This window comes from Ureibacillus yapensis, assembly GCF_003515775.1.
Lineage (GTDB): Bacteria > Bacillota > Bacilli > Bacillales_A > Planococcaceae > Ureibacillus > Ureibacillus yapensis.
In genome coordinates this window covers 173,015-230,685 of sequence record NZ_QWEI01000002.1, presented here as the reverse complement: position 1 = coordinate 230,685, position 57,671 = coordinate 173,015, and the positions used below count along the sequence as shown (strand labels likewise).

58 protein-coding genes and 1 other annotated feature (2 of these 59 running past the window's edge) are annotated in these 57,671 nt (G+C 38.8%); of the genes, 38 read left to right on the top strand and 20 right to left on the bottom strand.

Going from position 1 to position 57,671, the window contains the following annotated elements:
- The 3 genes in view from D1B33_RS05825 to D1B33_RS05815 are tightly spaced (at most 12 nt apart) and all read right to left on the bottom strand, a layout consistent with a single transcriptional unit that may run on beyond the window.
- Positions 1-757 carry the 5' portion of an enoyl-CoA hydratase/isomerase family protein gene (locus tag D1B33_RS05825; protein ID WP_118875435.1) on the bottom strand. It extends 50 nt beyond the left edge of the window, so only the first 757 of its 807 coding nucleotides appear in the window; the start codon lies at positions 755-757; its stop codon lies beyond the left edge, outside the window.
- Positions 758-769: 12 nt separating this feature from the next.
- Positions 770-1,837 carry an acyl-CoA dehydrogenase family protein gene (locus tag D1B33_RS05820; RefSeq protein WP_118875434.1) on the bottom strand — a complete coding sequence of 356 codons (1,068 nt, stop codon included), beginning with the start codon at positions 1,835-1,837 and terminating at the stop codon, positions 770-772.
- On the bottom strand, positions 1,834-2,979 hold the full coding sequence (locus tag D1B33_RS05815) for an acyl-CoA dehydrogenase family protein (protein ID WP_118875433.1): 1,146 nt from the start codon (positions 2,977-2,979) through the stop codon (positions 1,834-1,836). Before D1B33_RS05815 ends, D1B33_RS05820 begins: the two co-directional genes overlap by 4 nt.
- Positions 2,980-3,282: 303 nt before the next feature.
- On the opposite strand from D1B33_RS05815, the gene D1B33_RS05810 reads away from it, so the two are divergent.
- The 10 genes from D1B33_RS05810 (at position 3,283) to rnz (ending at position 14,538) form a co-directional block, all read left to right on the top strand.
- Positions 3,283-4,020, top strand: a complete 738-nt coding sequence (locus tag D1B33_RS05810) for an SDR family NAD(P)-dependent oxidoreductase (RefSeq protein WP_118875432.1) — start codon at positions 3,283-3,285, stop codon at positions 4,018-4,020.
- 212 nt (positions 4,021-4,232) lie between these two features.
- The gene (locus tag D1B33_RS05805; RefSeq protein ID WP_118875431.1) at positions 4,233-5,054 is read left to right on the top strand and encodes a 3D domain-containing protein; all 822 of its coding nucleotides are present in this window, start codon (positions 4,233-4,235) and stop codon (positions 5,052-5,054) included.
- 653 nt (positions 5,055-5,707) lie between these two features.
- Positions 5,708-6,457: a GTP cyclohydrolase II gene (locus D1B33_RS05800; RefSeq protein ID WP_118875430.1), complete on the top strand. Its 750-nt coding sequence runs from the start codon at positions 5,708-5,710 to the stop codon at positions 6,455-6,457.
- Between the two features lie 14 nt (positions 6,458-6,471).
- Complete coding sequence (gene ribD, locus D1B33_RS05795; protein WP_118875429.1) at positions 6,472-7,581, top strand: bifunctional diaminohydroxyphosphoribosylaminopyrimidine deaminase/5-amino-6-(5-phosphoribosylamino)uracil reductase RibD; 1,110 nt, start codon at positions 6,472-6,474, stop codon at positions 7,579-7,581.
- The gene (locus tag D1B33_RS05790; protein WP_118875428.1) at positions 7,578-8,660 is read left to right on the top strand and encodes an FAD-dependent monooxygenase; all 1,083 of its coding nucleotides are present in this window, start codon (positions 7,578-7,580) and stop codon (positions 8,658-8,660) included. Before ribD ends, D1B33_RS05790 begins: the two co-directional genes overlap by 4 nt.
- Before the next feature lie 17 nt (positions 8,661-8,677).
- Entirely contained in the window at positions 8,678-9,229 is a 552-nt protein-coding gene (locus tag D1B33_RS05785; RefSeq protein ID WP_118875427.1) for a 5' nucleotidase, NT5C type, read from the top strand.
- Positions 9,230-9,389: 160 nt separating this feature from the next.
- The gene (gene trhO, locus D1B33_RS05780; protein WP_118875426.1) at positions 9,390-10,346 is read left to right on the top strand and encodes an oxygen-dependent tRNA uridine(34) hydroxylase TrhO; all 957 of its coding nucleotides are present in this window, start codon (positions 9,390-9,392) and stop codon (positions 10,344-10,346) included.
- 284 nt (positions 10,347-10,630) lie between these two features.
- Positions 10,631-11,965: an MFS transporter gene (locus tag D1B33_RS05775; protein ID WP_118875425.1), complete on the top strand. Its 1,335-nt coding sequence runs from the start codon at positions 10,631-10,633 to the stop codon at positions 11,963-11,965.
- A gap of 363 nt (positions 11,966-12,328) precedes the next feature.
- Entirely contained in the window at positions 12,329-13,567 is a 1,239-nt protein-coding gene (locus D1B33_RS05770) for a DNA polymerase IV (protein ID WP_118875424.1), read from the top strand.
- Positions 13,568-13,599: 32 nt separating this feature from the next.
- Positions 13,600-14,538, top strand: a complete 939-nt coding sequence (gene rnz / locus D1B33_RS05765; protein ID WP_118875423.1) for a ribonuclease Z — start codon at positions 13,600-13,602, stop codon at positions 14,536-14,538.
- A 304-nt stretch (positions 14,539-14,842) separates the two neighbouring features.
- Here the strand turns inward: rnz and proC are convergent, their stop codons facing one another.
- Complete coding sequence (gene proC / locus D1B33_RS05760; protein WP_118875422.1) at positions 14,843-15,658, bottom strand: pyrroline-5-carboxylate reductase; 816 nt, start codon at positions 15,656-15,658, stop codon at positions 14,843-14,845.
- Positions 15,659-15,739: 81 nt separating this feature from the next.
- Positions 15,740-15,954: a binding site (T-box leader), on the bottom strand.
- A gap of 146 nt (positions 15,955-16,100) precedes the next feature.
- Here proC and D1B33_RS05755 point away from each other — a divergent pair.
- Entirely contained in the window at positions 16,101-17,042 is a 942-nt protein-coding gene (locus D1B33_RS05755; RefSeq protein WP_118875421.1) for an MBL fold metallo-hydrolase, read from the top strand.
- A 58-nt stretch (positions 17,043-17,100) separates the two neighbouring features.
- Here D1B33_RS05755 and hmpA read toward each other — a convergent pair whose 3' ends face one another.
- Positions 17,101-18,273 carry an NO-inducible flavohemoprotein gene (gene hmpA, locus D1B33_RS05750; RefSeq protein ID WP_118875420.1) on the bottom strand — a complete coding sequence of 391 codons (1,173 nt, stop codon included), beginning with the start codon at positions 18,271-18,273 and terminating at the stop codon, positions 17,101-17,103.
- Positions 18,274-18,478: 205 nt separating this feature from the next.
- Between hmpA and D1B33_RS05745 the strand changes: the two genes are divergently transcribed.
- The 5 genes from D1B33_RS05745 (at position 18,479) to D1B33_RS05725 (ending at position 23,352) form a co-directional block, all read left to right on the top strand.
- A complete protein-coding gene (locus D1B33_RS05745) occupies positions 18,479-18,922 on the top strand; it encodes an RrF2 family transcriptional regulator (protein WP_118875419.1) in 444 nt (147 codons plus the stop codon).
- A 148-nt stretch (positions 18,923-19,070) separates the two neighbouring features.
- Positions 19,071-19,820 (top strand): SDR family NAD(P)-dependent oxidoreductase, encoded by a 750-nt coding sequence (locus D1B33_RS05740; protein WP_118875418.1) that lies wholly within the window; start codon positions 19,071-19,073, stop codon positions 19,818-19,820.
- Between the two features lie 297 nt (positions 19,821-20,117).
- Positions 20,118-21,332: an argininosuccinate synthase gene (locus D1B33_RS05735; RefSeq protein WP_118875417.1), complete on the top strand. Its 1,215-nt coding sequence runs from the start codon at positions 20,118-20,120 to the stop codon at positions 21,330-21,332.
- A 34-nt stretch (positions 21,333-21,366) separates the two neighbouring features.
- The gene (argH, locus tag D1B33_RS05730) at positions 21,367-22,737 is read left to right on the top strand and encodes an argininosuccinate lyase (RefSeq protein WP_118875416.1); all 1,371 of its coding nucleotides are present in this window, start codon (positions 21,367-21,369) and stop codon (positions 22,735-22,737) included.
- Positions 22,738-23,001: 264 nt separating this feature from the next.
- The gene (locus tag D1B33_RS05725) at positions 23,002-23,352 is read left to right on the top strand and encodes a DUF3889 domain-containing protein (protein WP_118875415.1); all 351 of its coding nucleotides are present in this window, start codon (positions 23,002-23,004) and stop codon (positions 23,350-23,352) included.
- A gap of 47 nt (positions 23,353-23,399) precedes the next feature.
- On the opposite strand, the gene D1B33_RS05720 is transcribed toward D1B33_RS05725, so the two are convergent.
- From D1B33_RS05720 to D1B33_RS18725, 4 genes are all read right to left on the bottom strand, one after another.
- The gene (locus D1B33_RS05720) at positions 23,400-24,665 is read right to left on the bottom strand and encodes a glutamate-5-semialdehyde dehydrogenase (RefSeq protein WP_118875414.1); all 1,266 of its coding nucleotides are present in this window, start codon (positions 24,663-24,665) and stop codon (positions 23,400-23,402) included.
- A gap of 10 nt (positions 24,666-24,675) precedes the next feature.
- The gene (proB, locus tag D1B33_RS05715; RefSeq protein WP_118875413.1) at positions 24,676-25,764 is read right to left on the bottom strand and encodes a glutamate 5-kinase; all 1,089 of its coding nucleotides are present in this window, start codon (positions 25,762-25,764) and stop codon (positions 24,676-24,678) included.
- A gap of 574 nt (positions 25,765-26,338) precedes the next feature.
- The gene (locus tag D1B33_RS18565; protein ID WP_199677362.1) at positions 26,339-26,476 is read right to left on the bottom strand and encodes a hypothetical protein; all 138 of its coding nucleotides are present in this window, start codon (positions 26,474-26,476) and stop codon (positions 26,339-26,341) included.
- Positions 26,477-26,561: 85 nt separating this feature from the next.
- Complete coding sequence (locus D1B33_RS18725; RefSeq protein ID WP_267897027.1) at positions 26,562-26,684, bottom strand: hypothetical protein; 123 nt, start codon at positions 26,682-26,684, stop codon at positions 26,562-26,564.
- A gap of 307 nt (positions 26,685-26,991) precedes the next feature.
- Here D1B33_RS18725 and D1B33_RS05710 point away from each other — a divergent pair, with 307 nt between their 5' ends.
- The 3 genes from D1B33_RS05710 (at position 26,992) to hslO (ending at position 29,241) form a co-directional block, all read left to right on the top strand.
- Positions 26,992-27,474 carry an SRPBCC family protein gene (locus D1B33_RS05710; protein ID WP_118875412.1) on the top strand — a complete coding sequence of 161 codons (483 nt, stop codon included), beginning with the start codon at positions 26,992-26,994 and terminating at the stop codon, positions 27,472-27,474.
- 435 nt (positions 27,475-27,909) lie between these two features.
- Entirely contained in the window at positions 27,910-28,338 is a 429-nt protein-coding gene (locus tag D1B33_RS05705) for a MarR family winged helix-turn-helix transcriptional regulator (RefSeq protein ID WP_233549399.1), read from the top strand.
- 18 nt (positions 28,339-28,356) lie between these two features.
- Positions 28,357-29,241: an Hsp33 family molecular chaperone HslO gene (hslO, locus tag D1B33_RS05700; protein ID WP_118875410.1), complete on the top strand. Its 885-nt coding sequence runs from the start codon at positions 28,357-28,359 to the stop codon at positions 29,239-29,241.
- 146 nt (positions 29,242-29,387) lie between these two features.
- Here hslO and D1B33_RS05695 read toward each other — a convergent pair whose 3' ends face one another.
- Both D1B33_RS05695 and hpaB read right to left on the bottom strand, forming a co-directional pair.
- Positions 29,388-30,215, bottom strand: a complete 828-nt coding sequence (locus D1B33_RS05695; protein ID WP_118875409.1) for an alpha/beta fold hydrolase — start codon at positions 30,213-30,215, stop codon at positions 29,388-29,390.
- A gap of 192 nt (positions 30,216-30,407) precedes the next feature.
- Positions 30,408-31,850: a 4-hydroxyphenylacetate 3-monooxygenase, oxygenase component gene (hpaB, locus tag D1B33_RS05690; RefSeq protein ID WP_118875408.1), complete on the bottom strand. Its 1,443-nt coding sequence runs from the start codon at positions 31,848-31,850 to the stop codon at positions 30,408-30,410.
- A gap of 211 nt (positions 31,851-32,061) precedes the next feature.
- Between hpaB and D1B33_RS05685 the strand changes: the two genes are divergently transcribed.
- From D1B33_RS05685 to prpE, 4 genes are all read left to right on the top strand, one after another.
- Positions 32,062-32,448 carry a retropepsin-like aspartic protease gene (locus D1B33_RS05685; protein ID WP_118875407.1) on the top strand — a complete coding sequence of 129 codons (387 nt, stop codon included), beginning with the start codon at positions 32,062-32,064 and terminating at the stop codon, positions 32,446-32,448.
- 179 nt (positions 32,449-32,627) lie between these two features.
- Positions 32,628-33,692, top strand: coding sequence for a branched-chain amino acid aminotransferase (locus D1B33_RS05680; RefSeq protein WP_118875406.1), 1,065 nt, complete (start codon positions 32,628-32,630; stop codon positions 33,690-33,692).
- A 122-nt stretch (positions 33,693-33,814) separates the two neighbouring features.
- Positions 33,815-33,967 carry a YfhE family protein gene (locus tag D1B33_RS05675; protein WP_233549398.1) on the top strand — a complete coding sequence of 51 codons (153 nt, stop codon included), beginning with the start codon at positions 33,815-33,817 and terminating at the stop codon, positions 33,965-33,967.
- A 109-nt stretch (positions 33,968-34,076) separates the two neighbouring features.
- Positions 34,077-34,871 carry a bis(5'-nucleosyl)-tetraphosphatase PrpE gene (gene prpE / locus D1B33_RS05670; protein WP_233549397.1) on the top strand — a complete coding sequence of 265 codons (795 nt, stop codon included), beginning with the start codon at positions 34,077-34,079 and terminating at the stop codon, positions 34,869-34,871.
- Positions 34,872-34,975: 104 nt separating this feature from the next.
- Here prpE and D1B33_RS05665 read toward each other — a convergent pair whose 3' ends face one another.
- Positions 34,976-35,143, bottom strand: coding sequence for an aspartyl-phosphate phosphatase Spo0E family protein (locus D1B33_RS05665; protein ID WP_118875405.1), 168 nt, complete (start codon positions 35,141-35,143; stop codon positions 34,976-34,978).
- Positions 35,144-35,882: 739 nt separating this feature from the next.
- The gene (locus tag D1B33_RS05660; RefSeq protein ID WP_118875404.1) at positions 35,883-36,758 is read right to left on the bottom strand and encodes a LysR family transcriptional regulator; all 876 of its coding nucleotides are present in this window, start codon (positions 36,756-36,758) and stop codon (positions 35,883-35,885) included.
- Positions 36,759-36,902: 144 nt separating this feature from the next.
- On the opposite strand from D1B33_RS05660, the gene D1B33_RS05655 reads away from it, so the two are divergent.
- The 5 genes from D1B33_RS05655 (at position 36,903) to D1B33_RS05635 (ending at position 41,691) form a co-directional block, all read left to right on the top strand.
- Positions 36,903-37,610 carry a YczE/YyaS/YitT family protein gene (locus D1B33_RS05655; protein ID WP_118875403.1) on the top strand — a complete coding sequence of 236 codons (708 nt, stop codon included), beginning with the start codon at positions 36,903-36,905 and terminating at the stop codon, positions 37,608-37,610.
- Positions 37,611-37,734: 124 nt separating this feature from the next.
- Positions 37,735-38,205, top strand: coding sequence for an SRPBCC family protein (locus D1B33_RS05650; RefSeq protein WP_118875402.1), 471 nt, complete (start codon positions 37,735-37,737; stop codon positions 38,203-38,205).
- Between the two features lie 150 nt (positions 38,206-38,355).
- Positions 38,356-39,879, top strand: coding sequence for a DEAD/DEAH box helicase (locus tag D1B33_RS05645; protein ID WP_118875401.1), 1,524 nt, complete (start codon positions 38,356-38,358; stop codon positions 39,877-39,879).
- 114 nt (positions 39,880-39,993) lie between these two features.
- A complete protein-coding gene (locus D1B33_RS05640) occupies positions 39,994-40,773 on the top strand; it encodes a YqhG family protein (RefSeq protein WP_118875400.1) in 780 nt (259 codons plus the stop codon).
- Positions 40,774-40,863: 90 nt separating this feature from the next.
- Positions 40,864-41,691, top strand: a complete 828-nt coding sequence (locus D1B33_RS05635; protein ID WP_118875399.1) for a carbonic anhydrase — start codon at positions 40,864-40,866, stop codon at positions 41,689-41,691.
- 41 nt (positions 41,692-41,732) lie between these two features.
- Here the strand turns inward: D1B33_RS05635 and cbpA are convergent, their stop codons facing one another.
- A complete protein-coding gene (cbpA, locus tag D1B33_RS05630) occupies positions 41,733-42,377 on the bottom strand; it encodes a cyclic di-AMP binding protein CbpA (protein WP_118875398.1) in 645 nt (214 codons plus the stop codon).
- A gap of 175 nt (positions 42,378-42,552) precedes the next feature.
- Between cbpA and D1B33_RS05625 the strand changes: the two genes are divergently transcribed.
- Both D1B33_RS05625 and D1B33_RS05620 read left to right on the top strand, forming a co-directional pair.
- A complete protein-coding gene (locus tag D1B33_RS05625; RefSeq protein ID WP_118875397.1) occupies positions 42,553-42,936 on the top strand; it encodes a DUF378 domain-containing protein in 384 nt (127 codons plus the stop codon).
- A 77-nt stretch (positions 42,937-43,013) separates the two neighbouring features.
- On the top strand, positions 43,014-43,559 hold the full coding sequence (locus D1B33_RS05620) for a D-glycero-alpha-D-manno-heptose-1,7-bisphosphate 7-phosphatase (protein WP_118875767.1): 546 nt from the start codon (positions 43,014-43,016) through the stop codon (positions 43,557-43,559).
- Between the two features lie 24 nt (positions 43,560-43,583).
- Here the strand turns inward: D1B33_RS05620 and D1B33_RS05615 are convergent, their stop codons facing one another.
- From D1B33_RS05615 to D1B33_RS05605, 3 genes are all read right to left on the bottom strand, one after another.
- Positions 43,584-43,802, bottom strand: coding sequence for a hypothetical protein (locus D1B33_RS05615; protein ID WP_118875396.1), 219 nt, complete (start codon positions 43,800-43,802; stop codon positions 43,584-43,586).
- 62 nt (positions 43,803-43,864) lie between these two features.
- Entirely contained in the window at positions 43,865-44,668 is an 804-nt protein-coding gene (locus tag D1B33_RS05610; protein ID WP_118875395.1) for a uroporphyrinogen-III synthase, read from the bottom strand.
- 279 nt (positions 44,669-44,947) lie between these two features.
- Positions 44,948-45,865: a LysR family transcriptional regulator gene (locus D1B33_RS05605; protein WP_118875394.1), complete on the bottom strand. Its 918-nt coding sequence runs from the start codon at positions 45,863-45,865 to the stop codon at positions 44,948-44,950.
- Between the two features lie 250 nt (positions 45,866-46,115).
- Here D1B33_RS05605 and D1B33_RS05600 point away from each other — a divergent pair, with 250 nt between their 5' ends.
- Both D1B33_RS05600 and D1B33_RS05595 read left to right on the top strand, forming a co-directional pair.
- Positions 46,116-47,429 carry a GntP family permease gene (locus tag D1B33_RS05600; protein ID WP_118875393.1) on the top strand — a complete coding sequence of 438 codons (1,314 nt, stop codon included), beginning with the start codon at positions 46,116-46,118 and terminating at the stop codon, positions 47,427-47,429.
- Between the two features lie 69 nt (positions 47,430-47,498).
- Positions 47,499-48,257, top strand: coding sequence for an SDR family oxidoreductase (locus D1B33_RS05595; RefSeq protein WP_118875392.1), 759 nt, complete (start codon positions 47,499-47,501; stop codon positions 48,255-48,257).
- A gap of 133 nt (positions 48,258-48,390) precedes the next feature.
- Here the strand turns inward: D1B33_RS05595 and D1B33_RS05590 are convergent, their stop codons facing one another.
- From D1B33_RS05590 to D1B33_RS05580, 3 genes are all read right to left on the bottom strand, one after another.
- Entirely contained in the window at positions 48,391-50,139 is a 1,749-nt protein-coding gene (locus tag D1B33_RS05590; RefSeq protein WP_118875391.1) for a B12-binding domain-containing radical SAM protein, read from the bottom strand.
- Positions 50,140-50,320: 181 nt separating this feature from the next.
- Positions 50,321-50,599, bottom strand: coding sequence for a hypothetical protein (locus D1B33_RS05585; protein ID WP_118875390.1), 279 nt, complete (start codon positions 50,597-50,599; stop codon positions 50,321-50,323).
- Positions 50,600-50,992: 393 nt separating this feature from the next.
- Entirely contained in the window at positions 50,993-51,769 is a 777-nt protein-coding gene (locus D1B33_RS05580; protein ID WP_118875389.1) for an IclR family transcriptional regulator, read from the bottom strand.
- Positions 51,770-52,059: 290 nt separating this feature from the next.
- Here D1B33_RS05580 and D1B33_RS05575 point away from each other — a divergent pair, with 290 nt between their 5' ends.
- The 6 genes from D1B33_RS05575 to D1B33_RS05550 form a co-directional block, all read left to right on the top strand.
- Positions 52,060-53,523, top strand: a complete 1,464-nt coding sequence (locus tag D1B33_RS05575; protein ID WP_118875388.1) for an aldehyde dehydrogenase — start codon at positions 52,060-52,062, stop codon at positions 53,521-53,523.
- 47 nt (positions 53,524-53,570) lie between these two features.
- Positions 53,571-54,359, top strand: coding sequence for a 2-keto-4-pentenoate hydratase (locus tag D1B33_RS05570; protein WP_118875387.1), 789 nt, complete (start codon positions 53,571-53,573; stop codon positions 54,357-54,359).
- Positions 54,360-54,372: 13 nt separating this feature from the next.
- Entirely contained in the window at positions 54,373-54,561 is a 189-nt protein-coding gene (locus tag D1B33_RS05565) for a 4-oxalocrotonate tautomerase (RefSeq protein ID WP_118875386.1), read from the top strand.
- Between the two features lie 50 nt (positions 54,562-54,611).
- On the top strand, positions 54,612-54,827 hold the full coding sequence (locus D1B33_RS18870; RefSeq protein ID WP_118875385.1) for a DODA-type extradiol aromatic ring-opening family dioxygenase: 216 nt from the start codon (positions 54,612-54,614) through the stop codon (positions 54,825-54,827).
- A 409-nt stretch (positions 54,828-55,236) separates the two neighbouring features.
- Positions 55,237-56,052, top strand: a complete 816-nt coding sequence (locus tag D1B33_RS05555; RefSeq protein WP_118875384.1) for a ZIP family metal transporter — start codon at positions 55,237-55,239, stop codon at positions 56,050-56,052.
- Between the two features lie 187 nt (positions 56,053-56,239).
- On the top strand, positions 56,240-57,671 hold the 5' portion of the coding sequence (locus tag D1B33_RS05550; protein WP_118875383.1) for an N-acetylmuramoyl-L-alanine amidase. The gene runs 269 nt beyond the window's last position; the window shows 1,432 of its 1,701 coding nt (coding positions 1-1,432); it begins with the start codon at positions 56,240-56,242; the stop codon falls past the right edge of the window.

Genomic DNA, 57,671 nt, shown 5'->3' with positions numbered 1-57,671 from the left:
GGTAGTCAGGAAGCTCAGTTACAATCCCCATTGCTGAAGAGATATAGTCCAGGGAGGAACGTAAGCTCATTTTTTGGCTTTGGTAAACCGCGCGTTTCATAAATTGAATGACGGCAGCCGGTCCATTCGCAATTTTTTCGATATAGTCCAGTGTGAAACGCTCGAGTTCTTCATCAGGCACGACAAAAGTAACCAACCCTTTTTCTTTTGCTTCTTTCGCTGTAAGCACGCGTCCGGTCCAAAGCAAATCAAGTGCTTGATCTACTCCGACTAATCGTGGAAGATAGTATGCGCCCCCATCTCCAGGGACAATGCCTGCATTAACGTAGCTTTCGGAAAGTTTTGTCGATTCCGCAACTATACGAATATCACACATTAATGCCATATCAAGCCCTGCTCCGAAAGCAAATCCGTGAACCTGTGCAATGACCGGCTTATCGATTTCTTCTAGCAATAAAGGAACGCGCTGGACTTTTTTCCACAAAGAATTTTTGCGTGCAAGGGCAGTGGAAGTAACGTCTTCTTTACTTTCAAAAAAACCTTTTCCGGCATTCATCGCTTTAATATCTCCGCCAGCGCAGAAGCCTTTGCCGTTTCCTTTTACTAAACAAACGCGAATTTCATCAGAATCCCGAACTTTTTCCAGCGAGTCGATCCATTTTAAAATCATTTCCTCACTAAAAGCGTTCATGCTTTGTGGACGGTTTAATGTTATGGTTGCTATCGGTCCATTTACTTCAAACAATAAATCAGACATTTATAGTACCCCCTAATTGGTTGTGAAAATCTTTTCAGAATCCGTCAAATAACTCCATAAATCGTCAAAAGGAGTAGTAAGCAATGTATTGGCAACAACTTTTTTCCAATGGTTCGCTGTAAGTCCTTCCTCTCTCCAAGACCATAATCTGCGCGTATATTGGTGCAGGCTATGTTCATGGGTAACTCCGATTGCTGCATGTACCTGATGGGCTGATGTTGAAACAATTCTGGACGCCTCATCTAACCGAATTCGAGTATATGCTACTTCATTCTGCTCACGTCCTTCTAGTAAGGCAGCAATCATATTTTCAAGAGAGCTGCTTGCAATGGCTTGTTCGCCTGCCAATAGCGCGAGATGCTGTTGTACCAATTGAAATCGGTGAATTGGCCGTCCAAATTGTTCCCGTTCTTTTGCAAACTGGACCGAGAGAAGAAATGCTTTTTCAATAGCACCGCACATTAACGCGTTTTTAGCTGCAGTGTCGATTGTGTTTAGATCTTGCAATTGATCATCTGATAAAGGGGTAGACTGTACTTGTAAACTTTTGGATTGATTAAATGTTACAGTATCACGAGATTCACCAGCGAGATTCGTATTAGGATGGATGGTTGCTTCTTTTAATGAAAGACGAACGGGAAAAACGCCTTCAGAACTATGTGCAAATGCCAGAATTTCCTTTACGTGCCTTGCCCACGGTACATTAATAAGCGTGCCGGAAATAGTTTGATCATCATTCATGACAAGTGATGTTTGAGGTAAACAGTAGGTGATTGAATCATTGGAAATTGCCAACTGATAGGATTCCAATATATAGTTTGATAATGTCGTTTCTGTAAAAGGAATGGGCACGGCGTATTTTCCAACTAATTGATAAAGACTTAGTAAGTCATCGATATCCCCGCCAGCACCGCCAGCTGATTCAGAGACGGCAACATTTAAAATCTCATTGTCCTTTAAAATTTGCCAAACACTTTCAGCCCAATGTCCATTTTCTGCAAGATCCACAGTTTCTTTATCGACTGTCTTTTTAAACATTTTTTCTACCACTTCAAGAATCATTTCTTTCATCTCACTCATCCAGCTACAACTCCTTTCGCTACGATTCCATATAGAATTTCTGAAGTTCCTCCCCGTATCGTGAATCCAGGTGAATGGAGGAGAGATTCAGCCATTAATCGGTCGAGTTTCTGCTTTGCTTCCAATCGCGGGTAAGTATCTACCAGCAGGCGAGTGATTTCCGGAATACTCTGTTCAAACTTTGTTCCAATGCTCTTTACTAGCGCAGCGGGAATCGCAACCTCTCCACCTTCCTCAAGCACCCTGGCAACACCGATGGAAAGGTTTCGCAAACTCCATAGTTGGGCAACCAGCTTTGCGGCTTCTTCCAATGCAATCACGTTGTTTTGTTTTTTCAGTTCTTCGATTAGTTCAACTAGCAGAGGAAGTGTACTTAGAATTCGTTCAGGGCCGCTGCGTTCAAATGCCAATTCAGCCAAGCCTTGTTTCCATCCGTTTCCGAGTTCGCCTACCACCATTTCATCCGGCACGAATACGTTTTCAAAATAAACATCATTAAAATGCGGCTGGCCGGTCATATAATTAATCGGGGATATTGTAACTCCCTCTGCATGCAAATCGATAATCAATTGACTTAAACCGTTATGTTTTTTTACGCCATCAAATGGATCGGTCCGCACCAAAGTGATCATATAGTGAGCATCATGAGCATTGCTTGTCCAAGTTTTTGCCCCATTGACAATCCAGCCGCCCTCCACTTTTTCGGCTTTTGTAGTGACTGATGCCAAATCGGAACCACTATTCGGTTCGCTTAGTCCAATCGCAAAATAACAGGTGCCGGCTGCTATTTTCGGAAGGAAGAATTGCCGTTGCTCTTCGGTACCAAAACGCAAAAGCAGGGGACCGGTTTGGCGATCTGCAATCCAATGGGCGGCAACAGGAGCGCCTGCAGCGAGAAATTCTTCGGTTAATATGTAACGATCCAAAGAACTTCTCTCTGCACCGCCATACTTTTTGGGCCATGTTAAGCCAATCCATCCTTTTTCGCCAACTAACTTTGAGAAATCGGGATTGCTGCCGCTTAGCCATGAATCGCATTTTGTGTGAAATTTACCTTCTGCACATTTTTCTTTTAAAAATTGGCGTACCTCAAATCGAAATTCATGTTGTCTTTGGGTAAAATGAACTGCTGGTAATTTCATCGAATATTCCTCCCAGTTTTACCGTTATACGGTAATAATTACTCTATATTGGTATTCTAAAGGAAAAGAATTTATTCCGTCAAGCAAATATCTGAATATTCTATAATTTAAATCTATTGGTAGTTTGTACTCGATATAAGTGGGGTGAAAATTGACACAAAATTATATCTTTTAAAAGAAGAATCTGTGAAATAACCTGAATCTCCCTTTAAGACTTTTCTGTTTAAACCTATAATCGTTTTAGGCAATGCTTTTTTGGGAATAGTAACAATGCCTAAAAGTAGTGAGAAGGAGGAATTTTTTGTGGGCAAATTACAGGATAAAGTAGCAGTTATTACAGGTGGCGCTTCCGGTATTGGTGCTGCGACAGCAAAGCTCTTTGTTGAAGAAGGGGCCAAAGTAGTACTGGTGGACTTAAATGAAGAAAAAGGGAAAGCTTTCGAACAAGAGTTAAAAAATCAAAACGCGGAAGCGCTTTTTGTAAAAGGAAATATTACGAGTGAAGAAGAAGTGGCTGCATTCTTCAAGCAAACAATTGAGACTTTCGGAAAAGTGGATATCGTCTTCAACAACGCGGGGATAGGCAGAGTGCATTCTTCCCACGACCTGGAATACTCTGAATGGCGAAACACGGTAAATGTCGATTTGGATGGTGTTTTCTTGGTAGCTCGCGAGGCATTAAGAGAATTTTTAAAAGCTGGCGGCGGAGTGATGGTAAACACTGCTTCGATGTATGGTTGGGTAGGTTCCCCAGGATCGGCTGCTTATAATGCAGCAAAAGGTGGGGTTATCAACTTAACTCGTTCCCTTGCGCTGGAATACGCAGAACAGAATATTCGCATCAATGCATTATGTCCAGGGTTTATTGATACACCAATCATTCCAGAAGAAAGCAAAGACATTTTGCGACAAATGACGCCGATGAAACGATTGGGGCAATCGGAGGAAATGGCAAAAGCAGTGCTGTTCCTTTCATCCGACGATTCATCCTTTATGACTGGGAATACATTAACTGTTGACGGCGGATATACTGCTCAATAAAAAAACATATGATGCTAGACTGGTTCAACAAACAATTGTTTGTGAACCAGTTTTTTTGTTGTTCTAAATTATAAAAAGATTACATTTATTACAAATGTTACATTTTAACTCTATTTTTATAACATAAAGTATATTTATGGAAAATTAAAAATATAACTTATCTCATAGACTATTTAAATTTAGAGAGATTTTATAAATAGGGGGACTAAGAAATGAAAATGAAATGGACATTAACTTCGATTATGCTATTTATTATTTTCTCAATATCATCATTTAAGGTGTATGGTATGGAAAACGATCGTGCCCTGATGCATACGGATGATGAATATGAACAAGTTTTCCTGTTAAGTGAGGCCGACGAAGCGCTTCAGAATAATTCAGAGAACAAGGAGTTGCAGCAATCTGAAATTGCGCAGCTGAAAGTGCATAAAGTGAAAAAAGGGGATACACTATATAGAATTGCTATAAATAATGGGATACAGGTTCAAGAGCTGATGGCGTGGAATAATTTAAGCGACTCCCTGATTTATCCGGGAGAGGAGCTTGTTTTGGAAGGAAAATCCCAAGGAATTGCAAAAAGTTCATGGAGTCAGACAACAGTATCATCAGACAAAAGGGTTGCTGCAGTAAAGGTAAGTGAGAAACCAGTTGACGAAAAAAGAATCAATAAAGCGCAAACAAGTGAGCAACAAACATCGGAGAAAAAGGTTGTTCAAGAAGACACAAGTGCTGAACAATCGTCGGGCAGAGAGATTGTGATGAATTCAACGGCATATACGGCTTATTGCTCGGGCTGTTCAGGAAAAACCGCGACCGGTATCGATCTGCGTTCAAATCCGAATCAAAAAGTAATTGCCGTCGATCCAAATGTTATTCCGCTTGGCTCCAAAGTTTGGGTGGAAGGCTATGGGGAAGCAATAGCAGGAGACACTGGCGGTGCAATTAAAGGAAATAAAATCGATGTGTTTATTCCAACACAACAACAAGCCCTTCAGTGGGGCAGAAAGCAAGTTAAAGTAAGAATCCTGAATTAAAAATTTTTAACCCTTCAGCGTTTGTTGCTGGAGGGTTTTATGGATGGGGAACCGTTTTTTAATGGGGGATCCATGTGCTGTTGTGCAGATAGCGTTTAAGACGATATTCTAAAACAGCAAGCAGAAATGTTCATGATTAGAAAACCTCAATAGCCGAGTTTGATAATACTTGAAGAAAACTCCTTATCAGAATGCGCCAAATGCATAAAAAAATCCCCAAATTGAGTCCCAAAAAACCAGATTGTGAAATGATTGTGACAAAGGATAATTTTCACTTTCGATTAATGCTCCAACCATCTCCCACTCGCAAATGACCTTCAGCAGCAACAAATAATCTTTCTAATAGCAATTCCATTGGCTATACAATACTCCGCAATTACTGAGCTTTTGTGTTTTTTAGTCCATACATTATTTCCTGCCAATTGGTTATTATTATAATATTGAGATACTACAAATTTTCTGTTCTAATCCTGCTTAAGAACTAAAAAAAACATCAGAAAAATATGGTAAAATTCTTGAATATCTATTAAAATGTACTCCTCGACTTGCTAGAATTGACCTTTGCTAATTATTAATATATACTTAGTTACAAAAAGTAACCAACAAATAAAAATTCGCATATATTGTGCTAAAGAATAGATAGGTGATAAAACATGTTAAACCGTTCAGATACACATGAAATTTTGAAACAAAAAATGCAGATTGTTTCGTTTAACGAGAAAGAAAATCTTTGTATTGTTGGTCCAGTTCGACTGCCAATTAAGCAGGGGGACTTTGAAACCACTTTCCAATGGTATACATGGTTGAATATCGACAAACAATTAGATTCAAAAGAGCAGGTACTACAAGGAATCATCAATGCCGAGTTGGCTTCCAAGCAGCAGTCTTCCGTATTGGTCTATGGCGATTTTGCCAATGCGGATTCCGCAATAATTCGTATGCACAGCATTTGCCATACAGGGGACATTTTCGGCAGTCAACGTTGTGATTGTGGATATCAATTGCATGAATCGATGAAAATGATTGAAGAGCATGGCTGCGGCGCTATTTTTTATTTGGCCAATCATGAAGGGCGCGGCATTGGATTATTCTCGAAATCCTTGGCTTACCTTCTTCAAGAAGAAGGCTATGACACGGTTGAGGCAAATAATGCACTGGGATTTGAAGATGATGTGCGCAATTATGGTGAAGCCATTCGGGTTCTGGAGGCGCTTCGATCAAAGCCGGTTACATTGATTACAAACAATCCAAAAAAACTTGAAGCTTTGAAATCCCATGGTCTTCTTGCACACGACCATATCTCGATATGGGGCGGTTTAACCGAGACAAATCGTCATTACCTGGAAACGAAAGTGAAGAAATCCGGCCATATTCCGCAAAAAGAATTTATTGTTGAACTATAAGGAGAGTTTTTTAGATGAAAACTGATCGCGAGTATATGCAATTGGCTTTGGACTTGGCTGCTTCCGCCAAGGGAAGAACAAACCCGAATCCTTGTGTGGGAGCAGTTCTAGTGAAAAATGGTGTAATTGTAGGGACAGGCCTGCATCGAAAAGCAGGCGAACCGCATGCTGAAGTACATGCCTTTAACATGGCGGGCGAGCATGCAAAAGGAGCAACTTTGTATGTAACGCTAGAGCCGTGTTCGCATTACGGGAAAACACCACCGTGCGCGAAATTAGTAAAAGAATCGGAAGTTAGCCGCGTTGTTGTAGCAACGATGGATCCGAATCCATCTGTTGCCGGACGCGGCATTAATTTGTTAAAAGAAGCGGGAATTGAAGTCGAGGTTGGTTTGTTGGAGGAAGAGGCCCGTCAATTGAACGAGCGTTTTATTCATAATATGTTGACGGATAAACCGTTCGTTATTTCGAAATTTGCCATGACCTTGGATGGTAAAATTGCCGCACATACCGGCCACTCTCAATGGATTACAAGCGTAGAGGCACGCCAACATGTGCATGAACTTCGGGATAGAGTAGACGGCATTTTAGTTGGTGTGGGAACGGTGCTGGCGGATAATCCTTCGCTCACAACAAGACTTTCTTATAAAAAAGGAAAGAATCCGGTTCGTATCATTTTGGATAGCGAGTTGAAAACTCCATTGAACTCAAATGTCGCCGATACAACAGAAGCTCAAACGATTATTGTTTGCGGGAAAGATGCCGATAACGAGAAAATTGGGCAATTGAAGGAACAGGGTGTACAAATTTTGACGGTATCCAAAACGGACAGTGGATTGGATTTAGACGAAACACTCCATGAATTATTTAAAGCCGGAATAACGGATCTAATGGTGGAAGGTGGAGCTGACGTAAATGCTTCCTTCCTTAGAGGAAACCATATTAATAAATTCCTTGTGTATATCGCACCAAAGGTACTGGGTGGAAGCCATTCGAAAACGCCTTTTGCCGGGTTGGATTTAGAGAAAATGGACGATGCTGTTCAGCTGGAATTCCATTCTTTTGAACAAATTGGTCCTGATTTGTTTATTTCGGCCTATCCGAAACTAGGTGAAGAAAAATGAACTTGAAGACGGATGTTTGTATTGTAGGCGCTGGACCTGGTGGAGCTTTACTTTCGTATTTATTGGCGAAACAAGGCATATCCGTTATATTGCTTGAACGACATGGCGAAATTGCAAAAGAATTTCGCGGCGAACATTTGAATGAAGAAGGCGAAGCCATTTTAAAAGAATATGGGCTATTCGATAAAGTAGAACAATTGGGATTGCTTCGTATGGAAACACTCGAATATTGGGAAGATGGGAAGCTGTTTAAAACCATCTATCCTGACCCAAAAGTAGGGCATCTTGGCATTCATGTTCCCCAGTCGCATTTACTTCAAGTAATACTGGGAGAAGCAAAAAAATATTCGCATTTTACTTTAATGACCAATACGAGAGTGGTGGATCTATTAAAAGACGATTCATCCTGCTTTTATGGTGTGAGAGCAAGTCATAAAGGAAAAGAATTCACTATTGAAAGCAATTTGGTAATAGGTGCGGATGGACGCTATTCTACCGTGCGCAAAAAAGCGGGAATCGACGTTACTGTAAGAAAGCATGGTTATGATTTATTGTGGGCAAGAATTCCAGCCCCGCTAAATTGGGAACCGTCCATCAAGATGGCTTTGATTGATGGCATGCAGCTTTCATTATTTACCCAAGCAAAAGGGTACATTCAAATTGGTTGGAATATTCCCGAAAATTCGTTTCCGGAATTGCGGAAACAGCCCTTTACCCCATTTATCGATAAATTAATAAAAGCTTTTCCACAGTTGAAAGAGACCGTTGAGAGCCATATACAAAGCTGGCAGGATTTCGTACTGCTTGACGTTCATAGCAATTTTACGGACTGTTGGGGGAAAGCGGGCGTTGTATTGATAGGCGATGCGGTTCATACGATGACCCCAACAGGCGCGTTTGGATTGAATAGCGCCATGAAGGATGCAGAGGAAATGGCAAAACTTTTATCAAAAGAAAAGATCGAGGAACTGGATTTTGCGGTCTGTGCAACAAAAAGAAAAAAAGAAGTAGAGAAATTGCAGGCAATTCAGATTGAGAAAGAACAAAATTTTGCCACGCAATTTGTCATTTATTCATAAGAAAGTAGGCGCTTTACTTGAGATTTGGCTTTGATATTGATGATACTTTAATTAATTTGCGGGAGCATGCCTTTCACATCTACAATCGAAAACTGAACCTCTCGATTGGACTGGAAGTATTTCGCGAATTAAAAACTGTGGAAATCCATGAAGCGTTCGGAATGGATGCTGAAGCGGGGGGCAGAATGTGGAATAGCTTGCTGGAAGAAATTTATTTCACGGATTGCCCTGTTTTTGAAGGTGCGCTTGAGTTGTTGACTGAACTTGAACGGCAAGGGCATGAAATTTACTATATTACTTCCCGTCCAAAACAATATTGTTCCCAAACACGGCAATGGGTGAAAGATCAAGGTTTCCCGGTCCATGACGAGCGTTTTTACTGTGGCATGCAGGATCAAGAGAAAATCAATATTATAAAAGACTTGAATCTGGATTATTATTTCGATGATAAACCAGCTGTGCTGGATACGTTAAAGGATATTTCCACAAAAGTCTACGTGAAAGATCAATCCTATAACCGGGATGCAGGTATACTAAGAGTGGAAAAATGGAGTGATTTTTCATTCTAAATGAAACGGTGCAATCTTTTTTTTGTTTGCTTTTTCTCGAAGAATCCCGTATAATTAAATACGCTGTTTTTAATTGCTGTTGCTTGATGCAGGTAGCGATTGAAAACAAGAGATATACTATCAATATATCCTGCAAATATAACTGATAGGTGGAATAGTAATGAACTACAGAGTTTTGCTTTATTATTTTTATACAACCATAGAAGATCCGGCAGCTTTTTCAGCCGAGCACTTGGCTAAATGTAAAGAACTAAATTTAAAAGGCCGTATTTTGGTAGCAACAGAAGGAATCAACGGGACAGTATCCGGAACGATTGAGGATACAAATGCTTATATGGAAATGATGAAAAACGATCCACTATTTGAAGGCATTGTTTTCAAAATTGACGAAGCGGAAGGTCATGCGTTCAAGAAAATGCATGTGCGCCCGCGTCCTGAGCTTGTTAACTTAAGTTTGGAAGATGACATCAACCCGCATGAAATTACTGGTCGCTACCTATCACCTGAACAATTCCTGGAAGAAATGCAACATGAAGATACTGTTGTACTTGATGTCCGCAACACATATGAGTATGATGTTGGCCATTTCCGCGGTGCGATTCGTCCGGAAGTTGAAACTTTCCGTGATACACCTCAATGGGTCCGTGATAACAAAGAGTTATTTGAAGGCAAACGTGTATTAACTTATTGTACAGGCGGTATTCGCTGCGAGAAATTCTCCGGCTGGTTAAAACGCGAAGGTATTGGGGAAGATGTGGGACAGCTGCACGGCGGTGTGGCGACTTACGGTAAAGACCCAGTAGCAAAAGGCCAACTTTGGGATGGACAAATGTACGTATTTGACGAGCGTTTAACGGTTCCGATTAACCAAGTTGAGCACGTGATTGTCGGGAAAGACCATTTTGACGGCACGCCATGTGAACGCTACATCAACTGCGCTAATCCGGAATGCAATAAACAAATTATCGCTTCGGAAGAGAATGAGTTGAAGCATCTTGGCGGATGTACAATCGAATGTTCGAAACATGAACGCAACCGTTTTATTGAAAAACATGACTTATCCGAAGAATTTGTCGAGCAACAATTAAAATGGCTTGAAGAAACATATGCAAAATAATAATTTTGCATTGTCAAATATTTAAACTAAAGATAAAAGCATTCCCTTGTTTTTTTAATGGGAATGCTTTTATTTTTTATAATTAAAATAATGCCCGATTTCTAAAGCGATAATCCTTCAATAGTTATCTAATTATATGGAATTATCTGAATTCTTATTGACTCCAATTTAGAAGGACAGTATAATGATATAGGAAATTTATTCCACAATAGATTGTAAAATACATATTTGTTCTAGATGTAAGGCAATCTAAAATTAGATTAATATAAAGTTTGGAGGATTTTATGAAAAAGATAAGAATTTTATTTGCCAGTTTAATTGGTTCTGTCATAGAGTGGTATGATTTCTATCTTTATGGAACAGCCACTGGGTTAGTTTTTTCATCCTTGTTTTTTCCATCTGCAGATCCGGCAATCTCAATCATCCTAGCCTTTGCCACATTTGGGGCAGGATATGCAGCAAGACCAATTGGAAGTCTATTGTTTGGTCATATGGGCGATAGAATCGGAAGAAAAGCATCACTTATGTTGACTTTAATAGGTATGGGTGGCTCTTCCTTCCTGATGGGCTTGTTGCCAACCTACCAGCAAATTGGAATCATGGCACCCGTCTTGCTCGTTGTCTTGCGTTTGGTACAAGGGTTTGCCTTAGGCGGAGAATGGGGAGGAGCAGTATTGTTGGCAACAGAATCAGCTCCAAAGGGAATTCGAGGTTTGTTCGGTTCAATTCCTCAGCTAGGTGTTCCAATCGGTTTAGTATTGGGTACATTTAGCTTCAGTATTATTAGTGCATTAACTACAGACGCACAATTTTTGGCATGGGGATGGAGAATTCCATTTTTATTTAGTATCGTTTTAATTCTTATAGCTGTTTGGATTCGCAGCGGAATTGAAGAAACTCCGGAATTTCAGCATAAAAAAGAAAATGGCCAACTTGCAAAAATGCCTGTCGTGAACTTATTCAAATATAATTCAAAAGATGTATTGCGTATTATTGGTTTAAAGCTTGGCGATGGATTGTTCAATGTTTTCATTATGTCCTTTATTATAACTTACGCAACTACTTATTTAAGTTATAGTAAAGATATTGCGTTGATGGGTGTATCCATTGGATGTATTACAATGCTGGTTTCTATTCCACTGGTAGGGTATTTCTCAGACTTCATCGGTCGTAAAATTATTTATGTGGGTAGTTTAATAGGAATGTTTGTATTAGCGATTCCGTATTTTTTAATCATTCCGGAAAGCGAAATATTATTTTATATAATGCAAGCAGTAGTTTTAGGAATTCTTTGGGGTGCCATTTTTTCCACTCAAGGTACTTTCTTTTCGGAATTGTTCCCAGCTAATGTACGATATACTGGGTTATCCTTCAGTTATCAAATTGCTGCGGCTGTAGCGGGTTTCGGTCCGATGCTTTGGACGGTTGTTGCCGATCGATTTGGCCCAAACCCTTTTGTTTTCGGAGGATTAATGATGGCTGGTTTGTTCATTTCATTGCTGTTATCTTTCTTCGCGCCCGATACTAGAAAAGTTACCTTATATGAAGAAATTGAAGAGAATAAAGAAATTGAAGAAACGAAGCTTAATCAAAAAGAAGGCGTTCTGACAAATAATTAATTTAAACATTTCTGGCAGACATTAAAAAGTTTGCTGGGAATGTTTTTTAGTTTTGATACTTGCCATAGCAAGTGGTGTAAAATGTATATGTTAACCTATTTATGATAAAATTATCTTCATTCAGCAAATATTCTTACCTAAACTAGCGACATATACAGAAGCCTTCCACTTTTGAAAGTGGTCAGATGAATTTGAAGCTGAGTGAAGTTAAGACATTTGGCGGATGTCAAAGATTTTCGAAAGTTTAATGAGGAAGTTAGCCTAGGAATGTCGCATCCTGCGACAGTTGTTTTCTGCGCGAAAGAGAAGAGGAAGTGAAATATACGCCAAGGCGTATTTTATAATAGCAACGGAGGTGAAAACATGGCAAAAGCACGGATTATTTTACATGTGGATATGAATAGCTTTTATGCTTCTGTTGAGCAAGCCTATAATCCCGAGTTGAAAGGGAAAGCCATCGCGATTGCAGGCAATCCGAAGGAAAGAAGAGGCATTATCGTGACAAGTTCTTACGAAGCCAGAGCAAAAGGCATTTATACAACCATGAGTGTTGGGGAAGCTTTGCGCAAATTGCCGGAGCTGATTTTATTGCCTCCCGATTTTCAAAAATATCGTACTGCCTCTAAAGCCATGTTTTCCATCTTAAGAAGTTATACGAATTTGATTGAACCCGTTTCGATTGATGAAGGCTATTTGGATATTTCCGAAATATCGGATGAACGCCATCCGCTTGAGATTGCAAAAGAAATTCAAATGAGAATTTATCGTGAACTGGATCTTCCATGCTCAATCGGCATAGCACCCAATAAATTTTTGGCCAAAACTGCGTCGGATATGAAGAAACCAATGGGCATTACGGTCTTGCGCAAGCGAGATGTACCTGAAAAATTATGGCCATTGCCGGTCATTAACATGCATGGAGTGGGAGAAAGTACAGCAAAAAAATTGGCCGCCATTAAAGTAGAGACAATCGGGGATTTAGCCCATATCGATGAACTTATAATTAAAAAGGCGTTAGGGAAAAATGGAGAACGTTTAAAAAGGAGAGCGAATGGGGAAGACACACGCGAGGTTGACCCAAATGCCATTTATCAGACAAAAAGTGTGGGCAATTCGACAACATTGCCATTCGATGAAACAGATATTGACGTGTTGGAAAAGACCTTTCTAAAGCTTTCCGAAAAAGTTGCAGAGCGTTTGGATGCCAAAAAATTGTGCGGAACCACCATCAGCATCCAAATTCGGGATGCAGATTGGCATAACCATTCAAAAAGCAAAACCTTTCAAAATCCCATTCATGAGAAAAATAGAATTTATGAAGAAGCATTGGAACTATTTCATAAATCCTGGGATGGGGTTCCAATTCGCCTTTTAGGAATTACGGTTTCCAACGTATTGGAGCGCAGACAATCCGCAGAACAACTATCACTTTTCAATTTTGAACAATTTGCTAAACAAGAGCCAATTTATAATATTATTGATGAGATTGAAAAAAAGTTTGGCAAGGGAGCCATTCAAAAGGGAATCGAAATCAACAAAAAAAGTTACGCGTCCAAAACAAGCTTCAGCAAAGACTTTTTTGAGGATTTAAAAGACCGGTAAAGCAATCTTGAGCAAGGAACGGAGAAGATTTTATGCAACTACAATTTTTGGGTACAGGGGCTGGCATGCCATCTAAAGAAAGAAATACAAGTGCCCTCGCGTTAAAGCTGCTGGAGGAACGTGGCACAGTATGGATATTTGATTGTGGGGAAGCAACCCAGCATCAAATTTTACATACAACCATTCGACCGCGAAAAGTTGAAAAAGTGTTCATCACACATTTGCATGGCGATCATATTTTTGGATTGCCGGGTTTTTTGAGTTCCCGCTCATTTTTGGGTGGTGAAGAGACATTGACAGTATATGGTCCAAAAGGATTGAAGGAATGGGTCTATGCTAGTTTTGAGGTATCCAAAACGCATTTAACCTATCCACTCGAATTTGTGGAAGTTCAAGAAGGAACTGTGTTTGAAGATGAGCAATTTATCGTAACGGCCAAATTGCTCCAGCATGTGGTTCCTTGCTACGGTTATCGAATTGAACAAAAACCTTTGCCTGGGGAACTTTTGATCGACAAAGCCAAAGAATTTGGTGTTCCGAAAGGTCCGCTATTAGGAAGATTAAAGCAGGGCGAGGATGTAACCTTGGAAAATGGTTTTACCATTTTAAGCAAGGACGTGACCGCACCTCCAAAACAGGGGTTTGTAGTAACTATTTTAGGGGACACGAAATATTGTGAAGCAGCAAAAGTGTTAAGCAGCAATGCAGATATTATCGTTCATGAAGCTACATTTGACCATAAAACGGTACACCTGGCTGCGAGTTACGGACATGCAACAAACTTGGAAGCTGCTGAAATTGCTCGACAATCCGAGGCGAAAAATTTAATTTTAAATCATATTAGTGCCCGTTTTTTGCCGCAAGACCTTAAAGAATTCGTGGATCAAGCGCGGGAAATATTTGAGAATGTGTATATTGCCAATGATTTCTCGGAATTTGACTGGAAAAATGGAATTCTAGTCGAAAATTGAAAAATAGCGATTATTGCGCAATGAATGGTGTGGGAAATGCCAACAATTCGTTGGTTTTCTGCTAAATTTCCCAAAGCTGATCTCAAGGGAAATAATCGCGTAAATCAAAAAAATCGCCAAAAAAGAACCTTCTTTTTTGGCGATTTTTATTGTAAAAAAGAGAGAAATGTAAATGTATGAATGTTGTAAATAGGCAAAAATACACTTTTCGACAAAGGGAAATAGTAAAAAACAACATTTCCTAGGAAATAACGCTATTAAAAGAGAAATAATTAGCGAATTAATATTAAAGCTATCGTTTGAATTACTTGTGCGTAACAACTTTTGCTAATTCTCGTGATTTTGATTCAGCACTTTTAATACAAGCATATATTGCTTCGTTAAAATGATTCTTTTCCAAAGCTTTTATGCCTGCTTCCGTGGTGCCGCCCGGACTTGTCACTTTTCTGCGTAAAACATTTGGTTCTTCTTTTCCTAATTTAAGCATAGCCGCCGAGCCGGCAATGGTTTGAACCATTAACTGGCGAACTACTTCTTTTGACAAACCAAACTCAGTTCCAACCGATTCCCACGCCTCAAGTAAATAATAAAGATATGCCGGCCCACTGCCTGAAAGAGCCGTTACAGCATGCAGTTTATCTTCTTCCACTTCAATGACGATCCCAATTGCCTCCAGCATTTCTAAATAGATTGCTTTTTGGCTGTCATCGACAAATTCATTGAATGAAATCCCACTTGCAGACATACCAATCGTTGCGGAGGTATTTGGCATAACGCGGGCAATTGCTCGGCTTCCCAAGCCTTCTTCTATTGTACGTATTTCAATTCCGGCAAGAACAGAAAGAATCGCTGTATGCCCAGAAATAAATGGGCGGATATTTTCCATTGCAGCAATGGCGTCTTTTGGTTTCATGGCTAATATAATTATGTCCATCTCACCAATTTTTTTCGTCTCATCCAAAATATTGACACCATATTTCTGGTTCAATTCAATAAGTCTGTCACGATTTGAACGATTCGTGATATAGATGTTTTGGCCATGAACAACTTCCTGCTCGACCCAGCCGTTAATCAGTGCTTCGGCCATTGAGCCAGCGCCAATAAACAATATTTTTTTCATAAATAACCCTCCGTAAAAGATGTGTAATGTTATGATTCAAAGGACGAAACGATTCAATATAAAAAGCGCCTCCATCCTTATAGTAAGGACGAAAACGCTTAAACTATTCCGCGGTACCACCTTTGTTTGCCCATAGCAGGCACAACTCGAATCCTCATTATCGCAGAGGCTACGGCCATGTTTTCATGACTGCTCAGAAGTAGGTTCAATGAAATAAGGGGGTTATGCTGCTCACACCAAATGCAGCACTCTCTTTAACCGTCATTTCATTTACTTGTCTTCATCATCGCATTTAAAAATTGAATTATGAAAATTATATTCACACTTTTCCATTCTGTCAATTAGATAGGTGACGAAACAGAAAAAAAGAGATAAAATGATTGAATAGCAATTCATAACAAGGGAAAAAATAGGTTCGGCCGCAATTTAAGGAGGTTTATCCATGAATATACATACAATCGTTATACCCACTCCATATCCAATTGGTGATGTGAATGCTTTTTTAGTAAAAGGAGATCGATTATCCCTTTTTGATGTGGGACCTAAAACACCGGAAGCATTGGAAGCAATAGAGCGGGGTCTTAAGGAAGCAGGCTACAATTTGAATGATGTTGAACAAGTTGTCCTGACCCATCATCATCCCGACCATTCCGGGTGGGTGGATGCATTCCCGGAAGCGGATATCCTCGGCCATGAATACAATGATCATTTTCTGCGCAAGACCCCAGAATTCATGGCTTATCGCACAACCTTTTATATTCAGCAATTGCAGCTTCAAGCTGTGCCCGAGCAATACCTTGATAAAATAGTGGAGCAAAAAGAAGCTTTATTGTTGTATGGCACAACTCCATTAACAAAATTTATTAGCGACGGGGAAGAGATTCCTGGCCATCCCGGTTTAAAAGCCATCTATACTCCCGGACATGCACAAAGCCATCTTATTTTTATTGAAGAGTCGACAAAAGAAGTAATTGGTGGAGATTTATTGTTGGAAAGAGTAGCGCCAAACCCACTCGTAGAACCACCGACGGACCTTTCGTATGAACGCCCTAAATCCTTGATTCAGCAACAAGAATCTTTAAAGCTGTTACGGGATTTAGATGCAGCCAAAGTTTATCCGGGTCATGGCGATGTTATTACATCTGTCAATCAATTAATTGAAAACCGTCTGAAGAGGGATGAAATGCGCCTGGAACAATTAATTCATCACATCAATGGTCCGAAAACAGTACTGCAGCTGACGATGGATTTATATCCTGCAAACTATAAAACGGAATTAGGGCTTACACTTTCAAAAACGCTGGGCTATCTGGACTGTTTAATTAGGGATGGGGTAGTGCGTGTTGAAGAGGTAAATGGAGTCAATATTTATACGCCTGCCTAAGCAAATCAAAAGAGGGCAACTAGAAACGTACTTCTAGTTGCCCTTTATTTTTGTGCGATTAGTTTGCGCTTGCTGCTGCTTCCAAAGACATTGCTGGACCGAAGAATTCGAAATGAATGTTTTCGCTTGGCAGGTCTAGATCATGTGCGATGGAAATGACCGTTTGCATAAATGGTGCTGGACCACAAACGTAAACTTCCGTATTTTCTTTCACAAACGGAGCTAAATCTTCTTTTGTAACGTAGCCAGTCACGTCTGAGAATAAAACTCGATAAGAACCGTTTAATTCATCAATTTTTTTGGAAACTTGCTCTTTGAAAGCAACTGCCTTTTCGTTTCGTGCACATTGGATGAACGTAACAGGACGTCCTAATTCCATTGCTTGCAGCATTGAATTTAATGGTGTTACGCCAATTCCTCCACTGACAAATAACACAGGATTGCTGTTTTCTTCCAAAGTGAACAATCCAGCTGGTGCACTTACATCTAGAAGGTCGCCTTCATTTACTCCTTCATGCAAATAGTTGGAAACAACTCCCTGTGGGTCAACTGCATCTTCGCGTTTTACGGAAATACGGAACTCGTTTGCATTAGAAGGTTGAGATAAAGTATAGTGACGGTTTGATGTATATTCGTCGCCAGGAACCTTCACGCGAAGTGTAATATATTGACCTGCTTTGAAATCAGGCAATGTGCTTCCATCTTCAGGAACTAAATAGAATGATGTAACCATGTCGTTTTCTTTCACTTTTCTAGCTACCTTTAATGGTTTAAATAATCTCCAGCCACCATCTTTTTCAGCTTCTTTATATAAATCTTCCTCAATTGAAATGAATACGTCGGCAATTACGCCGAATGCTTCTGCCCAAGCATTGATAATTTCGTCTGTCGCTGCATCGCCAAGAACTTCTTTAATAGCCCCTAATAAGTTTTCACCCACGATTGGATAATGTTCCGGCAGAATTCCCAAGCCGCGGTGTTTGTGTGCGATTTGCATAACAGCCGGTACAATCGCTTGCAAATTATCGATATACTTCGCTGCTGCTAAAACTGTGTTTGCCAACGCTGTTTGTTGGCGGCCTCTCGCTTGGTTGGCACGGTTAAAATAATTTAAAAGTTCAGGATGTTTTTGAAACATATTGCTGTAGAAAGTTTTTGTAATTGTTACTCCATGTTGTTCTAATACTGGTACCGTTGATTTAATAATGTCAATTGTTTGCTGTGATAACATATCATCACGTCCTCTCAATGTTTACATCGTCAGAATACGCCTATTGGAAATTAAAAGCAATATATGAAATACATCTTTAACAAATCTGACACAAATGATGTATTTAAGATACATCTTTTAAACGGATTCCTTTCTTTCAGCAATCTTTTTAAAAATAGGTCGCATAGATGTTATAATCCAATTAGAGAAAGAGTGGTGTTAATAAATGCGCTTAACTTTGTATACCGACTATTCCCTGCGAGTGTTGCTCTATCTCGGCATAAAGGGAAGTGATCGTTTATCGACCATACAAGAAATTGCGGAAAATTATAGTATTTCAAAAAATCATTTGATGAAGGTAACCCACGATTTGGGCCAGCTCGGTTTAATCGAAACGATTCGGGGCCGAAGCGGGGGAATTCGATTAAATGTAAAACCAGAAGAAATTAATATCGGACAAGTTGTCCGTCATACAGAAGAGGATTTTCATCTGGTTGAATGCTTTAGTCCCGAAAACAATCTATGCAAGTTATCGCCGGCTTGCCAATTAAAATATGCACTAAATGAAGCATTAATGGCTTATTTACAAGTTCTCGACCGCTATACCTTGGCTGATTTCCTTATCTCCAAAGAAGAGATGTTTCAACTTCTTGGAATGGAGCAGGTCTAAGGTTCCTGGTTTTGTCTTTGGCATACCGCTTTGACCGGTATGCCAATTTTCTTTATCATTTTTTTGTTTTTTTACCCGATAAATGGTTCTTTAAAAATCAGGAAAACTTCCTCTAATAGTATGAAGAAGGAAAGGGATATGCATTTTTATGAATAAAAAAACAATTTTTATCACAGGGGCAACCAGTGGAATTGGAAGAATCATAACAGAACTTTGCATTCAAAAAGGGCACACTGTTTATGCCACAGGAAGAAACGAGTCTTCCCTGGCAACATTATCAAGACTTGGAGCAAAGGTGTTCCAGGCAGATTTGTCTCAAATTCAAGATATCGAAAAGGTTTGCGGCAAACTTCCGGAAATAGATGTGGCAATAGTGAATGCAGGGGTTGGCATTTTTGAAAACGCGGTGGATTTATCGGATGATGAAATTGAGGCGATGATTAATGTTAATGTGAAAGCACCCATTTATTTATCGAAAAGATTGGCAAGCAAGATGATGAACAGACAATCGGGGCAGTTTATATTTATTGGATCTCAAGCAGGAAAGGTCGCCACTAGAAAAGCAAGCGTCTACGCAGCATCCAAGCATGCAATTACCGGTTTTGCAAATGGCTTTAGAATGGAACTTGCTCCTTATAATATACAAGTTACGGCCATTTATCCCGGACCAATCGACACGCCCTTTCTGCAAAAGGCCGATGCCACAAATACCTATCGGGAAGCAATTGAACGTTTCCTATTAAAACCGGAAAAGGTAGCATTTGAAGTGGTAAGAACAATTGATCGCCCGGTTCGGGAAGTGAATTTACCCAAAATAATGTCCGTGACAAGCAAACTTTATGCTGTTGCGCCAACAATCGTTGAAAAGCTGGGAAGCGGCTTTTTTAATAAAAAATAACTGAATATACGAAGCAGTGAACGCTTCTTTAACTCCATTCAGCCAATTTGAATGGAGTTTATTTTTTATCGAGTAAAGGAGGGGTATGGAATGCGACAAGCTAACGAAGAAAGCCCGGTCGTCAGCCAAATAAATATCCCACCAGCTAAAATTTAAAGGAAGTGTTAAATTAGTTTTAAAAATCTAAAATTTTATAAAAATGCACTTGTATTTATTTTTATAACATGTTAATATTCGTGTATAAACAATTATCTTAATGTATAAAAATACAAAGAGGGTATCGGAGGCGCTATTTCAATGGCAAATAAAAAAGTAGTATTAGCTTATTCAGGTGGTCTTGATACATCTGTTGCAATTCCATGGTTAAAGGAACAAGGCTGGGATGTAATCGCGGTTTGCCTGGATGTTGGAGAAGGAAAAGATCTTGAATTTATCAAAAATAAAGCCTTGCAAGTTGGGGCAATTGAATCATACATGGTAGATGCAAAAGATGAGTTCGCTGAAGATTATGCTTTAATTTCTTTACAAGGACACACTTGGTATGAACAAAAGTATCCGCTAGTATCAGCGCTTTCTCGTCCATTAATCTCGAAAAAATTGGTTGAAATCGCAAATCAAACAAATGCCGATGCAGTTGCTCATGGCTGTACCGGAAAAGGAAATGACCAGGTTCGCTTTGAAGTATCAATCAAGGCATTGAATCCTGATTTGGAAGTGCTTGCTCCCGTTCGTGAATGGGGTTGGAGCCGTGATGAAGAAATTGAGTATGCGCAAAAACATGGTGTACCTGTTCCGGCTACAATCGATTCTCCATTCTCGATCGACCAAAACCTTTGGGGACGCGCAAACGAAGCAGGCGTAATGGAAGATCCATGGGTAGCACCACCGGAAGAAGCATATGGTTTAACGGTTTCCGTTGAAAATGCACCGGACACTGCCGAATATATTGAAATTGAATTCGTTCAAGGAAAGCCGGTTTCGTTAAATGGCCTAGAGATGAAATTGGCAGATTTAATTCAAGAATTAAATAAAATTGCCGGCGCTCACGGAATAGGACGTATTGACCACGTTGAAAACCGTTTAGTCGGAATCAAATCCCGTGAAGTTTATGAAATTCCTGGTGCGAAAGTTCTTTTAACAGCACACAAAGAATTGGAAGATATTACGCTTGTAAAAGAATTGGCTCACTTCAAACCGATTATTGAGCAAAAACTTTCTGAAATTATTTATGATGGTTTATGGTTCAACCCGATTCGCGTTGCATTAGAAGGATTCTTGAAAGAAACGCAAAAATATGTAAACGGAACGGTTCGCGTAAAATTATTCAAAGGCCATGCCATTGTTGAGGGGCGCAAATCGCCAAATTCTTTATATAGTGAAGAACTTGCAACTTATTCAAAAGCCGACCAATTCAACCATGCATCAGCTGTAGGATTTATCGAATTATGGGGTCTTCCGACGGTTGTTGCTTCGGAAGTAAACAAACAAAAAGAAGCATTGGCAAAAAAGTAAGGGCATAGCAGCTTGATAAAAGTAGGTGGTTTGCATGACAAAATTATGGGGCGGACGATTCCAAAAGTCTGCTGAAAGCTGGGTTGATGAATTTGGGGCTTCCATTGGCTTTGACCAGCAGTTAGTAATGGAAGATCTCGAAGGAAGTGTTGCACACGTAACGATGTTGGGTGCCCAAGGAATTCTGGATTCTAAGGATGTAGAACAGATTCTCGGGGGCTTGGCAGAGCTGAAAAAATCCGCAGAGGCTGGAGAGCTCGAGTTTAGTGTTGCAAATGAAGATATTCATTTGAATTTGGAAAAAATGTTGACGGACAAAATTGGTCCTGTGGGCGGTAAGCTGCACACAGGAAGAAGCCGAAACGATCAAGTGGCAACGGATGTTCACCTGTTTTTGAAAAAGCGTGTGGTGGAAGTGATTGAATTGATCGAAACCTTCCAAAAAGCAATTTTAAACAAGGCAGAGCAGCATGTTGAAACGATTGCACCGGGCTATACGCATTTGCAGCGAGCTCAGCCAATCAGCTTTGCACATCATTTAATGGCATATTTCTGGATGTTGGAGCGTGACAAAGAACGTTTCAATGAATCGATGAAACGCATTGACATTCTGCCATTAGGTGCAGGTGCAATGGCAGGAACCACTTTCCCGATTGACCGTGAAAAATCTGCGGAGCTGCTGGGTTTCAGCAAAGTTTATGAAAATTCAATGGATGCCGTGAGCGACCGGGACTTTATCGTTGAGTTCCTCTCGAATTCCTCTCTGCTTATGACGCATTTATCGCGCTTTGCAGAAGAGATTATCATCTGGTCTACGGATGAATTCAAATTTATTGAATTGGATGATGCCTTCTCGACAGGTTCATCGATCATGCCTCAAAAGAAAAATCCGGACATGGCGGAGTTGATTCGAGGCAAGACGGGTCGTGTATACGGTAACCTGATGGGCTTATTGACAGTGTTAAAAGGCACGCCTTTAACTTATAACAAAGATATGCAGGAAGATAAAGAAGGAATGTTTGATACAGTTCATACGATCATAGGTGCATTAAAAATCTTTGAAGGTATGGTTCGTACAATGACTGTTAATGTAAAAAGGCTGCATCAAGCGGTTCATAGTGATTTCTCCAATGCAACCGAACTGGCAGATTACTTGGCTACAAAAGGGATGCCATTCCGTGAAGCGCACGAGGTAACGGGTAAACTTGTATTTACTTGTATCCAAAAGGGGATTTATTTATTGGATTTGCCTCTTGCCGAAATGCAAAAAGAAAGTGTTTTAATCGAAGAGGATGTATTTGACGTTTTAGCACCTGAAGCTGCTGTACGACGTCGCCATTCTCTAGGCGGAACAGGATTTGATCAAGTCCGCTTGCAACTGGAAAAAGCTAAAGCTTGTCTCTAGTACTCCATAATCAGCTTCTATTAATGTTGTACAGGGATGCACAATAGACAGCGAACTTTTACTTAGGAGACAGAGGGCAAATAAGTAAAAGAAAACTTTATAAGTAACGCTTACTTTCTGAAAGTGGGAGTCAACATATAAAGTTAGATAAACCGTTCTCGGGGTCGCGAGGCGGTTTTTTTGTTATTGAAAAGTTTGTTATTCATAATAATGAATATCCTTTTTCATTATGAAAACACTAATGAAAAGGAGGATTGAGATTGGATGAAAACCAAAATTGCGGTTTCCTTGCTGGTGATTTTAAGTACCATTGCAGTTGGAAAAGTATTGACTGTTCCCGCAAACAATGAGGTGGCGAATGCTCAGGAAGCGGTACCCGATTATGCAAAATGGAGTAAAGTGGCCATTGAGAAGGTGAAGGCAAAATATTCATCAGCGGAAGTTGTGGATTATCTTCATATTGGAAGGGAATCAGGGGCAGTCACTTCGGTAGAAAAATTCAAGCTCTGGTTAAAGATAAAGGGTCAGCGAGAATTCGGGGTGTATGTTGACATTACCTTTAATAATCAAACACAAGAAATCGTTGACATAAAATATACTGAAACAAATCAATAAAAAATCGGCACCTTAAACACAAATCGTTTAAAGTGCCTTTTTTTGTATTATTCTCTAATTTGGCCATTTCCAAAAATAAAGTATTTTGTTGAAGTTAATGCCGGCAATCCCATTGGACCTCGTGCATGCAACTTTTGTGTGCTAATTCCGATTTCGGCGCCGTATCCATACTCGAAACCGTCTGTAAAACGAGTGGAAGCATTATGATAAACTGCCGCTGCATCTACAGATGTTTGGAAAATTTTCGCTGAATTCAAATCTTCCGTCACGATGGATTCAGAGTGATGCGTTCCGAATTGATTAATGTGATCAATGGCTTCATACACGTTTTCAACCACTTTTACACTAAGCGTTAAACTTAAAAACTCTTCTGCATAGTCCTCTTCACTTGCAAGCGCAGCAGCAGGGGAGACTTTGCATACATGTTCGTCACCTTTTAGTGCTATGCCTGCTTCTGTTAAGGCAACTAATAAGTTTTTGCCATGTTCGTTAAACCAGTCACGTTGAATAAGTAAACTTTCGGCAGCATTGCAAACTGAAGGACGCTGCGTTTTTGCGTTTAAAATTATGTTTAAAGCCATTTCATATCTTGCATTCGTATCAACAAATACATGGCAATTTCCAGCGCCTGTTTCCAAAACAGGAACGGACGCTTCATTTACGACCAAATCGATTAATTTCTTGCCTCCACGAGGAATTAATACATCCAAATATTGTTTTAGATGAAACAATTCCTTGGCAGTTTCGTGGCTTGTATCTTCAATTAATTGTACTGCTTCTTGCGGAAGCTCCGTTTGCTGCAAGGCGCGGTGAATCGAGTCAACCAACACTTTATTGGAATGCTTTGCAGAAGAACTGCCGCGCAAGATTACGGCATTGCCCGTTTTTAGACTCAGAGTAGCCGCATCAATGGTAACGTTCGGACGCGCCTCATAAATCATTCCGATGACGCCGATTGGTACGCGGCGTTTCTCGATAAGAAGGCCATTCTCTTTCGTTGTGGATTCCAGCAGTTCACCAACAGGATCGTCCAAGTCGATTAATTGATGTATTGCTTCAGCCATTGCTTTGATGCGTTTTTCATCAAGCATGATTCGATCAAGAGTAGAATCCGTAAGACCTTTTTCTTTACCGGCTACTAAATCTTTTTGATTTTCCGCAATAATCACCGACTGATCGATTAGCAGCTGTTCCGAAATTTTCTTTAGGGCATCATTTTTCTCTGCTGTTGTTTTCAAATTCATGTTAAAACTTGCTTGTTTTGCCAATTTCCCTTTTTGCAAAACTTCACTTTCTACTAAAATGTCCTTCATGGTAATCCTCCTATTTTTTGACTTTTACCCAATTGTTGCGATGAATGACTTCGACGGATGATGCCGAAATTTCATTCGTTCTTTTTCCTAAAGCATGAGCTAATTCTTCGCTGGAATACATGACTTCGCCACGGCCAAGAAGTTCACTGTGGCTATAAACCTCCACCACATCTCCTACGGAAAATTCGCCTTCAATTTTATAGATTCCTGCAGGCAGCAAGCTTTTGCCGTTAAAAAGGATTGCTTCTTCCGCTCCTTTATCTATAAAAACTTTCCCTGCTGTTTCGGTTAGGGAAATCCATTGTTTCAGGTTTGGGACAACATTGTGTTCAGCGTTTCCAATATAAGTCCCGTCTCCGTTGCCGTTTAAAATATCGATTATTTTTGATGGACCCGTTCCTGTCCCAATAAACACTTTAACTCCGGAGGAAATAGCTTTTCGTGCTGCCAATAATTTGGATTCCATACCTCCCGTTCCGACCTTGGAACCTGGCCCAGAGGTGTAAGACAGCATTTCATCAGTAATGTCAGATAAGTGATCAATCCGTGTTGCCCCGGGATTTTTTGGATGATCGTCATATAGCCCATTGACATCTGTTAGAATTACGAGATAATCAGCATGAACGAGCCCGCTAACTAGGGCAGATAACATATCATTATCTCCGAAAGTAAGCTCGGCAACTGAAACTGTGTCATTTTCGTTGATGATTGGAAGTATATTTCTAGCAAGCAGTTCCGTGAATGTTGCATAGGCATTCTTATAGCGATCTTTCTTGGAGAAGTCAGTCCGTGTAAGAAGAACCTGCGCAACGGAAAGCTCGTGTGCTTGAAAGAGCTCCGTATAATATTGGATTAATAGACTTTGGCCGACTGCCGCTGCAGCTTGCTTGCCCTTTAACGTAATGGGGCGGGAAGGGTAGCCCAATGTTCTGAATCCCGCTGCCACAGCGCCGGATGATACAAGCAATACATCATGTCCTTCTTTTTTTAATGCAGCCAAAGCAGAAATATGGTCTTTAAGTTTAATTTGATCGATTTCTCCCTTAGCATTTGTAAGGGAGCTGCTGCCAATTTTCACTACAATTCGTTTCTTCTCCACACCAAGCCCTCCTATAATGATGGATAATCAAAGTAAAATAAGTTCTTTAGTTAAAAATAAAAAAAGCCTTTCTCACCCTGTATATTAGGGCGAAAAAGACTGTCATTTCCGCGGTACCACCTAGTTTGGAATGCGATTTGCCATTCCCGCTTGTCCTCATAACGCCGAGTGTCGCGTCTAGTTTTGCTAGAAGCTGGCGAAGCAGGTTCGATAAGCCTTTTTGTACGATGTCTTTCAGCCAGTGAACATCGCTCTCTTTCCAACAGGGATTTACCTACTAGTCTTCGTTAAGCCGATACATATTGAAATAAATATGCAATAAATCATTAAAAAAGTCAACGTTATTATTCGAATGTTCGAAAATTTAACATAAATAATGGATAAGTAATCAATAGATGGCAACGGTTGGAGGAGAAAGCGAGAAAGGGTGGGGCGCTTTTTCAAAGAGGGTAGGGAAAAGTAGCGAGCACACCCGTCTTCCTACTGTTAATAGATACGTAACGCGGCAATAGCAATTATATTAGCGTGTAAACTAAAAAGAGGGCATCTTTCAATCAGATGTCCTCTTAGATAATTAAGCTACTAAAGTTAAGTTTGTGAAAGTTAGAATTGCTGGATTTTCAATTGTTTCTATTATAGCTAGTGCTTCTTCTTTTGTTTCAAATTCAAATATACGGTGTGTGTCTTCCTCAAAAATTGTAACTACCCACATGTAGGGTCGCCTCCTAAAATTTTGTTAGATTTATCCCAAATACGGTTGCATTCAACTTGGTTTCTTGGTCAAAGGATTAAGATGATTATTTCGTAAACGATAAAATGGTGGAGCCTTTTAATCCTTTGATGACTTGCTGTGCTTCCATTTCATTTTCAAATTCAAACATACGATACGTATTTTTTTCAAATACAGTGACTACCCACATGTTAGGATCTCCTCCATTTACAATTTCTTGTTATATAACAATTCTAACTGTTTCACTGAATGTTATATATCAACTTGAGACCATTGTACACCCAAAAAGTAGAAAAGAAAATGGTTTGTGGAACATTTCACATATTGTTCATATTGATGACGGTTACATCATTTTTTACAAAAATACTATCAGAAAAGAGGAACATTTTTATATAAATGGGGTATATAGATATAAATTTCGCAAGAAAAATCCTGTATGTTAATTTATCGAAACGGAGTAAAAGCCTTACATTTATTCATGAAAGGATTGAGGGAAAATGAAAATTTCTGCTGAAAATATGAAAATCGTAAGACAATTTAACGCTGGGCCGGAGAAAGTTTTTGAAGCATGGATCAACCCGCAGTTAATGAAAAAGTGGCTGTTCACAACGGAACATACCAATATCATAGCCAAAAGTGATGCCCAAGTGAACGGGACTTGGCATATCGTTGACCGCAGGGATGGAGAAGACTACGTGGTAACAGGCGATTATGTCGAAATCAATCGACCAAATAAGCTAATCATCACTTTTGAATTACCGCAATATACAGATGTAACCCATTCCTTGAATATAGACTTTATTCCAATCGAAAATGGCTGCGAGATGACATTCAAGCAAACGCTGATTATTCCTCATGAAAAAAGAAAATCTGAAAAAATAATCGCAAAATCGGAGGGGAATTATACATCTTTATCCGAACAAGCGTGGGATACGATGTTTAAAGAGTTAAAATATATAGTCGAGAAAAATGAATTCTAATAAAAATTGAATAACTAAATTGTTATTCTTTCTCTCAGATTTTGAGCAAATCCAAATCGAGTTCTCGAGAAGCGATTTCGTGGACACAATGCAGCGAAAAACTGGCGACTCTGTCCAAGAGAATCACTCTCATGGACTAAAAGAATGGAATATAGCCAACTCCTGTCCATGAGCTAATACTTAAAAAAGGAGATTGGCCGGTCATGGACAGTGGGAGCTACATTAATCCAGTAAATAGTTCAAATAGGCAAAAACTTTTAATCCTGCTCTTTCTATCTTCTATTAACAACATCTTTAATCAGAAGATTCAAAACCCAATGTTTCCAAAAAACGTATCATTTGCATTCAAAGTTAAATGATTATATATTATTGAGGCGTCAAACATTGACCGCTCAATGATCATTTGCCTAAAGGAATAGGCGAGGAGGGATGCAATTGAAATTTACACCTTCTGAGCAAGAAGAATTGTTGTTCCTTTTTAAAACACTTAGTAATCAACTAGGCCCAAAATTTGAACGCAATACGCAATTTAGCTTATCCCGAATTGAACTATTGTACCAACTCGTACAGTCTGATGAAATGTCTCAATCCACTTTGCAAAAAAGTGTGAATATCGACCATGCCGCCATTACTCGCCATTTAAAACAATTGGAAGCGGATGGGTTAGTATCGAGAAGGCGAAATCCACATGACAACCGAGAGACAATTGTTCAAATAACAGAGGAAGGCTATCGGCAAATCATGAACTGCCAAAAAGATAAGTTAAGTTTTGCAAATCGAATGTTCCATGAAATTAATGATGTTGAATTACGAAGTTTAATGGATATGCTAAAGCGTATCCAGGAAAATATAAAAGACTTTTAAAGCAAGGAGTTAGGATAGATGAGTGATTATTTAGTTAGAGCAGTTGGTTTTAATGGACAAGTTCGTGCCTTCGCTGCACGTACAACTGAAACAGTGGCAGAAGCGCAAAAACGCCATTATACATGGCCGGTTGTATCCGCGGCACTTGGCCGTTCAATGACGGCTGCTGTCATGATGGGTGCAATGCTAAAAGGCGAAGACAAAATCACGGTTAAAGTAGAAGGAAATGGTCCAATCGGCGCCATGTTAATTGATGCAGACGCAAAAGGAAACGTACGCGGTTTTGTTACAAACGGACAAGTTCATTTTGATTTAAATGAACATGGAAAACTGGACGTTCGAGCTGGTGTTGGAACGGAAGGATTTTTATCGGTCGTAAAAGATCTGGGTATGAAAGAAATGTTCTCAAGCCAAGTGCCAATCGTGTCCGGTGAAATCGCAGAAGACTTTACTTATTATTTTGCTACCAGCGAGCAAGTGCCATCATCAGTCGGATTGGGCGTACTCGTCAACCCGGACAACACAATCCTGGCTGCAGGGGGCTTTATCATACAATTGATGCCGGGCTGCGAAGAAGAAACAATCACGGCATTGGAAAAGCATTTAGCTACCATCGAACCTGTTTCAAAAATGATTGAAAAAGGGTTAACGCCGGAAGAAATTTTGGAAGCGGTCCTGGGACAAGAAGGGGACGTTCAGATTTTAAGCAAGATGCCTGTCCAATTCCATTGTTCATGTTCCAAAGAACGCTATAGCCGCGCATTGATGGGACTAGGTGTTCAAGAGTTGGAAGAAATGATTGAAGAGGAAGGGCACATCGAGACGCAATGTCATTTCTGCTTGAAAACCTATGACTTTTCGAAGGAAGAATTACAAGGTTTAGTCAACGAAATAAAACAATAGCTCAATTAATGAAAAGGCCTATTTTAGACAAGTTGCTAAAATAGGCCTTTATCTTGCTAAATTGATATTTATGGTTCGGTTTTTAAATTAGCTAGACTTTTGTTACTTTCAATTGCTTACAAAATCTCAATTCTTGGAATTCGGTTTTATTGGCAAGTTTCTCGATTAAAGTACTTAACATTGTCGTATTGTTTTAGTGGTTTTCCCTCTAAAAAGTCCAAAATCATATCATTGAATATTTCAGGTTGCATTGTACTTAAAGGGTCAAAAGCATTTTTGAACAATGCAAGTGCAGCATTTGGGATGTGTTCATAAATAGTTTTGGATGCCTTTCTTTCATCTACACCCATAACCTTCATATCTCCCCCCATCACCAAGGTAGGGCAGGTAATATGATGCAATTCCGCTGTATGTGCAGGGAATACGCTCTTCTTCATTTTCATTAGCATTTCTTTATCAATGGAAAACGAAATCCTTAATATTTTCTTTGTAAATTCATCATCCCTATAAACCTTTAGCATTAAATTGATTATCATGTTATAAGGAATTAATCCAAATAGCGTATTGCTAATATTTAATACCCATTTTGACATTTTCGTAGGAATTTCACTATAACCATTTGATAAGACCAGTCTGTTGATATATGCACAATTCTCGATCGCAAAAAGTTGGGCAACCACAGAACCTTGAGATAATCCTACTATATGAGTTTTTTCTATACCCAATGCATCCAGAAATATTTTTAAATCATTTGAAATGACTTTCATTGAATACTCACCGTTCGGAAAATTTCTTGATGATTCACCGTGACCCCTCATATCGATCATAATCATTCTGTACTTTTCAGAAAACATTTCAATCTGAGGTTTCCACATTCTCCACGAGGCACCACTTCCATGGATAAAGATTATTGGTTCACCTTTTCCTCTTACTTCATAATTCATTTCCATATCGTTTAATTTTACTTTTGGCATATATTCTCCCTTTACAGATTCGATTTATCAAATACGCAAGAGTTTGTAGCTGCGTTGGTATTCCTCTATATATAACAGCTTGTTTACCCTAATGCCTCAAAAAAAGAAGGGTGTCCTTTGACAGGATTCAGCCCTCCAATTTTTTCCTTATCTACAATTATAAAACTTCGCTGCTATCAATTAAATAAGAATTCAATCTAAATTCAAAAATTTCCCTATTTTATCTGTATGAGTTTTAAGCGGATAACTTTTATACAAATCGCTCGCGACTCGAATCGGATCTCCGAAAAAATACCGTTCATATTGCGTTTGCCTTGTGCCAAAAGCACTCATTGATAAATCCCATGCCAAACGGAAAACCTTCACCCTATCTATGGCGGTTTTCGTAGCTCCTTGAAGGTATAAATCCAGTTTTTCGCGTATATCCGAGTGGAAGGCTTTTTCTGTAGGAAGAGTAATCATGCCGCTTGCTCCAATTAACTGGATAATCTCCATAAACCGAGGATAGAGCTTGGGAAAGAGAGTCCCCGCCACCTTCAAGGGAGTCACGTCAGGCCTCATATATCCCCATTGATCCAATGCTGCATTATTTTCTGATCTCTCAAGCAGTGCTTTTAATGTTTCAAGCCCAATAATGATTTCGGACATTTTCTCCTGAATATGTTGAAATTCCCTAACGTTGATTGTCTCAATCAGCACTTGCGAGAGTCCCAGTATAAATTCGGTTTTGACAATTTGACGGATGAGCACTTGGTGTTTGGCAAATGCATGAAAAGAACATTCTTCGAAAAACTCTTCCGCTGCATCGCCGTTGTTATAATAAAACACTCGTTCCCATGGGACCAAAACATCATCAAACACAACAATGGAATCCATTTCCTCGTATTGTGAACTTAGAGGATGGTCAATCCTGGAGTCTCCACCCAAAAAACTATCTCTGCAAATAAAAGATAATCCCTTGGTATTGGAAGGGATGGAAAATGCAAACGCTTCATCTTCATTGAAAAGGAATCTTCCTACACTAAAGACTAACACTTCATCTGTTAATCCGCCTTGAGTCGCGAGCAGTCGGGCGCCCTTAATGATTATGCCTTGGTCGGTCTCGCCAACGACTTTTGCGGCGATGGGCAGCTTGCTGTTTTCGATATAGACTTGCGACCGATTGACCTGGGGAGTAATGAAAGTATGGGTAAACGATAAATCCCGGTCTCTTGCATTTTCAAAAACCTTGATTAAATGTTCGGGAAAACAATTCTTTTGATTTCTTAATAATTCTGCGGAAGAAGCAAAGCTCATTAATACGGTATTCAAATAATCTGGGCTGCGCCCCATAATTCCATTGGTATGCGCTGCCCAATGCTGGATCATTTTTCTCCTTTTGTACAGATCCTCTTTCGATTTTGGTTGTAAAAAAGAAAGCCCAACTGCTTCTCCCGTTTTAGGAGAAGCAAAGGTCATTTCCTCTTTAATATTAGGATCATGCTGTAAATCGTATAATGACGCTTTAGACTGCAAGATTCCCTTAAAATGAGGATGTTCAGAAAGCAAACCATTAATTTTTGCACCATCAAACCAAATCTCGGTTCCTAATTTGTCGATACGCTGAATAAACGCTTCTCCATTAATAGCACCCATTTGCATACACCTCATCCATCATCTGTATTCGTTAAAACAATAGCTTTCGATCCGGCTTTTATAATTTATAGTATTATCTCCACCGAGATTTCGTGTCACTTTTAAAAGGGATTTAACCCCTATGTTATTCCAGTGATGATGATGGATAGACAAGCATATATTGGCGGAGATAAATGAATTTAGACCTTAGATTACTTAGGTAGGTGGCGGCATGAAAAAGCTAGTGATTGATGAGGGATTATTATTAACGGATATGGAAATTTGCTATAAAGGGAACAACCTTCATTTAAATAGGGTGTTAATTGACACAGGATCAATGTCCACAGTCGTTGCGGCTGTCAAGGCAGAAAAAATCGGGATAATGCCAGAAGATAAGGACATTATTTACAGAATTAGCGGGGTAGGCGGAACCGAGCTGGTTTATTCCAAACTGATTGACTATATTAAAATGGAATCGATTAAAGTAGAGAACTTTTCCATTGAAATTAGTGCAATGGATTATGGTTTTGAATTGGATGCAATTATTGGACTGAATTTGCTGCAATGCATGAAAGCGAAGATTAACATTGATAAACTGTTGCTGCAATGGCATCAATGAGGGGCTTTCAAATGCAATTTTTTGTTTCCTGGGACATTAAAACAATGAATTGTAAATTAATCAGAATAAATTTAACATTTGTACTACAATGTCGGTTGAAAAGGTGTAAAATTAAGCTATGGGAAATTTATCGTTACATAAAATTTCTGAATATTCAACAATATTGGAGGCTATAACACATGCATAACATCAAAATTGAACAGACATCTCAGCCAAAAGAAAAGCCGGCTCCCGACCAATTGGGTTTTGGCCATTATTTTTCGGACCATATGTTTGTTTTGGATTATACGGAAGGCATCGGATGGCATGATCCGCGCATCATTCCTTACCAGCCCATTTCCCTTGATCCATCTGCAATGATTTTCCATTATGGGCAATCCGTATTTGAAGGATTGAAAGCATACATCACCGTTGATGGAGAGGCATTGTTATTCCGGCCGGATGCCAACTTCAAGCGTTTAAACCGATCAAATGAACGTCTTTGTATTCCTGCGATTGATGAGCAATTGGCATTGGAAGCATTAAAGCAATTAGTTGCCGTGGACCGTGAATGGATTCCAACAGCACCGGGAACTTCTTTATATATTAGACCGTTCATTATTGCAACGGAGGAAAACCTGGGTGTTCATCCTTCGAAAAAATATCAATTTATAATTATTATGTCTCCTTCGGGTTCTTACTACAAAGAAGGAATTAACCCTGTGAAAATTATGGTCGAACAACAATTTGTCCGAGCGGTAAAAGGTGGAACAGGGGAAGCAAAAACGGGCGGCAACTATGCAAGTGCGCTTAAAGGCCAAGAGATTGCCGATCGTGAAGGATACTCCCAAACGTTATGGCTGGATGGCAAGGAAAATAGATATGTAGAAGAAGTCGGCAGCATGAACATCTTCTTTAAAATAGCTGGAACGGTTGTGACACCTGAGCTGAATGGAAGCATTTTACCGGGTATTACGCGCGATAGCATGATACAGGTATTAAAGTCAAAAGGAATCCCAGTTGAAGAGCGACGCATCTCGATTGATGAAGTAGTCGAGGCTTACCATAACGGTACATTGGAAGAAGTATTCGGCACAGGTACTGCCGCTGTAATCTCGCCGGTTGGGGAATTGAAATATCTGGATGAAAAAATGAGCATCAATAAAGGTGAAATCGGTGAAGTTTCACAAATGCTTTATGATACATTAACAGGTATTCAATATGGCAAAATTGAAGACTCATTCGATTGGACAATTCGATTATAATCCATAAACTTTTACAACATCCTAACACAAAATAGTTAGGATGTTTTTTTCTTTATTCCGAATAACCCTCCTGCAATTCGAAAAAACTAATGATGATTATAGAGTGGAAGGAGTGGCAATCTTTGAAAGAACATAAGCAACCGCATGAGCAACTAACGGTGCAGGACAATCAATTAACCGCTACGCAGGAAGTATTGTACCAAGAAGAATTTAAACGGGCAGATCATGCAACGAAGAAAGAAAATCAAAAGCAAGAAAAGAAAAATCTCCATTAATTATTTGTGTCATCTTCTGAAAACTCGGTTCTTCCAGGAACTGAGTTTTTATTTGCCGAAAATTGCAAAGAATAGGGTAGAGTAGTTATAAAAACGTTAGAGGGAGCGAATGAACATGCGCATCGAGCTGGAATATGGCATTGATATTATTGGAGATATTCATGCTTGTTTTGATGAATTTATCACACTCTTGAAGCAATTGGGGTATTCCCAAAACAATCAAGGGCTCTATGTGCACCCAGAAGGAAGGAAAATTTTGTCTCTTGGTGATATTTCGAGCAGAGGGCCGTACTCGCTAAAAACAATGGAATTTTTCCTGCGCCATATTGACGCCAAATTAGCTTATATGATTGATAGCAATCATGGCTGGAAAATTGCACGTTGGCTGGACGGGTGCAACGTTAAATTAACCCACGGAGATGAAAAGGTGGAAGAAGAACTCGTGCAATATGAAAAGAAACATGGTGAACAACAGACGAGGGATTTAAAAGGAAGGCTCAAAAAGATGTTAATGGCTGCTCCATCCCATTATATCATTTCCGACGAAGGGCAAGATTGCGTTGTTTGTGCACATGCAGGCATTAAAGACGAGTATATTGGAAAGGAAAATTCCAGAATAAAAGATTTTTGCCGTTATGGCGACGTGGCAGGTTTTGACGAAAGAGGAAAACCCATTCGGAAAGATTGGTTCAATCATCACAAAGGGGAGCTAATTATTGTTTGGGGCCATGATCCAAAACGGGAACCGCTGATTGTCAACAATACCATCAATATTGACCAAGGAGTCGTATTCGGCGGAAAGCTTACATGCTATCGCTATCCTGAAAAGGAATTTGTATATGTCAGGGCATCAAAGAACTATTCAGGAAGGGTAGGGCAAGACAATCCAATTGAGAAGGAATAGGCAAAATAGGAATAGCGCGAACAACCCCAGCTAGACAGAAAAGCTCTTGTCTAACTGGGGTTGATATTGGGTGTATATGAGTAAGTTTTAATAATAACGCCTCCTTAAGCTGCTTCCTTATGTGAGTATATATTCAAAAGTGCGTCAAGTTCCTGGCTGCATGTTACTGTTTCTGGATGTGTAAAACCTAGATTGTTTGCTTTTTTATACATATCTTTTCTCTTCATTTCAATTAGTAGTTTTAAAATGTGTCTAAAAAATCTACGTCTCATGCTATTAATCCTCCAAGATTAAATGTTATATTAGTTGTTTAATATAATTTGGTTTTACTGTATACATTGTATATTACTCCCCTTAAAAATAATGTCGGTTTGTGGTTAAATATTGGAAATTCACATTTTTGTCACAAATACGAAGAATTTTTTAAAAAAGGGAAAATCTATACCTTATCGGGTAATGTTTTTTTACTTTAAGCTTACGGAACTCTCATTTTTACAGGTTTCAAAATATTCAAGACTTGTTTTCAATGTAATCTGGTTCAATGGGGATTACTGTTAAAAAACCGGTTTAGTATGTCGATGGATAATCGAAAAATGACGTTTTTTTACGAAAAGAACCAGTTGCAATTTAAAAAGAGCAAACGCCATTAATTTTTAGAAAAATTAAAATATTAAATCTCCTATGGTATACTGAAATAATTTTTTGCTCCTTTTTTTATTAATAAATTGCTCCATGTTATGAAAGCTTATAAATTGTTGATTGTCCGTATAGGGCTATGAGTAAATTTCTGTAAAATGTATAAAATAGTATACATCTTCTGCACAAGAGTATTTTAATAGAAAAGAAGAGTTTTTACAATATTTTTCTTTTTTTTCTATAAATAAGGGAAGATACTGATTGAAAGATGATAGAAGGGATTGGCTAGCAAGACGAATAACGACTAAAGAAGCTAGAAAAATAATTGCAAGCGCAAAAAAAGAGGTGGCCCATGGTTTGAGGCACCCCTTTAATTCAACTATTAACAAGTTCCCAAAATTGATTGGCAGCTTTTGAAATATGGCGATCCTTAAGCTTTAAGATTACAGGCTCAACACTAAGATTCAATTCATTTAATTTGAAGATTGCAACGTTTTCCATGGCCGGTGACCGATAGTCCATTTGCGGTATGATGGAAATGCCAAGCCCTTTATTAACAAGCGCTACAACCATCGCTATATTTTTGCTTTCTATAACAATATTGGGTTTTAGGCCATTGCTCTCAAAATAACTGAGGAGACTTTCATGAAATGAATGTCCTTCCATTGCTCCGAGCAAAATAAAGGGATAAGATGCCAGCGTTTCCAATGAGAAAGCGTTGGAAAAGACATTTCCCCATAACTTTGGAACAATTAAGGTTGCATGTTGCTCTTTTAAAATTTTAGATTCGAATTGTTCAAAATGATTCGGCCTTAATACCACCGCCAAATCAATCTCATCTTTCTTCAATTTATCTAATATATCTTCCGAAGTTCCAGTAATGATAAAAATTTTAACATTTGGATAATTTGCATGATACTTGCTTACAAAATCGACCAGAATATTTGAACAAGAAGTTGAGACCCCAATGCGAACTTTTCCCGAGGATCCTTCTTCTATTTCGAGTATTTGTTGTTTTAACGCATCCATTTGGCTAAGTGTTTGATTGGCATAGTCGAATAAAATTTCCCCAGTTTCGGTTAACTCCCATTTCTTTCGATAACGGTGAATCAAGGTTGTCCCCAATTCATTTTCCATTTTTTTTAATAATTGACTCAATGGAGGCTGAGCAATATTTAAACTTTCTGCTGCTTTCGAAATACTCCCTTGATTGACGATTTCTCTAAAGTATTGCAATTGCCGAATATCCATTTTCCAACCTCGCGTTATATGTTTTTTCATATGATTTGTTAAGGAAATATATATTATTAATATCTCAAAATCCATGTTACGATATAGGAATGAAAGAGTCAATATGGACTGGATTCAGAAAAATGACGAAGAGAGAAGGATTATATGAAACATATGGACACCACAATAAAGCGAATTGTGATATATGTATTCGGTTTATTTTTTTTGGCGCTTGGAATCGCCTTTTCAATACAAGCAATGCTAGGGGTTTCGCCTGTATCCTCATTGGCCTATGCATTGTCGCTTATTACCGGTTTTTCAGTTGGTATGATGACATTCCTGGCAAATATCCTATATATTATTGTGCAAGTCATTCTTAATAAAAGTGTTGAAGTGAAAGAATATATCGTACAGTTAATCGTTACAGTTATGTTTAGTTTCTTTATAGATGGCGCGTTAATCATTGTCGGGTTATTGCCTGCGCCTGAGGGGCTAGTCATGCAATTGGTTTTCTTGCTCATCAGTTTATTTATTGTATCTATAGGTTTGTTGGGTTATTTTTCATCCAAGTTCCCATTGATGCCATATGATGCCTTAACCTATTCCATTAGCAAGCGATTTAAACTGCAATTTGCCAAAGCAAAAATCACAAGTGATTTAACCAATGTTACTGTTGCTGCTTTGATATGCCTGATTTTCATTCATTCCTTTGGATCCATTGGCATCGGAACGTTTGTAGCGGCTTATTTCATTGGTAAAATTACAGGAATGCTGATAAAAAGATTTCAACAGCCACTTCTTAGCTGGGTATATAAAACAAAGAACGAAGAGGTTGAACAAAAATACGCTCTTAAAGAAACAACAACAAATTAAACGGAGAAAAGGGGCTGCTAGCTCCTTTTTTATTTGTATACAGAGCAAAGATGAACGAATTTCTTTAATGGTAAATGACTGTTATAATGATTGAAATAATGTGATTTTTAGGTGGAGGAATCAGATGAAGTCCTGGTCTAAAGAGATTAAAATACAAGCCCCAATTGAACAAGTATGGAATCTGTTAAATGGAGATTTAGAAAATATGCAAAAGATAATGCCTCAAGTTGTTTCTCATGAACCGATAAAGCTAACCGCTGAAAGGGTAGGAAGTGTCCATCTTCAAAAATACCGAGAGGGAAACCGAGTACAAGAATATGAAGTAAATACAGTGGAATATAAAGACGATCCTAATTTTAAAAAGCTTAAAGTAGCTTTTAATTTGGCAAATATGTTCGATATTAGTGCAAGTTACGAATTAAAAGCACTGGATGGTAATACAACTTTTTTAAAATACGAAACAACCAATAAACCTTTAAAATGGTTTTTAAAGCCGCTTGTTATGCTTAGTTCTGATAAAGTAGTCGTTCAATTTGTCGAAAGAGTAAAGAAAGTAGCTGAATTAGAAAATAATAAGCCGACTGGACAGAAGTAAATCTATCCAGTTGGCTTTTTTTCTTGCAAAATTTTTTATTTGAGCCATAAAACCTTTAATAATAATACATTTTTCTTGTTAAAAATAATTAATATTCATATGTTTTTAACATTTGGATAAGCTAAAAGGTACAACGAGCGAGGTGTTGTTATGATTATAGAACGATTTTCGAACTGGCGGGAAGGCTTTACGGAGCGCCTGGAACATGATGGCCCTTGGGATAGCTGGACACTTTATAAAATGAGCTACGAAACGGAAAAGATGAATTTGATTCCTGACTTTTCGGGGTTGCAGGCTCCTAAATTATTAACCAATATCCAGTTGCTGCCCCATCAAGTAGAAGCTGCCCAAACGGTGATCGAAAAAATGAATGGAAAAGCAATTTTGGCTGATGAAGTGGGATTGGGGAAAACCATTGAAGCCGGTCTGATCATGAAAGAATACATGATACGCGGAATCGTGAAAAAGGTGTTGATTTTGGTTCCGGCATCGCTTCAAAACCAGTGGGTAACCGAATTAAATGTACGATTTTTCATCCCGGCGATTGCTTATCGAAAAAATACGCCCATTGAGCATTATGATGTTATGGTCATGAGTATGGACACGGCGAAAAAAAGCCCCCATCGCGAGAAAATATACGAACAAAACTATGACATGATTATTATTGACGAAGCACATAAGTTAAAAAACCATAAAACGCAAATTTATGAATTTGTCCAAAGTTTGAAGAAAAAGTTTTGTTTATTATTAACTGCTACCCCCATCCAAAATGACGTTTTTGAAATTTTTTATCTCGTTTCCTTATTAAAACCTGGTCACCTAGGAAATTATGAAACCTTTCAAGCCTCTTTTTCGGCTACCAAAAATTCAATTGATGGAGAGAAATATTTAAAAGAACTCGTCAATCAGGTGATGGTCAGAAATCGCAGACAAGATACCGGAATTGAATGGAAGACGCGTAAAGTTCACACGATTCCGGTTCGGTTTACGGAAGAAGAAAGAAGAGTGTATGACATGATCGGGGAATTAAAAACCGTATCATCCATCTTTTCCAGTTCATTTACAATGGTGACGCTGCTTAAGGAAATGTGCAGCAGTAAAGAAGCCACCTATCTAACTTTAAATAAAATGATGCAAAAAGGCATATCAAACGAAGAAAAAGAGTATATCGATATGATTATGGACAAATTGGCTAACCTCGAAGTGAACTCCAAAGCGGAGAAGGTCTTGGAAATCGTCAAAAATGCTGACGATAAAGTCATTATTTTCACGGAATATCGGGCAACACAAGCGTTTCTTCAATGGTATTTGCATTCACAAGGGATTTCAAGCGTTCTTTTTAATGGGAAATTCAGCAAAAGCAAGCGGGATTGGGTCAGACAATTATTCCGCGAACGGGATCAGGTGCTAATTGCAACAGAGTCCGGCGGTGAGGGGATTAACCTTCAATTTTGCCATCATGTGATCAACTACGACTTGCCCTGGAATCCCATGAAGCTGGAGCAGCGCATCGGACGTGTTCATCGTCTGGGACAGGAAGAAGATGTGCACATCTACAATTTAGCGATTGAAAATACGATAGAACAAAAAATATTGGACTTGCTGGAAAGCAAAATTGATGTATTTGAAAAAGTGGTAGGGGATTTGGATGACATCTTGGCACGGAAAGCGTAACCAAAATTGCTTGAAGTTTACTTGAGCTATTCTACAGTGGACAAGACTTCAAACTTATAAGTTAAATCTTATAAGCGAAAAACCCGCTCTTCTTTAGAAAGGAGGATCCCGAACGTGTATGCTGAGCAAATTCATGAGTATTTAAACAATTTTTTCAAAGAAACTAATTGTGATATTTTGGAAGATGAGGGTTTCTTGCTTTCTGTCCAACTAACCGTAGATATGGACAAGCGAATTATGAATCGTCCATTTTATTGGCAATATATTGAAGCAACGAATAGTGAACCAAACCCAGCAAGGCTGAACTTGATTACAGATCGGTCCAAGATGCAAACCCCCTTTATGGGAGAGATGATTCACTTTGGTTCAGGAAGGCTTCATCAAATTTTTAAAACTACGAAGGAATTGGGTTCATTTGTGAAAATGTACCATAGTATCGATCAAAATCTTGAAAACCCAATGTTAATTCCTTTTTTATGTGTGAACTACAAAGTATCTTACCTTAGCGACCAAACGAAGGAAGTACTATACTCATTGGGCATTAATTTAATAAATGGGCAAATTGAAGATCATTTTCATGAATTTGTCAGCCAACAAAACCTGCAATCAACAATGCCGAAAAATGTGTATTGTTTGGATTTTATCATTAAACCTGCTCGCGGAATTGAACGCTTGGATTCAATGATTCAACAAATCATCCAAAATGACGATCACTCATGGGCAGAAGAAGCCAAAGCACGCTGGGAAAAAGAATTGGAAGTATTAAATTACTTCTATGATGGGGTAGAAGAAAAACCGGAAAGTTATGAGGTAGAAAAAAAAGCTTTGGAAGAGCGATTTAATCCGAGAATTAAAGTAGAAATCATCAATGGCGGATTATTTTATCTAAAATAATCCCACCGATGAAGTTTCATTGCCAAATTGTATAGAAAGATACGAGAAATGGCTAACTTGATAATAATGAACTTCTAAAGGAGATTCAAAATGCGCAAAATTTACCTCTATGCTTTTTTTTCTTTCTTGATTGTCGTATTGGCAATCGGTTATTTTCTTGTTGATTCTTCCCAGCAAGCTCCTGCTGAAAATGATCAGTCGGGTAAAAATATTGTGTATCGGTCCTATGATGGGGGAGTTGGAAAGGCACAATGGTTGAAGGTTATTTCGAGCTATGAGGCGTGTGGAAGAGGGGAACTTCAATCACCAATAAATATTGAAGTGAAGGAAACAATAGATCAGGCTGAAGCCGCGAAACTAGCCGATCAAATTTCTCTTAACTATGATCAAGCCATTTTTGCCGTGGAAAACGATGGCCATACGATTGAAGCTAATGCTACAACTGCCCATAACTCTATAGTTATTGACAATAAAGAGTACAAGTTTACCGGCATGCATTTTTATTCGCCAAGCGAACATCAGCTGAATGGCCAGTATTTCGATATGGAGGCACATCTGTATCACGAATCGGAAGAGGGCGATTTAGTGACAATCGGCTTGTTTATCGAAAGAGGAGAAGAAAATGAAGTCTTGGCTGAATTGTGGGATGAAATGCCAAGTTCCGGAAGTGAAGCAGTGAGGCTTTTAAAAAACCCCATTAATTTGCAATTTTTATTGCCCGAACAAAAAAGCGTTTATCAATATATGGGTTCTTTAACAGCACCGCCATGTACAGAAGGCGTGAACTGGTTTATCATGGAACACCCCATTGAAATGTCGGATGAACAAATCAAGCGCTTCAACTCCATTTTCGTGCAAAATAACCGTTCAATACAGCAGTTAAATGGTCGTGATGTTTATAAGTTCGAATTGAACTAACCATGGAAAAGCGATTGGGGTGCTCCAATCGCTTTAGTTTTTTAATTGAAGTTTTCCTTGTTGAATACCTCTATGTCAATCAACCGTGCCCCAACTTTATGAAGAATAGCCTCCAATTCTTTTACGGTCTTTTGGTTGGACTCTTTCCCCAAAGTCAAGATGACCCTTCTTAAATACCAATTATTATCATCGATCGCAAATACGCCGTGAATCGACGTTTTTCGTTTTATCAATGTTAAGATTTTTGCTAAAATACCTTCCGTGTCAGGCAATGCAATCGTTAAGGCACAACTTCCTGTTTTATATCCCCATGCTTCTTCCAGCAATTCGAATACTTTTGAATGAGTTAAAATGCCGACAAAATGCTGCTGCTCATCCACCACAGCCAAATAGGGAAGTCTTTTGATGGAGAAAAAGCTTTCAAAAAAAGAGCTATCCTCCAAAATAATGCCATCCACATCCTTTGCCAACTCTTTTATTGGTATATCTGCATGCTCGCCATCTAACATATGTTCCAAAATTGCTACTTTATAGGCATTTCCAATAAATTTTTGACCGCTTTCATCCAAGATGGGAATGCAACGATATCCTGAAAGTTTTAGCTTAGCCAATACTTCCGAAATGTTTTCTGTTTCTTTGCACCAGACAACGTCGGTTTTTTTCACAATCCTTTGTTTGACAATCATGGTTTTTCTTCCTCTCTGTTTACGCGGCTAATGGTTTTTAACCCATTGATACTTTTATGATTGTGAAAAAGAGAATATTCAAAAGAAAGTGTATAAAAAATTGCAAATTGCAAAAAATAAGGTCAACACAATACGGAATATTGTGGAGTCATAAATACATTTACAGGAGGGTCATATGGGAGTCTTATATCGCATTGCTTTAGTGTTAGTCATCATCGGTGCCATTAACTGGGGGTTAATTGGGTTATTCCGTTTTGACCTTGTTGCTGCGCTTTTTGGAGGGCAAACTTCCGGATTATCCAGAATTATTTATAGCTTGGTTGGTTTGGCTGGATTAATAAGTATTCCGTTATTATTTAGAACATATGAAGAAGATGAAGAAGCTGCAAATCGTAGCTATGGCAACGCCTATACAAATACGAATTACCAAACTGAGTTCGGCAAAGAAGCTGATTTCTCGGATGTCAAAAAAGATCGTACAACGAACGGAAAATCCGAAAGTCGCGCAACTGAATTATATGACAATGATCGCAAAGGCGATAAAGACAAACTTGTCTAACATTTAAATCGGAACTTATGCGGTATCATCAAAAAGATACCGCATTTTTTAATGTCATTTAAAAGAGGGGGATTATGTTGAAAAGAGCTGTTTTTTTGGATCGTGACGGTGTAATCAATGAAGTTTTGACAAAGCGTGTGAAATTTGTAAACAAACCAAGTGATTTGTATTTTCTGCCCGGAGTTCCTGAAGCAATTAAAAAATTAAATGACCATTTTGAGTATGTTTTTGTTGTCACAAACCAAGGCGGGGTAGGGCTGGGGTATATGAAAGAAAGGCAGCTGGTGAAAATACATGACTATATGATAAGTCAATTGGAAAAGTTTGGAGCTATTGTACATGATGTGGCTTACTGTGCACATAAACCGAAAGCAGGTTGTGAATGCAGAAAACCAGGGAGTAAAATGATTTTGGATTTAGCGAAAAAATATAATATTGAACTTCAGCAATCTTACATGGTGGGAGATACAGACACGGACATTATGGCAGGCAAGAAAGCGGGAACAAAAACCGTTTTTTTGGGGCACAGCGACCCGCTGGCCGATCGAGTTTTCCCCGATTTGAGATCAGCTAGTGATTGGATAATCGAAGACAGTACCGAACAAGAAAAAAACCACCTTTGATCATCAAAAGTGGCCAAGAGCGCTTTATTTTCTTTTTCTTTTATTTGCTGCAGCCAATGGAACGACCTTTTTAACAGCTTCCAATTCGATTTGGACGTGATATTTATTTTCGTGAACTTGATGTACTTCGATGACTTTTCCTTTTCGTCCTTTAATTCGAATTTCAGAGTCAACAGATGGGACTTCGTTCAAAAGTTTGCTAATCAATAAATTTCGTTTTTCATAAAAGTGTACGGCAAACATCGCTTTTTCTCCCTTCAAACATTTACTTACAGTGTATGAAGGGAAAAAGGAAAAGGAGTTTATTATTGCTTATAATATTTATTTAAAGTCATAAGTGCGCTGCCAATGCGTTCATCTTGCGGAATCACCATCCGGTTCACCCCTCTATCATGCAACGCTTTTCCTGTAACCTTGCCAACAGGAAGAGCAACAACATGATTTTCGAATGCTTCGATCAATGCAGGCTTCACGTCAATTTTTTCTGCATATTCGAAGACATAGCGAACTTGCTGAACACTTGTAAAGCCCACTGCATCTACTTCAGATGAAAGAATTTCATTCATTAATTGTGCGAGCGTTTCTTCTTTCGGCGGTATATGTTCATATGGGATAATCTTTCGGTAATTTGCTCCTTGATCGTTTAACCAATCAATCAGTTCAACTGCCGGCTCACCATAGAGTTGTACTGCAACAGTTTTATCTTTTAAATCAAAAGCATCAAACGAACGAATTAACCCGGCAATACTTCCGTCATCATCCCGCACGATTGGCACCAGCCCTCTTTTTTTCAATGAGTTTGCCGATTTATAGCCACGGATTGCAATGTTCATGTTTCGTAAGGCTTCGAGGAGCTCGGCTTCACGATCCATTTCGATTGCTGCTTCAAACAACTTTTCAATCCCTATTCCCGTGGTGAAAATAATCCATTGAAAATTTCCTTCTATTATATACTGCACATCTTCACCAATAACACTGGAATCAAAAAAGACAGTTCCTTGGGACGGTCGGTGCAGGGCAGAACCGCCAAGCTGTTTAATGATATTCGTTTGTTCATCTATTTTCCGGGTCCCAAGTAAAGCGATGCACTTGTTTTGTAATCCGCTCATATACACTCTCCTAAGTCTATTAATAGTTTTATAGTAACAGAATTAACTGAAAAAACATTAATGATTATAAAACTCATGGAAATTATTGCGGAACTGGTAGATTCCAACGAATTTTCCATTCAACCATGATCTGTTGTATTACAAGATATCACTTTACTCAGCATAAGAAAATATCACTGTTGAATAAATAAGGAGCTGCCCAATTGTTCTGGCAGCTCCTCATTCTTCAGTTGTAATCTCGTTAGCATGTTTAAAGGCATTCCATTTTGGAACGCCTTTTTAAAATTGAATGAATTTTTCTTTTGTGAATTGCAAAAAAGCTTTTGCGGCAGGGGAAAGCAAGGCATCTTTCTTGTAATTAATCACGACATAATTTTTAAATATTGGATTTCCTAGTGTATAAAGGTTTGCATTAAACTTAACTTGATCACGCGTCACAACAGATTCAGGAATGAATGTTAACGCATTCCCGTTAATGCATAAGCGAAAAGCATTTTCAATATTGTTTGTTTCCAGAATAATATTTGGTTGTTTTATTTCATAGTGCTCGAAAATTCCATCGGTTAATCGCCGTAAGCCAAGTCCCGGTTTAAGCAGTATAAATTTTTCGTTTTTTAGGCTTTTGGGATTGAAAGGGACGTGCGTTGGTGTGACATTGTTTTTATCATACAACGGATGCTCAGAAGGTATAACCAGGTAAATGTTTTCCTCGAAAAGTTCTTCGTAGACCAGTTCGGGATTCGAGATAGGCAACATATTCAAACAAATATCAACTTTGTTTTGAAGGATAAGCGACTCCATTTCGCTGGCAGTTCCTTCTTCCAGTTCAATTTCAATGCCTGGATATTTTTTCATAAACTGGGGAAGAAATCTGAATAGCGTGTAGGAAGCAAGAATTGGATTCATGCCAACAATCAATCGTCCCTTTTTTAAATTGGAAATTGCCTCGAGCTCGACCTGCATCTTGGCGTAGGATTTTTGTATATCCTTCATATACGAGACATAAAGTTCACCTGCATATGTGAGTGTTAGAGGCGTTATTTGGCGATTCACAAGATTGACTCCAAGCTTGGTTTCCAGGATTTTTATATATTTGCTCAAATAAGGCTGTGATACAAAAAGCGCTTTTGCTGCATGCGAAAAATTTCCGTATTGCTGAATTGCCTGTAAATATTCTAGTGATAAATCTTCTTTCATAATGGAATTCCTCAATTCTACTAATACTAGTTATTATCACTTATTAAATCTTATTTTTTCTGGTTTGACCATAATACCGCTTGAAATGTGAACTATTTATCCATGATAACTAAATCGTTATACCTGCAATAATAAAACTAGTATTATAAAATCCGACAAAATTATGACATAATTCTAATCGACCGACAAATAAACTCAACTGTCGAAAAAAATTCACATTTGCTAGTAGAAAAACAGGAGGACAAGTGATATGGGAACTTTAGGAATTATTTTAGCCATTGCCTTGATTGTCTATATGTCAATGAAGGGATTCAGCATTATATTCATTGCTCCTGTAGCTTCGATAATAGTCATCATTTCAAATGGCATGGACTTCTTCCCAAGCTTAATTGGAACAGAAGCTTCATTTATGACAGGGCTTACAGGATTTATCGTTAACTTTTTTGCGATATTTTTACTAGGTGCAATTTTGGCACAATATATTGAAAAAAGTGGTGCAGCTCAAGCAATCGCCCAGAAAGTGCTTTCAATAACAGGAACGGAGAAACCGTTTTCAGTTCTAGTAGCCATCTTCTTAATCAGTGCAATTTTAACGTATGGCGGAATTAGCTTATTCGTTGTACTTTTCGTAGTTATTCCGCTTGCAAAACCATTATTTCAACAATTAAACATTGCATGGAATCTGATCGTTATTCCGGTATTTTTAGGGATTGGGACATTTACGATGACGATGATGCCTGGTACACCATCGATTCAGAACGTAGTGCCAACGAAATATTTAGGAACGCAACTAACGGCAGCTCCTTTAATCGGGATTGTCGCAACAATCGTGGCAGTTGGTGTCGGTCTATGGTATATGCGCAGTGCTTTAAACAAAAGTTTGAAAAATAAGGAAGTTTTCAAACTGGATGAGAAGGCAAATGAAAAGAAAATTGAATTGAAAGAAAAAACACCTTCATTCTTTTTAAGTATTTTGCCAATCTTGGTTTTAATCGTGATTATCTTTGCGGGTAGTGCAATGAAAATAGAAAATATTGTGTTGATTGGTCTTGGAGCAGCAGTAATTGTTTCGGCGATCCTGTTCCATAAATATATTCCGTCGCATAAAGAAGCTTTGAGCTTAGGTGCGAACGGTGCAGTTATGCCTATCTTCTTTACTTCGGCATCTGTAGCATTTGGAGTGGTTATTACTCTTGCACCAGGATTTAAAGTTATTCAGGATTTCATTTTAAGCATACCTGGTAATCCTTTAATCAGTTTATCTGTTGCATCTATGGCGTTGGGTGGTATTACCGGCTCAGCTTCGGGGGCACTCGGTATCGCAATGGAAGCGTTTGCTCAAAGTTATTTGGCTATGGGTGTAGACCCTGATGCGATGCACCGTATTTCCGCGATTGCATCAGCAGTATGGACAGGGTTGCCACATTCCGGCGCAATTTTATCTCTGTTCGCTTTAACTGGTTTAACACACAAAACTGGATTCAAGTATGCATTCATTATCATGACGGTACCAAACTTACTAGCGTTGATCGCTGCATTGATTATCGGCGTTTCATTCTATTAATTCATTGGAGAGGATGAGACTTCCTCTCCAATAGTAAACAAATTTTCATAAAGATTGGGGTAACATATAATGACTAAACAAAATCGTACAGTTATCGTAACAGGAGCAGCTCGTGGAATTGGATATGCAATTGCAGAAGCTTTTAAAGACAATGGTGACTTTGTAGCAATTTTTGATTTGAATGAAGAAGCTGCAGTGGAAGCTGCTGAAAAATTAGGAAACGCGAAAGGCTACAAAGTAAACGTGGCTAGCGAAGAAAGTGTAAAAACAGCAGTGGACGCAATTGTTGCAGAACGTGGATCAATTGATGTTGTAGTAAACAATGCAGGGCTACAATTCATTTCTCCGGTAGATGAATTCCCGGAAGAAAAATGGGATTTAGTTGTTGATGTTATTCTAAAAGGAGCATTCCTGGTTACAAAACACGCGCTTCCTTCTATGAAAGAACAAAAATACGGCCGTATCATTACAATTTCTTCGGGTCACGGAAGAAGACCGGACCAATATAAATCTGCATATGTTGCAGCAAAATATGGTCAAATTGGTTTTACGAATGTAGTAGCTATGGAAAATGCAAAATACGGAATTACAGCGAACTCCATTTTACCTGGTCCAACTCGTACAGAATTAATTGAAAAACAATTACCTGTACTTGCAGAAAAAGATGGCTCTACAGTTGAAGAAGCATTAAACAAACACATCTTAGGTGGTCAATGGTTAGGACGTCTCCTTGAACCTTCAGAAATCGCAGCAACAGCTGTATTCTTGGCTTCTGATGGTGCAGCAGCGATCACTGGTGAAGCACTAGGCGTTACTGGCGGAGAATAATTCTTTAGCTCTCAGGTGATATATCTTATGAACGTTTAAGCATCCAGAAAAAATCTGGATGCTTTTTTAAAATACAAGGAAATAAGGGGATGTATTGAAAGGTTTGAACTTCAATACATCCCCTAATTTTTTATTAATTTAACTGTTTTGCCAATGTGGCAAAGTATGGTGTTTGACCAGAGCGGAAGTATGTGAGCAAGTAATTTTCTTGTTTAAGTACATCGCCGTTTTGCTGAAGCGCATTCAAGTCGATTGCGAAAGGAATAATCAGTGAATGTTTAAAGAAATCCTTTTCGTTTAAATCGATTTGTGTAAATTCTTCACCTGCCAGAATCGGCGTTTCTTTTAATACACGGTAAATTTCTCTTTGCTCCTCGCGGGATACTTTTTCATCCCACCATAACTTGCGCGGCTGGAATGGTTGTTTCGATAAATAATCCAGCTGCATGAGACTGCGTACAATGGAAAGATCAATCTTGGGTTGTGTTGCTAAAAATTCTTCCAGTCGTTTAAATAAATCTTCTAGCTGATGGCCAATGCGGGACCATCCTTTTTCTTCCCAGTATGTTCCAAAGTTTTGGAAAAAATCAAATGGCGTTTCGAAACATTCTGTTACAAGATATTCAATCGTATTGTCCATTCGATGGTCATTCCAATATTTCTCCAGTACATCTTCCGCCTGCTTAATGCGGATAATTTCATCAAATGTTAAAACATTATTTGAGAAAATTTCATATGGCGCCAAATCCACATAGGTGTAGCCATATTGTTTTGCTTGTACACGTAGACCGGTTCCTCGCAAAAGCTTCAGGAAGCCAAGCTGCAATTCTTCCGGACGCATGGCAAATACATCATTGAACGTTTGGCGGAAACTATTATAATCTTCTTCCGGCAAACCGGCGATTAAATCAAGATGCTGATCGATTTTTCCGCCTTCTTTCACCATTGTGACCGTACGCTTTAGTTTTTCAAAGTTTTGGCGTCGTTTGACAAGCTCGTTGGTTAAATCGTTTGTGGATTGAACCCCAATTTCGAAACGGAATAAGCCGCGTGGGGCATTTTCGTTCAGGAACTGGATGACTTCAGGACGCATAATATCCGCGGTGATTTCAAACTGGAAAACGACGCCTGGTACGTGTTCATCAATCAAAAATTGAAACATTTCCATTGCATAGCTGCGGCTAATGTTAAATGTGCGATCGACGAATTTAATTGTTTTTGCACCATTTGCCATCAGGTAGCGAATATCATCTTTGATTTTGTCGCGATTAAAGTAGCGAACACCGACTTCAATTGACGAAAGACAGAACTGGCACGAGAACGGGCAGCCGCGGCTTGTTTCAATATATTGAATCCGCTTGCCAAGAGTCGCGCGGTCCTCTTCGAAGCGGTAAGGGCTTGGAATCTCGCGCAAATCCACTTTCTTTGGCTGGCCATGTATTTTCATTTTGCCTTCTTCCAAATAACAGATCCCCGGAACGTCCTCCAAAGGTAGTGCACCATTTAGATGTTTAAGCAATTCTTTGAAGGAAAACTCGCCTTCACCCATCACGATAAAGTCCACTTCGGGAATGCGGCGTAGCCAATCATGGACATCATAAGATACTTCAGGTCCGCCCAGAACGATTTTCGTTTGCGGCGAAACGGTTTTAAGCATCCGAATGACGCCAATCGTCTCTTCTATATTCCAAATATAACAACTAAACCCCACAACATCCGGTTTATGTTGATACAGGTCGGAAACGATATTGAAGGCAGGATCTTTAATTGTATATTCAATGATAGTTGAGTCAAAATCAGGCTGTGCAGCAGCTTTCAAATAACGCAGCGCCAAGTTCGTATGGATATATTTGGCGTTTAATGTTGTTAAAACTATTTTCATGAAGAATCTCCTTTAATAAACACTATCTCTTGATGTATATCCTATTTATTTTAGCAATAATAAGGGATTTGCGCCACTAGTTGAGGGGGGTGAGCAATATAAAGAGGGTATGCAACCGAAAAAACCAGGCATTAGTGCCCGGTTTATTGTTTCTAGATCTTATTCCTTAGTTTTGAAATGATTATAATGCTTTTTTCAGTAATTTTTTAATATCATCAAGCTCTTTGAAAATATTGTTTAATTGGTTCTGTACGTTAGCTTGACCTGTTGTTGTATTTTGCTGCGTTTGGGCTTTTTCTTGAGCTGCAATCACTTGTGAGTAAACCACGATAGCCTCGCCAACAAGAACAATGACATTTCCTAGTATCTCAATCTTATCGGAAATATTCTCACTCGTTATTTGTGTAGGGATTGTTTCTTCTTGAAACAGCCTGTCGGTTGGATTGTTCCTCATATTCATTTATTGCAATCTCCCTTTTAGTTGAAATAAAAACTATGAGGCAGTAAACATTATTTTTTTGAAAAAGGTTCTTTGTGCCAGGCTTTAATTCCTAACTAATTAATAGCTATAGGCATTTTATGCATGAATGCCACTGATAGTGAAGGGAAAGATACATTTCGTTAAAAGGCTGAACAAAGTCATAATTATCGCAGAAGAAGCCTAGTTTACAGAAGAAAAAATTTGGGCAAAAAAAGTCTTGAATCCTAGTGGCTCAAGACAATTAAAATGGATCTTTGTCTGCCTCTTTATTAATCCATTGTGCATTGACAACTTGTTTATTTTCTTTAAGCCAAGATAAAATATTTTCTGGTATAAAATGTGTATGAAGATCGTATATATTGTCCCTCCTCGTTATCGATATCCCATTTTTGCTGAAATTTCACTTGCAGCATAGATAACCTTCTTCGCAATATTATTTATTTTTTGAGATGGAATTCGCTGCTTTGGTCCAACAACTGCCAACGCAGCAATGACTTTTCCGCGATAATCATAGACTGGGGCTGCGATAGAGTTTACTCCTTCTCGATATTCCTCACTACTGTAAGCGTAACCATTTTTTTGAATTTCTTTTAATTGCTCACGTAGTTTTTGTGGGTCAGTAATGGTATTTTTCGTGAATCTGTTCAGGCCTTGTTGAATGACTTGCTCCAATAGATCCTCATCCTGGCAATATGCCAGCAATACTTTCCCTGAACTTGTGCAGTATAACGGATTTCGTCTTCCCACATGAGTTAAAAATCGAACTGGATGATTACATTCTACTTTTTGGAGATAAATGACTTCCAACTGGTCTATGATGGAGAGGTGCGCTGTTTCGCCAGTAGTCTCAACCAGTTTATTTAAGGTTTGTATGGATTCTCGGTACACATCCATTGTGGTATTAACGATTCCGCTTAGCGAGAGAATGGAGAAGCCTAATCGGTATTTCTTCGTTTCAGGATCTTTATATACGAATCCTTCACTTGCAAGTGTTGCCATTGTTCTGCTAACTGTGCTTTTATTTAACCCGAGTGAAACAGACAGATCACTAACCTTTTTTTCTGGTTCATCTACTGTGAAACTCCTCAAGATTCTAAGAGCATTTTTTACAGAAGATAAATGATTTGTATCTTGATTTTCTGCACCCATTAAATCACTCCTTTCTGATAGTCCCCAAATAGTTAAACAAAGTTGCTAGTTATATAGTGGAAAATATATCAAATAAAGAATTATTTGGAAAGTCATTTTTCGAAAAATTAAGTCTTTTATTAGAGCTGCCATGGCAAATTGCTAGTTATATAGCGTTTTCTAGCTAATAAATAAATTTTATTGTTGTTGCGTATAAAGCAACGATGGTGTTTTATATGCAATAAGCATGAGATAACATAACATTATGAATGTTAAATTAATTTTGTATTATGAGGAGGAATCTCACGATTATGCAGACAGTGACAAAAGTTAAAGCAATTAATTGTTTACACTTCATAAACGGACAATTTGTAGAGTCTCAAAACAAGAAAACCTTCGAAAATATTAACCCGGCTACGGAAGAGGTATTGGGCACAGTTGCTGAGGGAGGGAAAGAAGAGGTAGATTATGCAGTTGCTGCAGCAAAGAGAGCGCTGGACGGTCCGTGGAAAAAAATGACTCTTGCAGAGCGTTCTAAAATTCTTCGTCGAATTGGCGACCTTATTTTAGAAAGACAAGAAGAGCTCGCTTTGTTGGAATCATTGGATACGGGAAAGCCAGTTTCTTTGGCAAATAAAATAGACATCCCGCGCGCAGCATATAATTTCCATTTCTTTGCCGATTATATCACTTCAGTAGGCACCGAGGCATATCAGCAGGATAATCAGGCAATACATTATTCTTACCGTCGTCCTGTGGGCGTGGTGGGAATTATTAAACCTTGGAATCTTCCTTTATTGTTATTAACTTGGAAACTGGCTCCAGCACTTGGAATGGGAAATACAGCTGTCATCAAGCCAGCGGAATGGACTCCGATGACTGCAACCGTATTAATGGAGATTTGCAAGGAGGCAGGAGTACCGGATGGAGTCGTCAATCTTGTTCATGGTTTCGGCCCTAATTCCGCAGGTGGAGCCATTACAGAGCATCCGGATGTAGATGCTATCTCGTTTATTGGGGAACCAAGCACAGGAACAGCCATTATGAAGGCTGCTGCGAATTCATTGAAAAAACTTTCATATGAATTAGGCGGCAAAAACCCAAATATAATCTTTGCGGATTCCAACCTCGATGAAGTGATTGATACAACAATTCGTTCAAGCTTTGTGAACCAGGGCGAAGTTTGTCTCTGCGGTTCCCGCATCTATGTAGAGCGGACAATTTATGAAGAATTTATTCAACGTTTTGCTGAAAGAGTAAGAGAGTTAAAAGTAGGAGATCCACTAACTGATGGTACAGATGTGGGCGCATTGGTTTCTAAAGAACATTATGATCGTGTGAATAGCTATATCGATATTGCCAAAAATGATGGCGCTACAATCGTAACGGGTGGAAAACGACCAGAAGGGCTTTCAAAAGGCTATTTCCTTGAGCCAACTATTCTTATAGGGTTAGATAGAAATTCGCGCTGCATAAGAGAAGAAATCTTTGGACCTGTTGTAACCGTTACGCCATTTGATATGGAAGAAGAAGTGATTATGCAGGCAAATGATACTCATTATGGACTAAGTGCGACGATCTGGACGAATGATTTAAAACGTGCTCACCGCGTGGCGCATCAAATCGAAGCAGGTATAACATGGGTAAATACATGGTTTTTACGGGATCTAAGAACGCCATTCGGTGGTATGAAGCATAGCGGAATTGGACGTACAGGTGGAATGCACAGTATTGATTTCTACTCGGAGCTATCTAATATTACTATAAAGCTATAGAGACAATAATAAAATGGTAAGCAAAATTCAAAAAGGGAGGATTTTCCATATTGAATCAAAAATATAAAGACATAGCCGACTATTTAATTTCTGCAGAAGAAGAGAAACGTGAAGTTCTAAAAGTAACAGCCGAATTGAAGCCAGATTTAACTGTTGAAGAGGCTTATCAAGTACAAAATGAGATCATAAACAAAAAACTTGAAGAAGGCAGAAAAATTATTGGTCCGAAAATGGGCTTAACCAGTCAAGCCAAAATGACACAAATGGGAGTGGATGAACCGATTTATGGATATGTTTTTGACTATATGCTGATTGAAGAAGGCGGCAAGGTTCCTTTCCACGATTTAATCCATCCAAAAGTAGAAGCTGAAATTGCTTTCTTAATTGGAGAAGACATTGAAGGTCCAGGAGTAACTGGAGACCAAGTGCTTGCCAAGACTGAATCGGTTCTCCCAGCATTGGAAATTATCGATAGCCGGTATGAAAACTTTAACTTCACATTACCGGATGTGGTAGCTGATAATGCATCCACTTCCAGGGTTGTTTTCGGAACTGCCTTTAAATCCCCGAAAGCATTTGAATTGGATTTAGTGGAAGCAACACTTTCGATTAACGGAGAAGTAAAAGAGTCAGGTACCGGCTCAGCGGTATTGGGTCATCCGGCGAATGCCATTGCGATGCTTGCAAATATGCTCGCACGTAAAGGAGAAAAAATCCGAAAAGGTGAACTCATTTTATCTGGAGCTTTGACTGGTGCAGTTATGCTGAAAATCGGAGACTCTGTAAGTGGACAATTTGGCGGTTTGGGAGAGGTTACTTTTACGGTAGCAGAATAGGGAGGTTTAAAAAATGCCAATCATTCAATTGCAAATTTTAGAAGGCAGATCAAATGAAAAAATCGCGGAAGCAATTAAAAATGTATCGAATACGGTTTCGGAAACTTTAGACGTACCCATTGAAAGTGTACGTGTCATAGTCACTGAAGTACCAAAGACACATTGGGGAAAAGCAGGAGAGCCTATAGCTGCAATTCAATAATAAACAATAGATAATCTGGGGATTGCATTGCAATGACAATCGAGTAAAGTATGTTAGTGCCGCATGTTCCGAGTATGTGCCATGAGGATCAGGTGCCGGAATTTCAACAAGATATGGCAACTGCCTTGAAGGAGGTAGCCAAGGATATCCAAAGCATAAAACCAAATGTGATTGTGTTGGTTTCATGTCATTGGCCTGCCTTCTACTTTTTTTACTATTTAGGAATTCATTATTTTTATAAGAAGAAACCTGCAAAACTTGATTAATCAATGTTTGCAGGCTTTTTTTGATTAAGAGGGGGGTGGCGCTCTAGAACCCATCCACGTTCCCGACTCTTACCAAATCACCTAAATTATCGAATTAAAAACATTGAATGCAGAAAATATTTTTTACAAGGGAAACGATTACCCTCGTCCTGGTGAAGGAGTCGAGGCATGGGTGAAATATAAATCTTGCCCTCTATCCTTTTAATAATGATATTTACGACATTAATAAATGACAAAATGTTGTACTAAAATAATGAATGAGTGAGGTATGTACATAAATTAAGCTTATATTTGGATTTGACTATCCTAACATTTAAGTTTGTATAAAATCAAAAATGTTGCACAAGGGAAAGTTGAAGCATATAATAAGCAAATACTAATGAGTGAAGATAGAAGGGGTGAAGAACGAATGGTGAATTTTATTTCGACGCTTAGTCCAGTAATGCAAGCATTATTGGCAACTCTATTCACATGGGGTATGACGGCTGTTGGAGCGGCACTTGTGTTCACTACGAAAAAGGTAAACCAGAAGCTAATGGACGGAATGCTGGGCTCGGCCGGTGGCATTATGATCGCCGCAAGTTTTTGGTCATTGCTGTCTCCTGCTATTGAAATGGCAGAGGATGGCCCTTTTCCAGCATGGGTTCCAGCGGCTGTAGGCTTTTTGTTTGGTGGGTTTTTCCTATGGGCAGCTGATAAAATCATACCCCATTTGCATCCATCGTTGACTTTAGACCGTGCAGAGGGATTCAATTCTAAAAGCAAAAAACGAAGTACATTGCTTGTATTTGCTATAACACTACACAATATCCCGGAAGGCCTAGCGGTTGGGGTTGCATTTGGTGCGGTTGCTGCCGGTTATCCTACTGCATCCTTGGCGGCAGCAGTTGCCTTGGCTATTGGGATTGGGATTCAGAATTTACCTGAAGGAACTGCAGTTGCAATGCCATTGCGAAGAGAAGGAATGTCACGCAGGAAGAGCTTTTTCTATGGACAATTTTCAGGAATGGTTGAGCCGATTGCAGCAGTAATAGGTGTTCTGGCTGTATCCTTTATGACACCTATACTTCCTTTTGCATTAGCTTTTGCTGCAGGAGCGATGATTTTCGTTGTAGTCGAAGAAGTTATACCAGGTTCACAGGAAAACGGAAATGGCGATTTAGCAACGGTTTGCTTGATGCTTGGATTTACTGTAATGATGATTCTTGATGTAGCTTTTAGTTAACTTATATAACAATAGAGGATGCATCCTTCTTAATATGAAGGATCGCATCCTTTCGTTGTTTTACAAGTTCTAAAATTTTTTGTGTCAAAAATCTTGAAATATATCCAATTTCTGATAAAAAGCGTTATACTATTTTAATAGACTGGTTGCTGAAAGTTAATCCATTTATATTAAGGAGGATAAGGTATTGTTGCTCAAGAAAATAATAAATAGTTCCCTGATCATATTATCATTAATGGTATTTGTATTAGCTGATCAGGCAAACGCAAGCCAAAATTATTCTGATATCCCTTCCAATCATGCGGCTTATAAAGAAATTAATTTTTTAACAAATTTAGGAGTATTAAATGGTTATGAAGAGAATGGCAAAATGCTTTATAAACCTGAAATCGCCGTTACGCGAGCAGAGGCTGCGAATATGCTCATCATCGCTTTAGGTCAGTCACCTTTAACAGGTTCAACTTCATCTTTTAGTGATATCAATGCAGGAACATCGGAGTCTGGTTATATTGAGAAGGCTGTTGAACTTGGTCTTTTCCCAACAACTTCAAATGGGGAATTCCGGCCTAATGAACCGCTAACTTATGAGGAAGTAAGTTACATATTAACCAAAGCTTTTAATTTAAACACTAAGGAAGCCTCTACATATGGATCACCTTTTTTAGATGTGACGTCAAAATCCAAGTTTTTTGAATATATTAATGCTGCTTTTTACAATGGAATTACACAAGGAGAGAACGGCTACTATTGCCCTAATAAAAGTGTAACAAGAGAAGAATTCGCACTTTTCCTTGCAAGAGCAAAAAGTAAAACTTATCGTTTGAAATTGCCGGCAGCACCAACTGCAAGGGTTACTGGAGCTAAGGGACAAGCTGTCGTTTCGGTTAATGATTTGAATGTTCGTTCAACACCAAATTCCTCATCAAAAGCAAATATTATTGGCAGAGTAAATAAGGCAGATATTCTTGATACGTTTGCAACAAGCTCTGGATGGGTTAAAGTAGCTTATAAAGGAAGATACGGCTATGTATCAAATAAATATGTTAAAAATAAAACGGTGAAAGAGGATCGCTCGTTAAACAGTACACCAACAAAAGTGATACACAGCAATGACTCATCAAGTCCAACTATTCAAGCAAGTGTAACAACAGATAGTTTAAATATTCGTAGTGGTGCAGGAACATCCTATAAAGTTATAGGAAAGTTGAGCTATGGTACAAACATAAATGTTGATAGCATTTCCGGCAACTGGATTAAAATTACATATAACGGGGTTACTGGTTATGTGAGTAAAACGTACGTAAAGCTATTAAATCAAACAGATAATCTAACTTTGAAAAATAAAATAATTATTTTGGACGCTGGTCATGGCGGGAAAGATCCCGGAGCGACAAAAGGAAGTATATATGAGAAAAATATTACTTTAACGATCACGAATTTAGTTGTACAAAAATTAGAAGAAGCTGGTGCAACGGTCTTTGCAACAAGAATAGGTGATACATACCCAAGTTTAGAACAACGCGTAGCATTTGCGAAATCCAAAAACGGCAATGCATTTGTCAGCATTCACGTTAATGCTGCAGCAAGTGCAGCAGCATCTGGAACTGAAACTTATTACT

Coding starts and splice junctions, on each gene's coding strand:
- D1B33_RS05665 (WP_118875405.1), bottom strand. CDS start 35,143: ATGAGACGTAGATTTTTTAGACACATTTTAAAACTACTAATTGAAATG.
- hmpA (WP_118875420.1), bottom strand. CDS start 18,273: ATGTTATCACAGCAAACAATTGACATTATTAAATCAACGGTACCAGTA.
- D1B33_RS05575 (WP_118875388.1), top strand. CDS start 52,060: ATGCAGACAGTGACAAAAGTTAAAGCAATTAATTGTTTACACTTCATA.
- D1B33_RS05650 (WP_118875402.1), top strand. CDS start 37,735: ATGAAGTCCTGGTCTAAAGAGATTAAAATACAAGCCCCAATTGAACAA.
- D1B33_RS05595 (WP_118875392.1), top strand. CDS start 47,499: ATGACTAAACAAAATCGTACAGTTATCGTAACAGGAGCAGCTCGTGGA.
- D1B33_RS05805 (WP_118875431.1), top strand. CDS start 4,233: ATGAAAATGAAATGGACATTAACTTCGATTATGCTATTTATTATTTTC.
- D1B33_RS05770 (WP_118875424.1), top strand. CDS start 12,329: ATGGCAAAAGCACGGATTATTTTACATGTGGATATGAATAGCTTTTAT.
- cbpA (WP_118875398.1), bottom strand. CDS start 42,377: ATGATTGTCAAACAAAGGATTGTGAAAAAAACCGACGTTGTCTGGTGC.
- D1B33_RS05710 (WP_118875412.1), top strand. CDS start 26,992: ATGAAAATTTCTGCTGAAAATATGAAAATCGTAAGACAATTTAACGCT.
- D1B33_RS18565 (WP_199677362.1), bottom strand. CDS start 26,476: ATGTGGGTAGTTACAATTTTTGAGGAAGACACACACCGTATATTTGAA.
- D1B33_RS05790 (WP_118875428.1), top strand. CDS start 7,578: ATGAACTTGAAGACGGATGTTTGTATTGTAGGCGCTGGACCTGGTGGA.
- hpaB (WP_118875408.1), bottom strand. CDS start 31,850: ATGGGTGCTATTAATGGAGAAGCGTTTATTCAGCGTATCGACAAATTA.
- D1B33_RS05580 (WP_118875389.1), bottom strand. CDS start 51,769: ATGGGTGCAGAAAATCAAGATACAAATCATTTATCTTCTGTAAAAAAT.
- D1B33_RS05645 (WP_118875401.1), top strand. CDS start 38,356: ATGATTATAGAACGATTTTCGAACTGGCGGGAAGGCTTTACGGAGCGC.
- D1B33_RS05680 (WP_118875406.1), top strand. CDS start 32,628: ATGCATAACATCAAAATTGAACAGACATCTCAGCCAAAAGAAAAGCCG.
- trhO (WP_118875426.1), top strand. CDS start 9,390: ATGAACTACAGAGTTTTGCTTTATTATTTTTATACAACCATAGAAGAT.
- D1B33_RS05655 (WP_118875403.1), top strand. CDS start 36,903: ATGAAACATATGGACACCACAATAAAGCGAATTGTGATATATGTATTC.
- D1B33_RS05735 (WP_118875417.1), top strand. CDS start 20,118: ATGGCAAATAAAAAAGTAGTATTAGCTTATTCAGGTGGTCTTGATACA.
- D1B33_RS05585 (WP_118875390.1), bottom strand. CDS start 50,599: ATGAATATGAGGAACAATCCAACCGACAGGCTGTTTCAAGAAGAAACA.
- D1B33_RS05755 (WP_118875421.1), top strand. CDS start 16,101: ATGAATATACATACAATCGTTATACCCACTCCATATCCAATTGGTGAT.
- D1B33_RS05555 (WP_118875384.1), top strand. CDS start 55,237: ATGGTGAATTTTATTTCGACGCTTAGTCCAGTAATGCAAGCATTATTG.
- D1B33_RS05800 (WP_118875430.1), top strand. CDS start 5,708: ATGTTAAACCGTTCAGATACACATGAAATTTTGAAACAAAAAATGCAG.
- D1B33_RS05695 (WP_118875409.1), bottom strand. CDS start 30,215: ATGCCAAAAGTAAAATTAAACGATATGGAAATGAATTATGAAGTAAGA.
- D1B33_RS05635 (WP_118875399.1), top strand. CDS start 40,864: ATGCGCAAAATTTACCTCTATGCTTTTTTTTCTTTCTTGATTGTCGTA.
- D1B33_RS05745 (WP_118875419.1), top strand. CDS start 18,479: ATGCGCTTAACTTTGTATACCGACTATTCCCTGCGAGTGTTGCTCTAT.
- D1B33_RS05565 (WP_118875386.1), top strand. CDS start 54,373: ATGCCAATCATTCAATTGCAAATTTTAGAAGGCAGATCAAATGAAAAA.
- D1B33_RS05625 (WP_118875397.1), top strand. CDS start 42,553: ATGGGAGTCTTATATCGCATTGCTTTAGTGTTAGTCATCATCGGTGCC.
- D1B33_RS05685 (WP_118875407.1), top strand. CDS start 32,062: ATGAAAAAGCTAGTGATTGATGAGGGATTATTATTAACGGATATGGAA.
- D1B33_RS05720 (WP_118875414.1), bottom strand. CDS start 24,665: ATGAAGGACATTTTAGTAGAAAGTGAAGTTTTGCAAAAAGGGAAATTG.
- prpE (WP_233549397.1), top strand. CDS start 34,077: ATGAACATGCGCATCGAGCTGGAATATGGCATTGATATTATTGGAGAT.
- D1B33_RS05610 (WP_118875395.1), bottom strand. CDS start 44,668: ATGAGCGGATTACAAAACAAGTGCATCGCTTTACTTGGGACCCGGAAA.
- D1B33_RS05600 (WP_118875393.1), top strand. CDS start 46,116: ATGGGAACTTTAGGAATTATTTTAGCCATTGCCTTGATTGTCTATATG.
- D1B33_RS05605 (WP_118875394.1), bottom strand. CDS start 45,865: ATGAAAGAAGATTTATCACTAGAATATTTACAGGCAATTCAGCAATAC.
- D1B33_RS05815 (WP_118875433.1), bottom strand. CDS start 2,979: ATGAAATTACCAGCAGTTCATTTTACCCAAAGACAACATGAATTTCGA.
- D1B33_RS05725 (WP_118875415.1), top strand. CDS start 23,002: ATGAAAACCAAAATTGCGGTTTCCTTGCTGGTGATTTTAAGTACCATT.
- D1B33_RS05590 (WP_118875391.1), bottom strand. CDS start 50,139: ATGAAAATAGTTTTAACAACATTAAACGCCAAATATATCCATACGAAC.
- argH (WP_118875416.1), top strand. CDS start 21,367: ATGACAAAATTATGGGGCGGACGATTCCAAAAGTCTGCTGAAAGCTGG.
- D1B33_RS05820 (WP_118875434.1), bottom strand. CDS start 1,837: ATGAGTGAGATGAAAGAAATGATTCTTGAAGTGGTAGAAAAAATGTTT.
- D1B33_RS05660 (WP_118875404.1), bottom strand. CDS start 36,758: ATGGATATTCGGCAATTGCAATACTTTAGAGAAATCGTCAATCAAGGG.
- D1B33_RS05615 (WP_118875396.1), bottom strand. CDS start 43,802: ATGTTTGCCGTACACTTTTATGAAAAACGAAATTTATTGATTAGCAAA.
- D1B33_RS05775 (WP_118875425.1), top strand. CDS start 10,631: ATGAAAAAGATAAGAATTTTATTTGCCAGTTTAATTGGTTCTGTCATA.
- proC (WP_118875422.1), bottom strand. CDS start 15,658: ATGAAAAAAATATTGTTTATTGGCGCTGGCTCAATGGCCGAAGCACTG.
- D1B33_RS18725 (WP_267897027.1), bottom strand. CDS start 26,684: ATGTGGGTAGTCACTGTATTTGAAAAAAATACGTATCGTATGTTTGAA.
- D1B33_RS05740 (WP_118875418.1), top strand. CDS start 19,071: ATGAATAAAAAAACAATTTTTATCACAGGGGCAACCAGTGGAATTGGA.
- hslO (WP_118875410.1), top strand. CDS start 28,357: ATGAGTGATTATTTAGTTAGAGCAGTTGGTTTTAATGGACAAGTTCGT.
- D1B33_RS18870 (WP_118875385.1), top strand. CDS start 54,612: ATGTTAGTGCCGCATGTTCCGAGTATGTGCCATGAGGATCAGGTGCCG.
- ribD (WP_118875429.1), top strand. CDS start 6,472: ATGAAAACTGATCGCGAGTATATGCAATTGGCTTTGGACTTGGCTGCT.
- rnz (WP_118875423.1), top strand. CDS start 13,600: ATGCAACTACAATTTTTGGGTACAGGGGCTGGCATGCCATCTAAAGAA.